The sequence below is a fragment of the Aurantimonas sp. A3-2-R12 genome, assembly GCF_036016755.1.
GTDB classification, from domain to species: Bacteria; Pseudomonadota; Alphaproteobacteria; order Rhizobiales; family Rhizobiaceae; genus Aurantimonas; species Aurantimonas coralicida_A.
Map to the genome: position 1 here is coordinate 1 of NZ_JAYXIH010000018.1, position 55,443 is coordinate 55,443.

General features: G+C 65.2%; 55 protein-coding genes (1 of these 55 only partly in view). 21 read left to right on the plus strand and 34 right to left on the minus strand.

Annotated features, from left to right (window positions below; all coding sequences use genetic code 11):
• The 3 genes from VSX60_RS11000 to VSX60_RS11010 form a co-directional block, all read left to right on the plus strand.
• The coding region (locus VSX60_RS11000; protein ID WP_327624221.1) for an integrase core domain-containing protein at positions 1 to 356 on the plus strand (356 nt) is incomplete at its 5' end.
• A gap of 93 nt (positions 357 to 449) precedes the next feature.
• On the plus strand, positions 450 to 1,559 hold the full coding sequence (locus VSX60_RS11005) for a class I SAM-dependent methyltransferase (protein WP_327624222.1): 1,110 nt from the start codon (positions 450 to 452) through the stop codon (positions 1,557 to 1,559).
• Entirely contained in the window at positions 1,556 to 2,377 is an 822-nt protein-coding gene (locus tag VSX60_RS11010) for a phytanoyl-CoA dioxygenase family protein (RefSeq protein ID WP_327624223.1), read from the plus strand. Before VSX60_RS11005 ends, VSX60_RS11010 begins: the two co-directional genes overlap by 4 nt.
• A gap of 35 nt (positions 2,378 to 2,412) precedes the next feature.
• Here the strand turns inward: VSX60_RS11010 and VSX60_RS11015 are convergent, their stop codons facing one another.
• The 3 genes from VSX60_RS11015 to uxuA form a co-directional block, all read right to left on the minus strand.
• On the minus strand, positions 2,413 to 3,084 hold the full coding sequence (locus VSX60_RS11015; protein ID WP_327624224.1) for an acetyltransferase: 672 nt from the start codon (positions 3,082 to 3,084) through the stop codon (positions 2,413 to 2,415).
• A gap of 326 nt (positions 3,085 to 3,410) precedes the next feature.
• Positions 3,411 to 4,316, minus strand: coding sequence for a sugar kinase (locus VSX60_RS11020; protein WP_327624225.1), 906 nt, complete (start codon positions 4,314 to 4,316; stop codon positions 3,411 to 3,413).
• A complete protein-coding gene (gene uxuA, locus VSX60_RS11025; protein WP_327624226.1) occupies positions 4,313 to 5,509 on the minus strand; it encodes a mannonate dehydratase in 1,197 nt (398 codons plus the stop codon). Before uxuA ends, VSX60_RS11020 begins: the two co-directional genes overlap by 4 nt.
• Before the next feature lie 132 nt (positions 5,510 to 5,641).
• On the opposite strand from uxuA, the gene VSX60_RS11030 reads away from it, so the two are divergent.
• Positions 5,642 to 6,391 carry a Crp/Fnr family transcriptional regulator gene (locus VSX60_RS11030; protein WP_327624310.1) on the plus strand — a complete coding sequence of 250 codons (750 nt, stop codon included), beginning with the start codon at positions 5,642 to 5,644 and terminating at the stop codon, positions 6,389 to 6,391.
• Between the two features lie 33 nt (positions 6,392 to 6,424).
• On the opposite strand, the gene hemN is transcribed toward VSX60_RS11030, so the two are convergent.
• Together hemN and VSX60_RS11040 are read right to left on the minus strand one after the other, a co-directional pair.
• Positions 6,425 to 7,780, minus strand: a complete 1,356-nt coding sequence (gene hemN, locus VSX60_RS11035) for an oxygen-independent coproporphyrinogen III oxidase (RefSeq protein ID WP_327624227.1) — start codon at positions 7,778 to 7,780, stop codon at positions 6,425 to 6,427.
• Complete coding sequence (locus VSX60_RS11040; RefSeq protein WP_327624228.1) at positions 7,773 to 8,258, minus strand: hemerythrin domain-containing protein; 486 nt, start codon at positions 8,256 to 8,258, stop codon at positions 7,773 to 7,775. The genes hemN and VSX60_RS11040 overlap by 8 nt, the downstream gene beginning before the upstream one ends.
• Positions 8,259 to 8,483: 225 nt before the next feature.
• On the opposite strand from VSX60_RS11040, the gene ccoN reads away from it, so the two are divergent.
• The 4 genes from ccoN to ccoP are packed head-to-tail and all read left to right on the plus strand — an operon-like array spanning position 8,484 to position 11,975.
• The gene (gene ccoN / locus VSX60_RS11045; RefSeq protein ID WP_327624229.1) at positions 8,484 to 10,124 is read left to right on the plus strand and encodes a cytochrome-c oxidase, cbb3-type subunit I; all 1,641 of its coding nucleotides are present in this window, start codon (positions 8,484 to 8,486) and stop codon (positions 10,122 to 10,124) included.
• A gap of 11 nt (positions 10,125 to 10,135) precedes the next feature.
• Complete coding sequence (gene ccoO / locus VSX60_RS11050; protein WP_327624230.1) at positions 10,136 to 10,933, plus strand: cytochrome-c oxidase, cbb3-type subunit II; 798 nt, start codon at positions 10,136 to 10,138, stop codon at positions 10,931 to 10,933.
• A 10-nt stretch (positions 10,934 to 10,943) separates the two neighbouring features.
• Positions 10,944 to 11,099, plus strand: a complete 156-nt coding sequence (locus VSX60_RS11055; protein WP_327624231.1) for a cbb3-type cytochrome c oxidase subunit 3 — start codon at positions 10,944 to 10,946, stop codon at positions 11,097 to 11,099.
• A gap of 3 nt (positions 11,100 to 11,102) precedes the next feature.
• The gene (gene ccoP, locus VSX60_RS11060) at positions 11,103 to 11,975 is read left to right on the plus strand and encodes a cytochrome-c oxidase, cbb3-type subunit III (protein WP_327624232.1); all 873 of its coding nucleotides are present in this window, start codon (positions 11,103 to 11,105) and stop codon (positions 11,973 to 11,975) included.
• Positions 11,976 to 12,000: 25 nt separating this feature from the next.
• Here ccoP and VSX60_RS11065 read toward each other — a convergent pair whose 3' ends face one another.
• Positions 12,001 to 12,684, minus strand: coding sequence for a DUF2270 domain-containing protein (locus VSX60_RS11065; RefSeq protein ID WP_327624233.1), 684 nt, complete (start codon positions 12,682 to 12,684; stop codon positions 12,001 to 12,003).
• A gap of 141 nt (positions 12,685 to 12,825) precedes the next feature.
• On the opposite strand from VSX60_RS11065, the gene ccoG reads away from it, so the two are divergent.
• The 6 genes from ccoG (at position 12,826) to VSX60_RS11095 (ending at position 18,070) form a co-directional block, all read left to right on the plus strand.
• Complete coding sequence (gene ccoG / locus VSX60_RS11070) at positions 12,826 to 14,400, plus strand: cytochrome c oxidase accessory protein CcoG (RefSeq protein WP_327624311.1); 1,575 nt, start codon at positions 12,826 to 12,828, stop codon at positions 14,398 to 14,400.
• A 2-nt stretch (positions 14,401 to 14,402) separates the two neighbouring features.
• Positions 14,403 to 14,885 (plus strand): FixH family protein, encoded by a 483-nt coding sequence (locus VSX60_RS11075; protein ID WP_327624234.1) that lies wholly within the window; start codon positions 14,403 to 14,405, stop codon positions 14,883 to 14,885.
• 7 nt (positions 14,886 to 14,892) lie between these two features.
• Positions 14,893 to 17,211 carry a heavy metal translocating P-type ATPase gene (locus tag VSX60_RS11080; protein ID WP_327624235.1) on the plus strand — a complete coding sequence of 773 codons (2,319 nt, stop codon included), beginning with the start codon at positions 14,893 to 14,895 and terminating at the stop codon, positions 17,209 to 17,211.
• Entirely contained in the window at positions 17,208 to 17,357 is a 150-nt protein-coding gene (gene ccoS, locus VSX60_RS11085; protein WP_327624236.1) for a cbb3-type cytochrome oxidase assembly protein CcoS, read from the plus strand. The genes VSX60_RS11080 and ccoS overlap by 4 nt, the downstream gene beginning before the upstream one ends.
• A 111-nt stretch (positions 17,358 to 17,468) precedes the next feature.
• The gene (locus VSX60_RS11090; RefSeq protein ID WP_327624237.1) at positions 17,469 to 17,696 is read left to right on the plus strand and encodes a type II toxin-antitoxin system Phd/YefM family antitoxin; all 228 of its coding nucleotides are present in this window, start codon (positions 17,469 to 17,471) and stop codon (positions 17,694 to 17,696) included.
• On the plus strand, positions 17,693 to 18,070 hold the full coding sequence (locus tag VSX60_RS11095) for a type II toxin-antitoxin system VapC family toxin (protein WP_327624238.1): 378 nt from the start codon (positions 17,693 to 17,695) through the stop codon (positions 18,068 to 18,070). Before VSX60_RS11090 ends, VSX60_RS11095 begins: the two co-directional genes overlap by 4 nt.
• A gap of 21 nt (positions 18,071 to 18,091) precedes the next feature.
• On the opposite strand, the gene VSX60_RS11100 is transcribed toward VSX60_RS11095, so the two are convergent.
• The 3 genes from VSX60_RS11100 to VSX60_RS11110 all read right to left on the minus strand — a co-directional run bounded on the left by VSX60_RS11100 (position 18,092) and on the right by VSX60_RS11110 (position 21,180).
• Entirely contained in the window at positions 18,092 to 19,609 is a 1,518-nt protein-coding gene (locus tag VSX60_RS11100; protein ID WP_327624239.1) for a tripartite tricarboxylate transporter permease, read from the minus strand.
• A 5-nt stretch (positions 19,610 to 19,614) separates the two neighbouring features.
• A complete protein-coding gene (locus VSX60_RS11105) occupies positions 19,615 to 20,088 on the minus strand; it encodes a tripartite tricarboxylate transporter TctB family protein (protein ID WP_327624240.1) in 474 nt (157 codons plus the stop codon).
• Positions 20,089 to 20,193: 105 nt separating this feature from the next.
• Positions 20,194 to 21,180 carry a Bug family tripartite tricarboxylate transporter substrate binding protein gene (locus tag VSX60_RS11110; RefSeq protein WP_327624241.1) on the minus strand — a complete coding sequence of 329 codons (987 nt, stop codon included), beginning with the start codon at positions 21,178 to 21,180 and terminating at the stop codon, positions 20,194 to 20,196.
• Between the two features lie 398 nt (positions 21,181 to 21,578).
• Between VSX60_RS11110 and VSX60_RS11115 the strand changes: the two genes are divergently transcribed.
• The gene (locus tag VSX60_RS11115) at positions 21,579 to 22,466 is read left to right on the plus strand and encodes a TIGR01459 family HAD-type hydrolase (RefSeq protein WP_327624242.1); all 888 of its coding nucleotides are present in this window, start codon (positions 21,579 to 21,581) and stop codon (positions 22,464 to 22,466) included.
• Entirely contained in the window at positions 22,453 to 23,787 is a 1,335-nt protein-coding gene (locus tag VSX60_RS11120) for an FGGY-family carbohydrate kinase (RefSeq protein WP_327624243.1), read from the plus strand. Before VSX60_RS11115 ends, VSX60_RS11120 begins: the two co-directional genes overlap by 14 nt.
• Before the next feature lie 58 nt (positions 23,788 to 23,845).
• Here the strand turns inward: VSX60_RS11120 and VSX60_RS11125 are convergent, their stop codons facing one another.
• On the minus strand, positions 23,846 to 24,862 hold the full coding sequence (locus VSX60_RS11125) for a fumarylacetoacetate hydrolase family protein (protein WP_327624244.1): 1,017 nt from the start codon (positions 24,860 to 24,862) through the stop codon (positions 23,846 to 23,848).
• Positions 24,863 to 25,184: 322 nt separating this feature from the next.
• Between VSX60_RS11125 and VSX60_RS11130 the strand changes: the two genes are divergently transcribed.
• Positions 25,185 to 25,397 (plus strand): hypothetical protein, encoded by a 213-nt coding sequence (locus VSX60_RS11130; protein ID WP_327624245.1) that lies wholly within the window; start codon positions 25,185 to 25,187, stop codon positions 25,395 to 25,397.
• 119 nt (positions 25,398 to 25,516) lie between these two features.
• Here VSX60_RS11130 and VSX60_RS11135 read toward each other — a convergent pair whose 3' ends face one another.
• From VSX60_RS11135 to leuB, 3 genes are all read right to left on the minus strand, one after another.
• Positions 25,517 to 26,179 (minus strand): OmpA family protein, encoded by a 663-nt coding sequence (locus VSX60_RS11135; protein WP_327624246.1) that lies wholly within the window; start codon positions 26,177 to 26,179, stop codon positions 25,517 to 25,519.
• A 228-nt stretch (positions 26,180 to 26,407) separates the two neighbouring features.
• Positions 26,408 to 27,439 carry an aspartate-semialdehyde dehydrogenase gene (locus VSX60_RS11140; RefSeq protein ID WP_327624247.1) on the minus strand — a complete coding sequence of 344 codons (1,032 nt, stop codon included), beginning with the start codon at positions 27,437 to 27,439 and terminating at the stop codon, positions 26,408 to 26,410.
• A 463-nt stretch (positions 27,440 to 27,902) separates the two neighbouring features.
• Positions 27,903 to 29,018, minus strand: coding sequence for a 3-isopropylmalate dehydrogenase (leuB, locus tag VSX60_RS11145; protein ID WP_327624312.1), 1,116 nt, complete (start codon positions 29,016 to 29,018; stop codon positions 27,903 to 27,905).
• Positions 29,019 to 29,238: 220 nt separating this feature from the next.
• On the opposite strand from leuB, the gene VSX60_RS11150 reads away from it, so the two are divergent.
• Entirely contained in the window at positions 29,239 to 29,679 is a 441-nt protein-coding gene (locus tag VSX60_RS11150; RefSeq protein WP_327624248.1) for a DUF6789 family protein, read from the plus strand.
• Between the two features lie 82 nt (positions 29,680 to 29,761).
• Here the strand turns inward: VSX60_RS11150 and VSX60_RS11155 are convergent, their stop codons facing one another.
• From VSX60_RS11155 to VSX60_RS11180, 6 genes are all read right to left on the minus strand, one after another.
• Positions 29,762 to 31,333, minus strand: a complete 1,572-nt coding sequence (locus tag VSX60_RS11155; protein WP_327624249.1) for a GMC family oxidoreductase — start codon at positions 31,331 to 31,333, stop codon at positions 29,762 to 29,764.
• A 95-nt stretch (positions 31,334 to 31,428) separates the two neighbouring features.
• Positions 31,429 to 31,962 (minus strand): gluconate 2-dehydrogenase subunit 3 family protein, encoded by a 534-nt coding sequence (locus tag VSX60_RS11160; protein WP_327624250.1) that lies wholly within the window; start codon positions 31,960 to 31,962, stop codon positions 31,429 to 31,431.
• An 80-nt stretch (positions 31,963 to 32,042) separates the two neighbouring features.
• Positions 32,043 to 32,438: a VOC family protein gene (locus VSX60_RS11165; protein ID WP_327624251.1), complete on the minus strand. Its 396-nt coding sequence runs from the start codon at positions 32,436 to 32,438 to the stop codon at positions 32,043 to 32,045.
• A 233-nt stretch (positions 32,439 to 32,671) separates the two neighbouring features.
• A complete protein-coding gene (locus VSX60_RS11170) occupies positions 32,672 to 33,010 on the minus strand; it encodes a ribbon-helix-helix domain-containing protein (protein WP_327624252.1) in 339 nt (112 codons plus the stop codon).
• Positions 33,011 to 33,245: 235 nt separating this feature from the next.
• A complete protein-coding gene (locus tag VSX60_RS11175) occupies positions 33,246 to 34,205 on the minus strand; it encodes a molybdate ABC transporter substrate-binding protein (RefSeq protein WP_327624253.1) in 960 nt (319 codons plus the stop codon).
• 119 nt (positions 34,206 to 34,324) lie between these two features.
• Entirely contained in the window at positions 34,325 to 34,951 is a 627-nt protein-coding gene (locus tag VSX60_RS11180) for a hypothetical protein (RefSeq protein ID WP_327624254.1), read from the minus strand.
• 206 nt (positions 34,952 to 35,157) lie between these two features.
• Between VSX60_RS11180 and VSX60_RS11185 the strand changes: the two genes are divergently transcribed.
• Positions 35,158 to 36,150: a DUF3179 domain-containing protein gene (locus VSX60_RS11185; protein WP_327624256.1), complete on the plus strand. Its 993-nt coding sequence runs from the start codon at positions 35,158 to 35,160 to the stop codon at positions 36,148 to 36,150.
• 14 nt (positions 36,151 to 36,164) lie between these two features.
• On the opposite strand, the gene VSX60_RS11190 is transcribed toward VSX60_RS11185, so the two are convergent.
• Both VSX60_RS11190 and leuD read right to left on the minus strand, forming a co-directional pair.
• A complete protein-coding gene (locus VSX60_RS11190) occupies positions 36,165 to 36,554 on the minus strand; it encodes a RidA family protein (protein WP_327624257.1) in 390 nt (129 codons plus the stop codon).
• 70 nt (positions 36,555 to 36,624) lie between these two features.
• On the minus strand, positions 36,625 to 37,230 hold the full coding sequence (gene leuD / locus VSX60_RS11195; protein WP_327624258.1) for a 3-isopropylmalate dehydratase small subunit: 606 nt from the start codon (positions 37,228 to 37,230) through the stop codon (positions 36,625 to 36,627).
• A gap of 131 nt (positions 37,231 to 37,361) precedes the next feature.
• On the opposite strand from leuD, the gene VSX60_RS11200 reads away from it, so the two are divergent.
• A complete protein-coding gene (locus tag VSX60_RS11200; protein WP_327624259.1) occupies positions 37,362 to 38,246 on the plus strand; it encodes an HpcH/HpaI aldolase/citrate lyase family protein in 885 nt (294 codons plus the stop codon).
• Positions 38,243 to 38,449 carry a DUF1737 domain-containing protein gene (locus VSX60_RS11205; RefSeq protein ID WP_327624260.1) on the plus strand — a complete coding sequence of 69 codons (207 nt, stop codon included), beginning with the start codon at positions 38,243 to 38,245 and terminating at the stop codon, positions 38,447 to 38,449. The genes VSX60_RS11200 and VSX60_RS11205 overlap by 4 nt, the downstream gene beginning before the upstream one ends.
• Positions 38,450 to 38,720: 271 nt before the next feature.
• Here the strand turns inward: VSX60_RS11205 and VSX60_RS11210 are convergent, their stop codons facing one another.
• The 13 genes from VSX60_RS11210 to VSX60_RS11270 form a co-directional block, all read right to left on the minus strand.
• Positions 38,721 to 39,143, minus strand: a complete 423-nt coding sequence (locus VSX60_RS11210; protein ID WP_327624261.1) for a metallopeptidase family protein — start codon at positions 39,141 to 39,143, stop codon at positions 38,721 to 38,723.
• 39 nt (positions 39,144 to 39,182) lie between these two features.
• A complete protein-coding gene (locus VSX60_RS11215) occupies positions 39,183 to 40,478 on the minus strand; it encodes a c-type cytochrome (RefSeq protein ID WP_327624262.1) in 1,296 nt (431 codons plus the stop codon).
• Complete coding sequence (locus tag VSX60_RS11220; protein WP_327624263.1) at positions 40,478 to 41,188, minus strand: cytochrome c oxidase assembly protein; 711 nt, start codon at positions 41,186 to 41,188, stop codon at positions 40,478 to 40,480. Before VSX60_RS11220 ends, VSX60_RS11215 begins: the two co-directional genes overlap by 1 nt.
• Positions 41,185 to 41,565: a hypothetical protein gene (locus VSX60_RS11225; RefSeq protein ID WP_327624264.1), complete on the minus strand. Its 381-nt coding sequence runs from the start codon at positions 41,563 to 41,565 to the stop codon at positions 41,185 to 41,187. Before VSX60_RS11225 ends, VSX60_RS11220 begins: the two co-directional genes overlap by 4 nt.
• Positions 41,566 to 41,575: 10 nt before the next feature.
• Positions 41,576 to 44,137 (minus strand): cytochrome c oxidase subunit I, encoded by a 2,562-nt coding sequence (gene ctaD / locus VSX60_RS11230; protein ID WP_327624265.1) that lies wholly within the window; start codon positions 44,135 to 44,137, stop codon positions 41,576 to 41,578.
• On the minus strand, positions 44,134 to 45,207 hold the full coding sequence (gene coxB, locus VSX60_RS11235) for a cytochrome c oxidase subunit II (protein WP_327624266.1): 1,074 nt from the start codon (positions 45,205 to 45,207) through the stop codon (positions 44,134 to 44,136). Before coxB ends, ctaD begins: the two co-directional genes overlap by 4 nt.
• Before the next feature lie 134 nt (positions 45,208 to 45,341).
• Positions 45,342 to 48,782 (minus strand): error-prone DNA polymerase, encoded by a 3,441-nt coding sequence (locus VSX60_RS11240; RefSeq protein WP_327624267.1) that lies wholly within the window; start codon positions 48,780 to 48,782, stop codon positions 45,342 to 45,344.
• Positions 48,779 to 50,254 (minus strand): DNA polymerase Y family protein, encoded by a 1,476-nt coding sequence (locus tag VSX60_RS11245; RefSeq protein ID WP_327624313.1) that lies wholly within the window; start codon positions 50,252 to 50,254, stop codon positions 48,779 to 48,781. Before VSX60_RS11245 ends, VSX60_RS11240 begins: the two co-directional genes overlap by 4 nt.
• A gap of 148 nt (positions 50,255 to 50,402) precedes the next feature.
• Positions 50,403 to 51,380 carry an ImuA family protein gene (locus tag VSX60_RS11250; RefSeq protein ID WP_327624268.1) on the minus strand — a complete coding sequence of 326 codons (978 nt, stop codon included), beginning with the start codon at positions 51,378 to 51,380 and terminating at the stop codon, positions 50,403 to 50,405.
• Positions 51,381 to 51,609: 229 nt separating this feature from the next.
• The gene (locus tag VSX60_RS11255) at positions 51,610 to 52,845 is read right to left on the minus strand and encodes a YeeE/YedE family protein (protein WP_327624269.1); all 1,236 of its coding nucleotides are present in this window, start codon (positions 52,843 to 52,845) and stop codon (positions 51,610 to 51,612) included.
• A 111-nt stretch (positions 52,846 to 52,956) separates the two neighbouring features.
• Entirely contained in the window at positions 52,957 to 53,784 is an 828-nt protein-coding gene (locus VSX60_RS11260; RefSeq protein ID WP_327624270.1) for a metallophosphoesterase family protein, read from the minus strand.
• Entirely contained in the window at positions 53,781 to 54,617 is an 837-nt protein-coding gene (locus tag VSX60_RS11265) for a 4'-phosphopantetheinyl transferase family protein (RefSeq protein ID WP_327624272.1), read from the minus strand. The genes VSX60_RS11260 and VSX60_RS11265 overlap by 4 nt, the downstream gene beginning before the upstream one ends.
• A gap of 218 nt (positions 54,618 to 54,835) precedes the next feature.
• Positions 54,836 to 55,443, minus strand: the 3' portion of a protein-coding gene (locus tag VSX60_RS11270) for an SH3 domain-containing protein (RefSeq protein ID WP_327624273.1). The gene runs 43 nt beyond the window's last position; 608 of the gene's 651 nt are visible here — the last part of the coding sequence; the start codon falls outside the window, past its right edge — the gene reads right to left on this strand; it ends in the stop codon at positions 54,836 to 54,838.

Genomic DNA, 55,443 nt, shown 5'->3' on the forward strand with positions numbered 1-55,443 from the left:
ATAACGGTCCCAGCTACGTCGCCGGTGAGCTTGCGGACTATATCGAAGCGCAGAAGATGAGCCACGTGCGAGGGGCGCCGTTCCACCCGCAAACCCAAGGCAAGATCGAGCGCTGGCACCAGACGCTGAAAAACCGGATCCTACTGGAAAACTACTTCCTGCCCGGCGACCTCGAGGGACAGATCGAGGCCTTCGTCGAGCACTACAACCACCAGCGCTACCATGAGAGCCTGGGCAACGTGACACCCGCCGACGCCTACTTCGGCAGGGCTGCCGCAATCATCAGTGAGCGCGAAAGGATCAAGCGAAAGACCATCGAACATCGGCGCTTGCAGCACCGCAGGATCGCCGCCTAAACATCAATCCCCAGACGAGGCCGTCTCTCCTTAATTCGACGACCAGTTTTGCGCCAAATGTTCTGACGACGGACACCGCATCCCGGTCGCTCCATGACGAGCGAAGGACGGGTGTTCCCGGCACCGTTGTGTAAGACAGCCTGCCTCGATTGCGGCTACGGTTTCCATTCGCAGTCAGTCACCGCCGCAGACCGGACCGGTTTTTATGGAGATGATTACGATATCGGTCTTGCTGCGCCGGACGCCGATAGAGCCCGTGCGGCGGACTACGCCGGGCACATAGAGCGGGTTCTGGCCACGTCCGAGCGCCCTGTCCGGGCAGGGAGCACGATTCTCGAACAGGGCTGCGGCACCGGAGCACTTCTCACTATGCTGACGGACCGCTGGCGCTCTCACTCCGCTCTGGGGGTGGAGCCCGCGCCGCGTCTGGCGGAAGTGGCGGCCTTGAGCGCGCACCCCCGCGCGCGCATCCAGACAGGATACGCGGAAGACGCAGCAACGGGCGAGAAATTCGACCTGGTTCTGTCGGTCAATGTGATCGAACATTCGCTTGATCCCCGGCAATTTCTTTCGGTTTGCCGCGAGGCATTACGGGATGGTGGAACGATCGTGGTGGTCTGTCCTGATGGTGATACGCCCGATACCGAACTCCTATTCCGCGATCATGTGTCAAGTTTTTCCAAGACCTCGATGAGCATCATCGCTGCTTCAGTCGGTCTGCGGGTACATGCACATGAAGCGCTGGACGGCCGGCAAATCGGTTTTCAGGTATTTCTCTTGGAGCCAGATCCGGCCCCTGGGCAGATGACGGAGCTTTTGGGGCAGCGGAGCAACGGCGAGGAACTTGCTCGCGCACGGGACACCTATCTTGACCGCTGGCAAGCCGTGGAAGCGCGCACGCTTGCGCGGTTGGACGGAAGACGCTTTGCGATTTTCGGTATCGGGGAATTCGCAGACCTGCTCAACGCTTATGCGCCGGAATTGGTCCGGCGGGCCGAGATGTTCGTGGCCGATGATGTGGGCAAGGGAACGAAGTTCAACCTGCCTGTCGTCACGACCGACGAATTCCTTCAGGAGGAGACACTACCCTTGATCGCAGCAGTTAATCCACGCAGTTGGCCCTTCGTGAAAGCGCGTCTTGGCGCGGACGTGCCATGCCTGATCCACCCCGACCAACTTCACCATGCCGAGGTTCATTCATGAGCGAGGTTGCACGCTACGGAGTCAAGGAAACAATGGGCGCGCGCGACGCGCTCGACCTTTGCTGTGAAGAGTTACGCCTTTTAGGCTTTACCACCCTCCGGGCCGGGCTGTCGCAGTCACAGTTGGACGTCCTTTCGCGGGACTTCGACCACGCGCTAGATAAATATGCTCAAAAGGCGGAACATGACGGCTTCGATCTGGATGAGATTGGAGAGCGTGATTCGATCCGGGTACTGCCGGCGATCGCACCTGAGTTTTGGAAAATTGCCTTCGACGAGGGTCTGCACGCGCTCTTGTCGCGAATGCTAGGCGATTACTACATCCTCAACCAGGTTAACGGGTTGGTGAACAGAGCCAATGCCGCGAAGTACGCGCAGTCCTCATACCACCGCGACCTGCCGTACCAGCATTTTACGAGTTCGCGCCCTCTTGCGATCAACGCTCTGTTTGCAATGGATGATTTCACCCTGGAAAATGGTGCCACGCGCGCGATTCCGGCCAGTCACAAGATGGAGGCCTTTCCCTCTGATGAGACCGTCCGCCGCCTGGAGAAGCAAATAGAGGTCCCGCGAGGCACTTTCATCGTGCTTGATTGCATGGTCTATCACGCAGGCTCCACGAATAGATCGAACAAGAACCGACGAGCGGTAAATCACGTCTTCACGATTCCGATGCTGCGGCAGCAGTTGCACCTTCCTTCGGTGCTGAAGGAGCAGGAATTCAGTGAGCAGCAAAGAAAAATACTCGGCTATGGTCTCGATGAGTATCGATCGGTTCCGGAATGGCTTTCCGCGCGCCAAGTGACAAGGAAGGATTGAACCTTCGACCATTTGCGAGATGCCGCCTAAACGCGTCAGATGGATCGGAGTCGACTGCTCGGAACGCGCGCCCGCTCCGTGCCGCGTGGAGCGTAGACACCTTCGTCGTCGGCGTTCTCCAGCATCAGGGCGCCGGCACCGATCACACATCTGCGGCCGATCGTAACATGGTCGCGGATGGTCACGTTGACACCCACGAAGCTCCCTGCACCGATCCGTACGCCGCCCGACACCACAATATGGGAGGCAAGAAAACAATTGTCCTCGATCACCGAGTGATGACCGATGTGGTTTCCGCTCCATAACGTGACGTTGTCCCCGATCCGCACGAAGGGCTGGATGGTGTTGTCCTCGAGGATGAAGGCGTTATGGCCCGGAGAGAAACCTGGAAAGACGGTCGCCTTGGAACTCACGTAAGAGGCAAGCCGATAGCCCTCGTCACTCATCTGCGTGACTTTCTGAGTCCGCAATTCATTGAGCTTTGCGTAACTCACGGCCACGAACGCGTTGGTGGCCGTGGGCGGAAAGTGGGCGGCGAGCTCTTCCATAGCGACGACGGGCTTACCGCAAAACGCGTCCTCCTTCAGGTAAGCGCCATCGACTGCAAATGCCGCCACATCGAGGTCGCTGTCATGATGAAAATAGAAATCGGCAAGTTCAGCGATCTCGCCGGTGCCGAATATGACCAGCTTTGAATTTCGTCTCATCGTGCGCTCCTGCTAGGCGCGGCACATCGGGCGTCGGGACCGATGTGTGCTCGCGACGAGTCTCTGCTCCGGTTGTGGGGAGACGAGTGATCTTGCGTCATGGGATTCGGCCCGCCGGATTCTAATGACATGCTGTTTGGGCACAACCAAGACTAGGAAGCGAGTATAAGCTGTCCTGCGTGTCACCGTCGAGTCGGTGGATACCGACGCGTGCCGAGTGCTGGGCGGTTAACGCCTCCCACGTTCGCATCGGCCGATCACGGTGGTTCGATCTCCAATAGCTGTCGCTTGGCAATCCATAAATCGGCTCTTTGGTAGCCGCTACTCTATCGCAGCAAGGCGCCGTAGTGCTGGACGACCTGCGCGGCCAACGCGTGGCCTTTGCGGGCGGCATCGACCGGCGGCAGGCCGTCGAGGCGCGCGGCGAAATAGGCCGCGCTGAAACTGTCGCCGGCACCCGTTGTGTCGAGCGCTTGCGCGACGGCCTCAGCTGCGACCTGTTCACGCGTATTGGCATAAGCGACGAGTGCCGGATCGGGGCCATCCTTGACCACCACCTCGTCCGCACCGAGGCCGAGATAGCGGTCGGCGGTTTCAGCCAGAGAGGCATCGCCAAACGCGGCTTTCTCGTCGGGAAAGCTCGGCAGGCAAATCGTCGAGACGCCAGCGGCGGCTTTGATCGAACGGCGCATTTCGGCGGGATCGGGCCAGAGGCGTGGGCGGATATTGGGGTCGAAGGCGACGGCTTTCCCGGCGGCCTTCGCCGCGCCGAGCTTTTCGAGCAGCGCGTTTCGATCCGTGGCCGGCAGGATCGCCAGGGTGATGCCGGAAAAATAGAAGGCGTCGCCGCCCGCGAATGCCGCTTCGAGGTGGCCGGGATCGGCGGCGAGTTGCTTCGCCGCGCTGGTGTCACGCCAATAGGAGAAGCTGCGCTCGGCGCCGTCGAGATGGATCATGTAGAGCCCCGGCATGGCCCCATCGATGCGCCGCACCGGGGTCGTCTCGATACCGGCCTCGGCGAAGAAGGCGAGCATCTCGTTGGAGGTGGGGTCGGTGCCGAGTGCGGTCAGATAGGCGACCCGCCACTCCGCGTCGAGCTCGCGGCGCAGGTACCAGGCGGTGTTGAAGGTGTCGCCGGCAAAGCCCTTGCGGTAGAGACCCTCTCCGGCCGAGGCGAGCTCGATCATGCATTCGCCGATCGCAACGATGCGGCGGGTCGAAGCGGGGGTCACGACGCGCTTCCTTCCAAGGCTTCGATGGCGGCCATGACGCCGCGCAGTTCCGCAAGGCCGCGCATCCGCCCGATCACCGGATAGCCGGGATGCGTGCCCCGGCCGATATCCGACAGAAGCTCGTGGCCGTGATCGGGCCGCATCGGGATCTGCCAGTCGGCGCGGCCCTCGGCCCGGCGGCGGCGCTCCTCGGCCATCAGCACGCGCACCAGCGCCACCATGTCGATGTCGCCGGCGAGATGATCGGCCTCCTCGAAGGAGCCGTCGGCATCCTTGGCGACGTTGCGCAGATGCGCGAAATGGATTTTGTCGGCGAATTGCTGGGCGATACCCGGCACGTCGTTCAAGGGATTGGCGCCCAGCGAGCCCGAGCAGAGCGTCAGGCCGTTGGAAGGGGAAGGAACGGCATCGAGCACGAAGGCGATGTCCTCGGCATTGGAGACGATGCGCGGCAGCCCGAAGAGCGGTCGCGGCGGATCGTCGGGATGGACGCAAAGGCGCATGCCGGCCGCCTCTGCTGTGGGAATGATCGCTTCGAGGAAGCGTTTGAAATTGGCGCGGACGTCGTCGCGGGTGACGCCGTCGTAGCGCTTCAGGATGTCGCGGAGGCCGGGCACATCGTAGCGCGCATAGGCGCCGGGCAGGCCGGCCATGATCGCCGCGAGAAGCCGCTCGCGATCGGCGGCATCCGAGGCATCGAACCACGCCTTGGCGCGATCGAGAACCTCGGGTGAGACGTCCTCCGCCGCCCCCGGCCGCTCCAGCATGAAGACGTCGAAGGCGGCGTATTCGTGCAGGTTGAAGCGCAGGCTCGTACCGCCACCGGCCAGTGGCGCGGCCAGTTCGGTCCGCGTCCAGTCGAGCAGCGGCATGAAATTGTAGCAGACCGTGTCGATGCCGCGGGCGGCGAGATTGCGCAGCGACTGCCGGTAGGTCTCGAACAGCGGCTCCAGATCGCTGTCGCCGAGCTTGATTCGCTCGTGCACCGGCAGGCTTTCGACGACGCGCCAAGTGAGACCCAGCGACGGGTCCGCTTCGATCAGCGCCTGGCGGGCCGCAATCGCCTCGATGGGCCAGACCTCGCCATAGGGGATCTCGTGCAGGGCATTGACGATGCCGCGGGCCCCGGTCTGGCGGATTTCGGCCAGAGCGATCTTGTCGGCCGGACCGAACCAGCGCCACGTCTCCTGCATATGTCCCCCTGTTGGCCGTTGGAATCAGGTGTCAGCCGGCTCGCCCGTCCGTTCGATAGCAAACAGGGTTTGAACCGCAAGCCTATCTTCTTTAACACTGCCGCTGGGAGGAATGGCGTGGATGATCAAATGATGGCCCAAACTTCCCCGGTCGAGCGGCTGGATATTCACAACTCGGAACTCCCAGTCCTATGCCGCGCCTGCGAAGCACGGCATCGGGGCGTCTGCGGCGCGCTGTCACCGGATCAGTTGATCACGCTCAGCAAGCACACGTCCCGGCATGCCTATGGCAGCGATGAAGAACTGGTGCCTGCCGGCGAAGGCGCGCGCCGCTATTCCAACATTCTGAGCGGCGTGGTGAAGCTGACGCGGTTGATGGCCGACGGGCGCCAGCAGATCGTCGGCCTGCAATTCGCGCCGGACTTTCTCGGCCGCCCCTTCAAGAGCCAGACGGTGGCCTCGGCCGAAGCGGCGACAGGAGTCACCGTCTGCTCCTTTCCCAAGAGTATCATCGAAGAAATGGTCGCCACGACGCCGGAGCTCCAGCATAAGCTGCACGAGCAGTCCTTGAAGGAACTCGACGAGGCGCGCGAGTGGATTCTCACGCTCGGCCGCAAATCGGCGGCGGAGAAGGTGGCGAGTTTTCTGTTCCTGATCGCCTCCCATATCGATCCCGAGCAGTTGGGGGCTGACGGTCCCATCTGCTTCGAATTGCCGCTCAAGCGTGCCGACATCGCCGATTTTCTCGGTCTCACCATCGAGACCGTCAGCCGCCAGATCACCAAACTGCGAAGGACCGGCACGATCGTCGTCGAGCACAACCGAACCGTCACCGTGCCCAACCTGCGCCTGCTGCAGGAGTGCTGCGAAGTCGACCGCTGAGACTGGGCGTCTCGGCCGGCGTGGTCGCCCGCTTCACACCGCCTTGGAATACCGGAATGCCGACGTCTTCAGATGCGCGTCGAACCGGGCCGCGACGATGCGCGTGAACGGCCGGGCGTCGTCCGGGATCACGAAGCGGTCGGCCTCGACGCGGCAAAGCCCGTCGGTGTCGCTTGTGGCGATCATGCGGGCTTCCGCGATATAGGGCGCGGCGGCCGCGCCGAATCGGGCTTCCAGGTCGGCAAAGCAGACGGCGAAGTCGCACATCAGCCGTTCGATCCAATAGGCGCGAACGCGGTCGTCATCGCTCAGCCGGTAGCCGCGCCCGACGGGGAGACGGTCGGCGTCGACGGCAGCGCGATAGGATGCGGTCGGAACGATGTTCTGTACGTAGCCGTCGCGAAGCCGTCCGATCGAAGAGGCGCCGAGCCCGATCATCGTTGCGCAGGCGTCCGTCGTATAGCCCTGAAAATTGCGGTGCAGCGTGCCTGTGCGCGCCGCTTCGGCGAGCGTGTCGTGCGGCAGCGCGAAGTGATCGATGCCGATCGCCGCGTAACCGGCCGCGACCAGCGCCGCCTCGGCGAGGCGCGCCTGTCGGAAGCGCTCCGTCTGATCCGGCAAATCCTCGTCCCGGATCATCGTCTGATGCTTCTTCAGCCACGGCATGTGGGCATAACCGAACAGCGCGATGCGGTCCGGCGCGAGATCGACGACCTTCTCCAGCGTTGCGGCAAGCCGCCTTTCCGTCTGCAACGGCAGGCCGTAAAGGGCGTCGATATTCAGGGAGCCGATGCCGATCGCGCGCAGGCTTGCGATGACCTCCCGGGTCAATTCGAAGCTCTGGGGCCGATTGATGGCGGCCTGCACGGCGGGATCGAAATCCTGAACGCCGATGCTCGCCCGCGTCATGCCCAGCGCCGTGAGGCCGTCGAGCGTGTCGTCGGTGACGTCGGACGGGTCGATCTCGACACTGATTTCGGTCGCCGCGTCGATCGTGAAGGCCTCACGAAGAGCGTCGGACAGGCGTTGAAAGTCGCCGGAGCGCATCAGGCTAGGGGAGCCGCCGCCGAAGTGGAGTTGCGCCACCGGTGCCGGAAAACCGATCGCCCGCGAGACCAGCGCGATCTCGCGCAACAAGGAGGCGACGTAGTCCGCGACCGGGCCATACTGCCTGGTATGTTTGGTGTGGCAGCCGCAGAACCAGCACAGCCGGTCGCAATAGGGAACGTGGATATACAGTGAGACGCGCTCGCTTTGGCCGATCGCGCCCAGCATCTCGGGCAGCAGCGTCGGGCCGAGATCGGCCTCGAAATGCGGCGCCGTCGGATAGCTCGTATAGCGGGGAACCGGCTCGCTGTAGCGGGCCAGGATCAATGCTGGATCACGCACCACGACTCACCTCGATCTGTTTCAGCAGCGGGACGATTTGGGCCTTCTCGAAAGCGATATGGCGTCTCATGCCGCCGAAGAAGCCGCGCAGCATGTAGCCGAGGGCCTCGGGATTGCGCGGTTCGAGACCGCTGACGAAGCCGATGAGCGCTTCCGCCAGCTCTTCGGCGAACATGTCGTCCTCCCAGTGCTCGAAATGGAGGCTCTCCAGCGCTTCCTTGATGTCCGCGTCCCGGGCGAAGCGTGATTTCAGGAGCGGAAACAGTACGGATTCCTCGAAATCGTGAGCACTCATGACGGTCGGGCAAAGGCTGCGCGCGACATGCAGCGCATCCTGGCGATCGACGTGATCGGGCAGGTGGTCGGCAATATCCTCCAGACGGTTGCACAGGTCCGACAATACCCGGAAATGACCGCTGAGCCGGCTGACGAGGCTCTCGCCGCCCTGCGAAAAAACGCCGGCACCGATCGACCGCAAGGGGGCGGCTCCACGCCCTATCGCGCGTCTTCGTTGTGCCCTGGATCGCATTTCTAGACTCCGGCGGCGGTCATCGGCTGGACCATTCATAGACGTCAGCAGGCACTAACCTCCTTGATCCAAGTCAAAGCAAAGGTTTTTGGACGCTGGCAAAGAGCAAGCGGACGTCGCGGCGTCATCAAGGCTGGCACGTCGCGCCGCGAGGGATTTTGGAGAACATTGATCATGAAGAATCAGGTTGAGGCGATTCTGGTCGGCCTGGGAGCGCTGCTGGCGTTGCTCGGCGCAGCCTTCGCCAGGGATGCGCTGTTCGAGGCTCACGCCTGGGTGCTGTTTTTCGTTTTGGCCGTCGCCACCATCATCTTGCTGCGGCGGATCGAATTTTCGGCGCTGCCAATCTCCGGCGTGGGAAAGCGGGACCCATCGCAGGCCAGCGAGGCGGGCTATGCCGACGACGTCGTGCGCTACGGCGTCATCGCCACGCTCTTCTGGGGGATCGCCGGCTTTCTCGTCGGCGTGATCGTGGCGTCCCAGCTCGCCTGGCCGGAACTCAATTTCGAGCCGTGGCTGAATTTCGGTCGGCTTCGCCCGCTCCATACCTCGGCGGTGGTCTTCGCCTTTGGTGGCAACGCGCTGATCGCGACATCGTTCTATGTTGTCCAACGCACTACACGCGCGCGTTTGTGGGGCGGCGATCTCGCCTGGTTCGTCTTCTGGGGCTATCAGCTGTTCATCGTGCTGGCCGCGACCGGGTACTTGCTCGGCATCACCCAGAGCAAGGAATACGCCGAGCCGGAATGGTATGTGGATCTCTGGCTGACGGTCGTCTGGCTGGCCTATCTCGCGGTGTTCCTCGGCACGCTGATCAAGCGTAAGGAACCGCATATCTACGTCGCCAACTGGTTCTATTTGTCCTTCATCGTGACCGTCGCCATGCTGCACGTGGTCAACGGGCTGTCGATGCCGGTCTCGCTGCTCGGTTCCAAGAGTTATTCGGCCTTCTCGGGCGTGCAGGATGCGCTGACCCAGTGGTGGTACGGGCACAACGCCGTCGGTTTCTTCCTCACCGCCGGCTTCCTGGGGATGATGTACTATTTCATCCCGAAGCAGGCGAACCGTCCGGTCTATTCCTACCGGCTGTCGATCATCCACTTCTGGTCGCTGATTTTCCTCTACATCTGGGCGGGGCCGCATCATCTCCATTACACGGCGTTGCCCGACTGGGCGCAGACGCTGGGCATGGTGTTCTCGGTGATGCTGTGGATGCCGTCCTGGGGCGGCATGATCAACGGTCTGATGACGCTTCAGGGCGCCTGGGACAAACTGCGCACCGATCCGATCCTGCGGATGCTGGTGATCTCGGTCGCCTTCTACGGCATGTCGACCTTCGAAGGCCCGATGATGTCGATCAAGGCGGTCAATTCGCTCAGCCATTACACCGATTGGACCATCGGGCATGTGCATTCCGGCGCGCTTGGCTGGAACGGCCTGATCAGTTTCGGCGCGATCTACTTCCTGGTGCCGAAGCTATGGGGACGCGAACGGCTTTACAGCCTGCGTCTCGTCAACTGGCACTTCTGGCTGGCCACGCTGGGCATCGTGATCTACGCGGCGGTCATGTGGGTTGCCGGCATCATGCAGGGGCTGATGTGGCGCGAATACGGGGCGGACGGCTACCTCGTCTACTCCTTCGCCGAAGTCATCGCGGCCATGTATCCCTACTACGTGCTGCGCATGCTGGGCGGGCTGCTCTACCTCAGCGGCGCGTTGGTCATGGCCTTCAACATCTACAAGACGATCCGCGGCGACGTGCGAGTTGAGGCCCCGATGGGCCGCGCGACAGCCGCCGCGCAGCCGGCCAGCTAAAGGGGATGAGTATGAGCAAGAAAGACGACGACTCCGCGCTGAAGGGTGCTCTCCCGGAGGTCAAGGCCGATCCCATAGCCCGCGGCCTCTTGTCCCGGCACGGCGTGATCGAGCGCAACGCCACGCTTCTGCTCGTCCTGTCGCTGCTGGTGGTCAGCGTCGGCGGGATCGTCGAGATAGCGCCGCTGTTCTATCTCGAGAACACGATCGAGAAGGTGGAGGGCGTGCGGCCCTACTCCCCGCTCGAACTGGCTGGCCGCAACATCTACATCCGCGAGGGCTGCTACACCTGCCACAGCCAGATGATCCGGCCATTCCGCGACGAGGTGGAACGCTATGGCCCTTACAGTCTGGCGGCGGAGTCGATGTACGATCATCCATTCCAGTGGGGCTCGAAACGTACGGGACCGGATCTGGCCCGCGTCGGCGGCCGCTATTCCAACGAATGGCAGGTCCAGCACCTGACCGATCCGCGTTCGGTCGTGCCGGAATCGGTCATGCCGACCTATGCCTTCCTGCGGAAGGAGCTGGTCGTGGAGGATCCGGCCGGGCATCTCGTTGCCAACCGCCGCGTCGGCGTGCCCTACACCGATGCGATGATCGAGAACGCCGCGACCGACCTGCGCGCCCAGGCGGACCCGGAGGCCGACACGTCGGCGCTTCTCGATCGCTACCCCAAGGCCGTCGTCAGCGATTTCGACGGCGATCGGCAAAAGCTCACCGAAATGGATGCGCTCGTCGCCTACCTGCAAATGCTCGGAACGCTGGTCGACTTTTCGGCCTACGAGCCTGAACTCAACGACCGGTAAGGGCCGAAAGATGGATTTCGAATACCAGAGCATGCGCACCTTCGCCGACAGCTGGGGTCTTTTGTACCTCGTACTGATTTTCGTCGCCGTCCTCGCCTGGGTCCTGCGACCCGGCGCACGCAAAGCGGCCGACGAGGCCGCACGCATCCCGTTCAAGGAGGACTGATCGATGGCGGACGAAAGAGAGATCGACCCGGTCACCGGTGTCGAAACGACGGGCCATTCCTGGGACGGTATCAAGGAACTGAACAATCCGATGCCGCGATGGTGGCTGTGGACGTTCTACGCGACGATCGCGTTTTCGCTGGTTTACGTTGTGCTCTATCCGGCTTTGCCGCTGATCAATTCGGCGACGAAGGGTGTGCTGGGATGGTCGAGTCGCTCCGATCTGCGCGCCGACATCGCAAGCGCGCAAGCGCGCAATGTCGATCGCATCGAGGCGATCAAGGCATCGTCCGTGACGGACATCGCCGCCGACGAAAATCTGCGCCAGTTCGCGATCTCCGCGGGCAACGCGGCCTTCAAGGTCAATTGCGTCCAGTGTCACGGCTCCGGCGCGGCCGGCAGCGCCGGCTATCCCAACCTCAACGACGACGCCTGGATCTGGGGTGGCGGCGTGGAGGATATCTACACGACTATCCTTCACGGCGTGCGCTACGGCGACGATGACGAGACCCGGATATCCGAGATGCCTGCGTTCGGCCGCGACGAAATCCTCGACCGCGAGCAGATCGCGGCGGTCGCAGCCTATGTGCGCAAGCTCTCCGGCCAGGAGGCGGACGCTGCGGCCGCCGCGAGCGGCGCGACCGTCTATGCCGACAACTGCGCCGCCTGCCATGGCGAGGCGGGCGAGGGTGTCCGCGAGCTTGGGGCGCCACGCCTCGCCGACGCGCTCTGGCTCTATGGCGGCAGCCAGAGCGAGATCATGGCACAGGTAGGCACACCGCAGCACGGTGTCATGCCGGGCTGGGGCGAACGTCTGGGTGAAGTGACCGCAAAGCAGCTGGCCGTTTATGTCCACAGCCTCGGCGGCGGCGAATAGGGAAGCATACCAACCTGCGGACGTATCAACCCATCGAACTGGATGACGATCCCCGAGATCTAAATTTCGCCGCGTCGCTGCGGGCGATCCAGATCGCGATCGTCATCCAGCTGGCGACGTAGAAAACGCCGATGGCGAGCACCGCTTCTCCCGGGAAGGGGCCGATATCGGCGCGTTCGACGAACTCGGTCAGGGAGCCGACGCCGGTGGGATGCACCAGCAGCTTGCCGATATAGGCGGCCGTCTGGATCAACAGGATCCAGAGGTAGTTTCTGCGAATCCGCCGGCCGATCGCTGTCGCCTGACTGATATGATAGACCGGGTGCAGGTAGTTTTCGGCGAGGACTGTCGTCCAGCCGTTCTCGGTGCGCAGATCGCCGTCCTGCAGCATCGGCGCGTAGAAATTGTTTTCCATCCAGCGCGCCCGTGCCCGCCAGACATTGAAATAGCGATATCGCCGCGCCTCGAGCAGCAGAAAAAACAGAATCAGGATGCCGACCAGGACCAGTGGCAGCGGTGAGGCGTTGGGCGATGAAAACGCGATCGACAGAGCGATGCCGAGCGTGACGACAGCCCAGTTCGTCGTGGTGTCGAGCCGGGTCCGCCAAATCGTCGAGCGATAGATCTCTCCGCGATAAAGATGGGCGAGCGCGCCCATCTCGGAATTGCTGAAATCGCGTGCGGCCGCGGGTTCCCGGACGGAATCCATTGCTTCCTCCCTGCCTCGCCGCACGCCTAAAGTGTCTCACGGGGCGGAGCGGGGGTCAAAGCGGCTGGTTGATCTGGGTCAAGGATCGACGGCGCCATTACGGTGAAAAGACTTGCGATCATGCCGGACAGCCCTCCGGCAATGCAGGAGTCGCAATTGGACCAACCCGCCGAAATAACGCAGATCGACGTCGAGGCCGTCAATGCCGGGGGACGCCAGCAGAGCCAGCCGCTCTATGCGCCGCGCCAGAAGATCTTTCCCAAGCGTGCCGAGGGCAATTTCCGCCGCTTGAAATGGATCGTCATGGCGATCACGCTCGGCATCTACTACGTCACGCCATGGCTGCGGTGGGACCGGGGGCCTTACGCGCCCGACCAGGCGGTCCTGATCGATCTGGCCAATCGCCGATTCTATTTCTTCTTCATCGAGATATGGCCGCAGGAATTCTTCTTCGTCGCCGGATTGCTGGTCATGGCTGGCGTCGGCCTTTTTCTGATCACGTCCGTCGTCGGACGGGCCTGGTGCGGCTACACCTGTCCACAGACGGTCTGGACCGATCTGTTTCTCGTCGTCGAGCGCTTCTTCGAGGGCGACCGCAACGCCCGCATCCGTCTGGACAAGGCGCGGTGGAGCGCGGACAAGATCCGCAAGCGCGTCTTCAAGCACACGACCTGGCTCGTGATCGCGGCGGCGACCGGCGGCGCCTGGATCTTCTATTTCGCCGACGCGCCGACACTGCTCACCAGCTTCATCCTCGGTGAAGCGCCCTTCGTCGCCTACGCCACCGTCGGCATTCTGACCGCCACCACTTATATCTTCGGCGGTTTCATGCGCGAACAGGTCTGCATTTATATGTGCCCCTGGCCGCGCATCCAGGCCGCGATGCTGGACGAGGATTCGCTGACCGTCACCTACAATGACTGGCGCGGCGAGCCGCGCACGCACGGTGCCAAGAAGGCGGCGGCGGCCGGCCTTGCGGCTGGGGACTGCGTCGACTGCAATGCCTGCGTCGCGGTTTGCCCCACCGGCATCGACATTCGCGACGGGCAACAACTGGGCTGCATCACCTGCGCGCTCTGCATCGACGCATGCGATACCGTGATGGACCGGCTCGGCCGGGAGCGCGGGCTGATTTCCTACGCGACGCTGCGCGACTACGACGCCAATCTCGCGATCGCCACCGATCCGGCGAGCGGAGCGATCGACCCATCCCGAGTACGGGACGAGAACGGCCGTTTTCGCGACAATCTTCGCCACTTCGACTGGCGGATCATCTTCCGGCTGCGGACGCTGATCTACACCGCTATATGGGCGGCGATCGGGGCCGCCTTGGTCATCGCGCTGATGGCGCGCGACAGGCTCGAGATCAACGTCCAGCACGACCGCAACCCGGTGGCCGTGACGCTCAGCGACGGCTCGATTCGCAACGGCTATACCGTCAAGCTGCTCAACATGATCCCGGAGCCCCGCGTGATCACCCTCGGTATCGAGGGCCTGCCCGGTGCGACGATGGAAATCAACGAGATCGCGCAACCGGCCGGCACCCACTTCGCGGTGCCGGTGGAACCTGATAAACTGCGCACATTGCGCGTCTTCGTTGCGCAGCCGCCCGAGACCATCGCGCCGGGCGCGACCAACTTCCGTTTTGTCGTCAAGGATCAGGCGTCGGAAGCGACGAGCGCCTACAAGGCAATCTTCGAAGTTCTGGAGGAATGACCATGCTGGCTCGCTTGTTTCGACCGCGCGAATTCACCGGCTGGCATATGTGGGCGGTGATGGTCCTGTTCTTCGGGACGATTATTTCGGTAAACCTCGTGCTTGCCTATTTCGCCAATTCCAGCTGGAGTGGGCTTGTCGTCCAGAACTCCTACGTGGAGAGCCAGCGTTTCGACACCGAGACCGCGGCGAAGCGTCGCCAGGCGGCGCTTGGCTGGACCGTGCGCACGTCTTACCAGGACGGGGTCTTCACGGTCAGTCTCATCGACGGAACGGAGCGCGCCATCCGCGACGCTTCGGTGGAGGCGACGATCGGGCATCCGGCTTCCGAGCGGGAGGATCGCACCATCCTGCTGCAGGCTGATCCGGGCGGAACCTACACCGCTCCAACCGAGCTCGGCACGGGGCTTTGGGAGGCCGCCATCGTCGTCACGGGGACGGACGAGCAGCCTTGGGAAAAAGCGGTGCGCTTCGTGGTGGAGTGAGACGGTCATGAGCTGTTGTGGTGGGGCGCTGGCCACGAGCTTCGCGCTCGAAACCGTTGATCCGGCGAGCGCGCTGCGGGCCGAGGAACTGATGCGGTCGGGACGCGTCAACGAAGACGGCACGGTCCAATACGTCTTCTCGGTTCCGGATATCTCGTGCGGCCGCTGCATGACCACGATCGAAACGGCGCTGACGCCGCTCGACGGCGTCGTCTCGGCGCGCGTCAATTTGACGATGCGCCGGGTGACCGTGGTTCTCGATGCCGCGGATCGATCGCCACTGGTCGTCAGTGATGCCCTGGAGCGTCTTGGCTATGGCGCGACGCCGGTCGACATCGGCGATCTGGACGACTTGTCCCGCCAGCGGGAATCGGCTGGTCTGCTCAAGGCGTTGGCCGTCGCCGGCTTCGCGGCCGGCAACATCATGCTCCTGTCGGTATCGGTCTGGTCCGGCGCCGACGCCGCGACGCGCGACCTGTTCCATCTGGTCTCGGCGCTGATCGCCCTGCCGACGGTCGCCTATTCCGGCCAGGTCTTCTTCCGGTCCGCCTTCGGCGCGCTCAGGGCCGGGCGCCTCAACATGGACGTTCCGATCTCGCTCGCCGTGGTGCTGGCGCTCGCCATGAGCGTCTTCGAGAGTCTCACCGGCGGCGCGGCGGCCTATTTCGACGCGGCGGTGACGCTGCTCTTCTTCCTCCTGATCGGGCGCTATCTCGACCAGCGCATGCGCGAGCGCGCGCGAACCGCCGTCACCGGTCTCAGCCGTCTGGCGGTGAAGGGGGCAAGCCGGGTTGAAGACGGCGAGCTCTCCTACGTGCCGCTCGACGAGGTCCGGCCTGGCATGATCCTGCGTGTCGCCGCCGGCGAGCGGGTTCCCGTCGATGGCGTGGTGGTGTGGGGGACGAGCGATCTCGACCGCTCCCTCGTCACCGGCGAGAGCGCGCCGTTTGCCGCGTCCGGCGGTGACAGGGTCGAGGCGGGGACGCTGAACCTCTCCGGTTCGATCGACATAGAGGCGCTGGCGACGGCGGAAAACTCCTTCCTCGCCGAAATCATCCGGATGATGGAAGCCGCGGAGAAGGGGCGCGGACGTTATGTGCGCGTCGCCGATCGCATGGCGCGGATCTATGCGCCGGCGGTCCACATCCTGGCCGCGGCCACCTTCGTCGGCTGGCTGGTGGCGACGGGTGGCGACTGGTACGCGGCCACTTACGCTGCCATCGCCGTCCTGATCATCACCTGTCCCTGCGCGCTTGGACTGGCGGTTCCCGTCGTTCACGTCATCGGCGCGGCGCGGCTGTTCGAGAACGGCATCCTGATGAAGGACGGCTCGGCACTGGAACGCCTTGCCGAGGCCGACCACGTCGTCTTCGACAAGACCGGCACGCTGACGACGGGTGTCCCCCGCGTCACGTCTTCGGATGTCGAGGGCGATGATGCGGGGGCCGCGCGCGCGCTCGCCGCCCATTCGACGCACCCGGCCTCAAGGGCGATCCTGGCTTTTCTCCCCGCCGCATCCGCCGGAGCGCTCTCGGCGGTTCACGAGGTGCCGGGCTGCGGTGTGGAGGGCGAAGTCGACGGTCGGCGCGCCCGTCTCGGGCGCGCCGATTGGGTCGGTGCCATCGCATCCGGCGACGGATGGTCCGGAGGGCGGGCCGGCGGCGTCGGCTTTGCGCTGGAGGGCGGTCGGCTGTTCGGCTTCGAGCTGGCGGAGACGTTGCGCGGTGACGCCGCGGCGGCGATCAACGACCTGAAGCAGGACGGCCTGGCTGTCGAGGTCCTGTCGGGCGACGCGGCTGAGCCCGTCGCGCGGATCGCCGGCGAACTCGGCCTCGCCGCAATGGCGTCGGGCCAGACGCCCGGCATGAAGATCGAGCGTCTGCATGGTTTGCAGGCACGCGGAGCAAAGGTTCTGATGGTCGGCGACGGCCTCAACGACGCGCCGAGCCTCGCGGCCGGCGACGTGTCGATGGCGCCGGCGTCCGCCTGCGACGCCGGGCGGCTGGCCGCCGATTTCGTGTTCACGCGGGACAGCCTGTTCGCGGTGCCTTTCGCCCACCGGGTCGCCGTCAAGGCCCGGCGGTTGGTACAACAGAACTTCGCGCTGGCGATTCTTTACAATTGCATTGCCGTTCCGCTGGCGATCGCGGGCTACATCACGCCGCTGGGCGCCGCCATCGCCATGTCCTCGTCCTCCATCGTCGTCGTCGCCAACTCCCTGCGCCTGGCCCGCGGCGGCAAGATGGGGCGGTGGACCGAGGGGGCGTTCGCGCCGCGCACACCGCGGCTTCCACCCCCGCGGCTCGTCGGGGAGGGGGTGGCATGAACGTCCTGATCTACCTCTTGCCGGTCGCGCTCGGGCTCGGGATGCTCGGCCTCGCCGCGTTTCTGTGGAGCCTGAAGAGCGGGCAATACGAGGATCTCGACGGCGCCGCCGAACGAATTCTTCTGGAGGATGACGAGGCCGACTGAGGCATGATCCAGGCGCGCGTCGGGTCCTCCCGGCCGGCAACAGCCATTTCCGCCCACTTGTTTCCAGGGAGATTAAGGCCATAATTATAGCCATAATAACGAGGTGCTCCCATGGACGTCACGGTCGCTGAGATGAAGGCCAACCTGTCAAACGTTCTGCGCAAGGCCGCCGCCGGCGCGGAAGTCCAGGTGACCCGGCACGGCAAGCCGTATGTCCGTCTCGGACCTGCCCGGCCGGAACGGCCGACATTGCCACGGGTCGGTGCTTTTGACGGCCAGTTTCAAGTTCCGGATAACTGGGACGATATCGCGACCGGATTCGAGCCGTACATGGAATGACGGTTGACGCATACCTGCTCGATTCGCACGTGCTCCTATGGGCGCTCTACGAAAGCGACAAGCTGCCCGAGCGCTATCGGACGGTTCTTGCCGGGAGCGCCCAGACATTCGTCAGCGCGGCGACGGTCTGGGAAGTGGAGATCAAGAAGAAGAACGGCGCGCTTCCCGTGCCGGACAAGATCTGGGAACAGTGCGCTCGAACGGGCCACCAATTCCTGCCGATCGAGACGGCGCACGCGCGCGCGGCCGCCATGCTTCCGCTCCACCATCGCGATCCCTTCGACCGTATGCTGATCGCCCAGGCCAAGCTTGAAAGGCTGACGATCCTGACGGTCGACCGCGACTTCGCCAAATACGACGTGTCGATCGCCTGACATGGGCCCCGGCGCGCCGGATCAGCCGACAGCGGAATCCGCGCCGGGAGTCGCCTGACCGCGCCGCCGGTTCGCCGCCCAGACGATCAGCGGAATGCACCAGATCGCGATGGTGAAGAGGCCGAGGCCGGCGGCGATCGGCCGTTCGAAGAAGGCGAGGAAACTGCCGTCCGCCTTGATCATCGAGGTGATGAAGTTCTGCTCCAGCATTGGGCCGAGAACCAGCCCGAGGATCGCCGGGGCGATCGGAATGTCGTTTTCCTCCATGAGAAAGCCGATGACGCCGAAGATCAGCATCAGAATGACGCCGAAGATCGAGTTGTTGATGGCGAACGAGCCGACGATGCAGAACATCAGAATGATCGGCATCAGGACCCGGGTCGGGATCGACAGGATCGTCCCGGCCGCCTTGATCGCCACCCAGCCGAGCGGCAGCATGATGAGGTTGGCCAGGAAAAACACGATGAACACCGCATAGATCATCTGCGGGTTGGTGATGAAGACCGTCGGTCCCGGATTGATCCCCTTCACGTAGAGGACTCCGATGACGATCGCGGTGATCGAATCGCCAGGAATACCGAAGACCAGTGCCGGAATCCAGGCGCCGCTGACCGCGCCGTTGTTGGAGGCGCCGGCCTCGACGAGCCCTTCCACATGGCCGGTGCCGAACTTGTCCTTCTGCTTCGAAAACCGCTTGCTGATCGCATAGGAGATCCAGGCGGCGATGTCGGCGCCGGCCCCCGGCAGCGCCCCGATGGCGGTACCGACGACGCTGCCGCGCACGACCTGCGCCGGATAGCGGCGAAGGTTGATCCACTGGCCGCGAAAGATGCCGGGCTGCCCAGTCCGTTCGATCCGCGGGCGTTCCTGGCGCGTGACGACCGAGCGCAGCACCTCAGACACAGCGAACAGGCCGATCATCGCAGGAATGAACTGGACCCCTGCCAGAAGATCGACGATGCCGAAGGTGTAGCGTGGTTCGCCAGCCGGATTGTCGATGCCGACCGTCGCGGCGAACAGGCCGATCAGCAGCGAGATCAGGCCGCGCGGAACGGAACCCGGCGAAACGAAGATCGCGCAGGACAGGCCGAGCACGACCAGCCAGAAATACTCGAAGGACGAGAATTTCAGAGCGATCTCAGCCAGTGCCGGCGAGGCGGTGACGAGAACGATCGTGCCGAAAATGCCACCGATCGACGAGAACACCAGCGCCGCGCCCAAGGCTTCTTCCGACCGGCCTTGACGGGTCATCCGGTAGGCGTCTTCGACATAAGCCGCGCTGGCCGGCGTTCCCGGCATCCGCAACAGCGCGCCCGGAATGTCGCCGGCGAAAATTGCCATCGCCGTCGCGGTGACGATCGCGGCGATCGCCGGGACCGGGTCCATGAAGAAGGTGACCGGCACGAGCAGCGCCGTCGCCATCGTCGCGGTCAGTCCCGGAATGGCCCCGACGAACATGCCGAAGCAGGCCGAGCCGAGGATGACCAGAAGCACATAGGGCTGGAAGACGAGGGCGAAGGCCTCGGCGACGACGGACATGGACCCTACCAGAGAAAGCCGAGAAAGGCGTTGCGCGGAAGCGGCACCAGCAACAGCCGCCCGAATGCCTGCTGAATAATGACGGCCGCAACGATCGAGACGAGGATCGCCGTCAGCGGCTTGACCCTGAGCGTCAGCATCAGCGCGGCTATCATCATGAACGCCATCGGCACGAAGCCGATGAGGTCGGAGAAGAGGATGTAGATGACGATCAGCGCGAGCGAGACGGCGAGGCCGATGACGGACGCGGGCGAGCGCGCCCAGTCGGCGATGACGATGGCGGGCCGCCGCGCACCGGCCGCCACGCTGCGCCCGGTCATGTATACACCAAGCCCGAAAGTCAGGAGAGCGATCGTCTTGGGCATCGTCGCGGCGCCATAGGCCTGGCCGGGAATTGCCGAGAATTGCGTCGCTGAGAGGAAAATAGCGATTGCGCCGGCCAGAAGCAGGACGCCGAGGGTGAGATCATTGAGCTTCATCGACGCGCTCTTTTGGACCGGGAATGGTCGCGTGGCGGATCGCGTCCCGCGCGCCGGCGACAGGGGAAGGCGTCCGGCCGCGCGGCCGGACGCATCTTGGCTGTCTCAGTTCTTCGCCAAGCCGGCCTCTTTCATCACCTCACCGAGGCTGGCGTCGTCGTCGGCGACGATCTTCGTCGCCTCCTCGCCCCCCGCCCAGCGCACGCCGAACCCGCGGTCCTTCATGAAGCTCTGGTATTGGTCGCTGTTATAGGCTTTTTCGATGGCGCTGGTCAGCTTGGTCTTGACGTCGTCCGGCAGGCCCTTCGGCGCGGCAACGGAACGCCAGACCGCCAGTGTCCAGTCGGAATCGACGCCTTCCTTGAGCGTCGGCACGTCGGGGAACATGGCCTGGCGTTCGGCGGACATGGATGCCAGCGGCCGCACCCGGCCCGCCTCGATCATCGCCCGGCCCTCGGCAAGCGACGACGGTACGATGTCGACACCGCCAGCCACCATGTCGGTAATTCCCGGCGACGCGCCCTGACTCGGAACCCAGGTCACCTGATCCGGTGGCAGATCCTCCGACAACAGCCAGCCGGCAAGGCCGAGATGCCAGATGCCGCCCTGACCGGTGCCGGACGCCTTGAAGGTGCCCTTCGGTTGCGACTTGATGGCGTCGCGGAGCTGCTCGAGCGACTCGTATTCGGAATCAGCCGAGACCATGATGCCGCCCGGATCGGCATTGACCAGGGCGAGGATGTCGAAATCCGCGTAGGTAAGGTCGGTGAGGCCCTGCCAATGCATCATGTCGATCTCGATCGTCATGATGCCCAGCGTGTAGCCGTCCGGCTCGGCATTGGCGATGGCGCTGTGGCCGACCACGCCGGAGCCGCCGGTGCGGTTCACCACATTCACCGGCACGCCCAGTTCTTCCTGTAGCAGCGAGGCGAGGATGCGGCCGACCGCGTCGGTGCCGCCGCCCGCGCCCCACGGCACGATCATCTGGATGGGCCGTTCGGGATAGGCCGATTGCGCCGAAGCGACGCCGGTGCCGAGAACGCTGGACGCCATAAGCGCTGCGGCAATTGTGATAATGGAACGTCTGCGCATGTTTCCTCCCAGATGGCTTGCTCGCAAAAGCGCGACGCGAAGACCCTCGACCACGGGACCGCGCCTCGGTGCCGCGCAGCGATCATGCGATCTCGTCTCCCAGGCTGACTATCAGGCGCGCTACGTGGCGTGTCAATGTATACTTTGTCAGGCACGTGCCCACGACGCCGGAGCACGCGTGTCTTACGAACCGCGACTGGAAAACGAAAAATCGACAACCCGGAGCGCGGTATTCTAGGCTGGCGGCAGGGGTGCATGTTGAATTCAGTGAATGTCGTTGGTGTGGCCGTTTGCACGATCGCCGAAAGCGCGGCAGAGACGGCTTGCGTCATGATGATACCGGCGCGACCGCGTCGGGTATCGACGCGCGGGCAGCGAAATCGAACGGAGACGATCAGTTGGGTAAACACATCACCGGCCTGGAGGAGATCGAAGATCATTTCGATGTCGTCGTGCTCGACCAATGGGGGGTGCTGCACGACGGCGACGCGCTTTATCCTGGCGTTCTGGAGGCGCTTGCCCGGCTGACCAACGCCGGCAAGACGATCGCGCTTCTGTCCAATTCGGGCAAGCGGGCGGCGCCGAACCGCGAACGCCTTGCCGGCTTCGGCATTCCGGTCGAGGCGATGGAATGCATCATGACGTCCGGTGAAGCGCTTTGGCACGATCTGGCGAACGGTGTGGTGAAGGGCTTCGATCACCTGTTCCCCGTCGCCGCGACCCCGGAGGATGCCATTGCCTGGGCGGACGGTCTCGACGGGATTTCGCTCGTCGACACACTAGCGACGGCGGACGCGATCCTGATCATGGGCTTGCCGGACGACGCCGAGTTGTCGTCCTATCAGGGGCTTGTCGACGAGGCGCTGGCCCGCCGCGTGCCTGTCCTTTGCGCCAACCCCGATCGTGCCTCACCGCGACCGGGTGGCAGACTGGTGGTGGCGCCGGGCGCCCTGGCGGCGCGTTACGAGGCGGCCGGCGGGCGCGTTATCTGGTACGGCAAGCCGCATGCACGGGTCTTCGAGGCGACGGCTCAGGCATTGGGCAATCCGAAGCAAGATCGCATTCTCATGGTCGGAGATTCGCTGCAACATGACGTGGCGGGCGCCAGTGCCGCCGGCTGGCGAACGCTTTTCGTTCGCGATGGCCTCCACGCGCAATCCCTTGCCGATAAGCGCGGCGGCGACCTGGATGCGCAAATCGAAAAGCTCGCGAGCAACGACGGCGCGCCGCTGCCCGATTATACGATCCGGATACTGCAATGGGGTGTCGAGGATGCACGATCCTGATTTTCTGGCGCTGTCGGGGCGTCTGGGGCGTGACCCGCTTTATCTTGGCCTCGACATCGGCACCTCCGGCGTGCGCAGCGCCGTCGTCGATTCCGATGGTAGCCTGGTCTCGAGCGCTCGCGAACCGATGCACCCGTCGAAGGGTGACGGCGTGTCCGCCGAAACATGGTGGGACACGGTCTCCGCCTGCCTCGATGCCCAGGCAAAGGCGCTTACGGACAAGGGCGGTTCGATGGCCTCGGTCCGCGCCGCCGCGATCGACGGTACCTCAGGCACGATGGTCCTGGTCGACGGCGACGCCCGGCCGGTGACGCCAGCGCTGATGTATGATTCATCCGGCTTCGACGACGAGGCGATGCGTATCGCGGCCTGTGCGCCGCAGGATTCGATCGTGCGCGGAAGCGGCTCGGCCCTTGCCCGCATGCTGCGGTTGCAGAATCATGACCCTGATCGGCGGGCGCGCCATCTTTGCCATCAGGCCGATTTCATCCTGGCGCGGCTGACGGGGCGACCCGGATTGTCCGACGAGAACAATGTTCTGAAATTGGGCTACAACCTCGAGAGCGAATCCTGGCCGGACTGGTTCGCGGCCTGCGGCGCGCGGATGGACCTGCTCCCGGACGTCTTGCGCGTTGGCGCGATTGCCGGAACCGTCACGGAGGCAATGGCCGATCGGTTCGGCTTCGCGCGCGATCTCAGGCTTGTCGCCGGCACCACCGACAGCGTCGCCGCTTTTCTCGCGTCGGGCGCGACGGCAATCGGCGAAGCGGTGACGTCGCTCGGCACAACGCTGGCAATCAAGCTCTTGTCGGATGTGCGGGTGGACGACGCGGCGCGGGGTATCTACAGCCACCGACTCGGCGACCGGTGGCTGGCCGGCGGCGCGTCGAACACCGGCGGCGGCGCCCTGCTGCGTCACTTTTCCGCCGAGACGATCGCGGCGCTGTCCGAGCGGATCGATCCGGATCGGCCGACCGGGCTCGACTATTATCCCCTCGCCAGGGCCGGCGAACGGTTTCCCGTCAACGATCCCTCGCTCGCTCCACGACTGACGCCGCGTCCAGACGACGATGCGGTGTTTCTGCAAGGCATGCTGGAGGCGATCGCTCGGATCGAGGGCGAGGGCTACGCCGCCCTTGTCGCGCTCGGGGCGCCGGCGCCGGCCCGCGTTCTGACCGCCGGCGGCGGCGCGCAAAACGATGCCTGGACGGCGATCCGGCGCCGGACCCTCGGCTGTCCCGTCGAGAAGGCGCCCGAAGCCGAAGCTTCGGTCGGCATGGCGTTGCTGGCGCGACGCGGCATGGAGCAGGTCGAAGCCTGACCGGCTGCGTCCGCAGCCGTCGTTGCGGATGCCTCAGGCGTTCCGTCCGGTACGGTGATCACCCGCGCTCATAACGTGCGACCGTCTGCTCGATGGCGCCGAAGATCGACCGGTGCTTGTCGTCGAGCATCTCGATCCGCACCGTATCGCCGACCCGCAGGAACGGCGTTTTCGGCGCACCGCCCGCGATCGTCTCGACGGCGCGCGATTCCGCCAGGCACGCATAGCCGACGCCGCCATCCGCAATCGATTTGCCGCGTTCGCCGTCGCGCTTGTTGGATACCGTTCCCGAGCCGATGATCGTGCCGGCCGAGAGCGGCCGCGTCCTGGCTGCATGGGCGATCAGCGTCGGCAAGTCGAAACTTACGTCGATTCCGGCATTCGCCCGGCCAAACGGTTTGCCATTGTAGTCCACCGCAAGCGGCAGATGCAGCCTGCCGCCATCCCACGCTTCGCCGAGTTCGGCGGGCGTCACCGCGACGGGCGAGAAGGCCGCGGGCGGCTTCGACTGGAAGACGCCGAAGCCCTCGCCGCGTTCCGCCGGGATCAGGTCGCGCAACCAGGCGTCGTTGACCAGCATGACGAGGCGGATCGCGGCGCGCGCCTCATCGACGCTCGCGCCCATCGCCACGTCGCCAAGGATCACCGCGATCCCACCCCCCATGTCGAGGCCAAAGGCCTCGTCGGCGAGCGGGATCGGGTCGCGCGGACCGAGGAAGGCATCCGAGCCGCCTTGCTGGATCGGCGGGTCGCTCCGGGTGGCCTCCGACATCTCGGCGCCGCCGGCCTTGCGGATCAATTCAAGATGGCTGCCGTAGGCCGAACCGGTCGCCCATTGAAACGCGCGGGGCAGCGGGCTCATGGCGTCGTGCTCGTGAAACCGTTCGACCGGCACCGAACCGCGCTCGAGGCTGTCGGCGAGCGCTTGCAGATGCGGGGCGACGCGCGCCCAGTCGTCGAGCGCCCGCTGCAGGCTGGGCGCGAGGAACGAGGCGTCGGTCATTTGGGTCAGGTCGCGGGACACGACGACGAGTCGCCCGTCGCGGCGGCCATCCTTGAGCGTTGCGAGTTTCATCAGTCCCACTTTCCTCGGATGCGCCGTGGAGGCGCTGTTTCGGTCCTGCTCCGCGATTTTTGTCGTTGCACTGCCGGGTATTCGTGGCAGTGCGGGTCAGATGCCGGGAAGCGGGATTTAAGCATGAAGGCCATTGTCCACCCAGCTTGACAGGCTTCGCTGCGACGGTCGAGGCCTTCTTGAAGCCGGGCGCCAACCCTATCGCGACGGCGTCTGGCGGGCGGCGAAAGCCGGGTCTTGCCTTCCTTCGCAAGAGTTCCAATTTTCCGGCAGAAGGACATCCACTCCGCCGCGAGCGGCGGCGCAGCGAAAGGCTATTTCCATGACCATCAGACTTGCCACCATAACCGGACTCATCGTCGCGACCATGAGTGTTTCGGCCTGTACCACGACGCAGAAGACGGTCGGCGGCGCCGTCGTTGGTGGCGTCGGCGGGGCGGTCCTGGGTGACGCGATCGCCGGAACCGGCGGTGCCGTGGTGGGCGGCGTCGCGGGCGCGGTCGCGGGCGGCGCCGTCGGGCGCAATCTGCACTGAGGCGCAGCCGGCGGTTGGACGAACCTCCGGCCGGTGCTTGACCGGTCGAGAATAGGATGAGGGCCGCGCTCCCGTCGGAGCGCGGCCCTCATCGCGTGAGTTGGTCGTTTTTGGCGGTATTAGCCGGCCCGCAGCGGCGAGATCGCGATCTCGACGCGGCGGTTCTTGGCTCGGCCCTGCTCGGAGTCGTTGGTAGCGACCGGCTGGCTTTCGCCGAAGCCCTGGGTGTTCAGGCGGCGCGGGTTGACACCCTGGCTTGCCAGGAACTGGCTGACCGAGGTGGCACGCTGCTGCGACAGCTGCAGATTGTAGGCGTCAGAGCCCTGACTGTCGGTGTGGCCGTAGACGTCGACGATCGACTTGTCGAACTCCTGCAGGACCAGCGCCACCGAACTGAGCGTCGGATAGAAGGCCGGCAGGATCGACGCCTGGTCGCTCGGGAAGGTGATGTTCGACGGCATGTTGAGAATGATGCGATCGCCGGCCCGGGTGACGGAGACGCCGGTACCCTGGAGCTGCCGGCGCAGCTTGTCTTCCTGCGAATCCATGTAGGCACCGATACCGCCGCCCGCCAGCACGCCGACGCCGGCGCCGATCAGCGCGGCGCGGCCCGAATCGGCGCCCGTCGCCTCGCCGACGAGATAGCCGCCGAGCGCGCCGACACCGGCGCCGATGCCGGCCCCGCCGACGGTGTTGGAGAGCTTGGCTTCACCCGTATACGGGTCGGTCGTGCAACCGGCGACGGCGGTGGTCAGCGCAAGGACGAGGGCGAGCTTTTTCATGAGCGATATCCAGTGTTGGCTTCGGGGCCTTCACGGCCCGCTTCGTGTCCATTCGCGGTCGGCGTTAGTTGCTACAAGTGACTGAAATACGACTGATCAGATAGCCGCCGCAATTCCATTCCAGCGTTACCCACAGGCAACGGACAGAGCGTCCGCGTCCTTGTGGTATTCACAAAAAGAAAGGCCGGCCTCGCAAAGCGACACCGGCCGTCCTCGAGTTCGGCTGGCTCAGGCCGCCCGCTGCTTTTCCAGAAGGCCGCGATTGATCAGCAGTTCGGCGATCTGGACAGTGTTGAGCGCCGCGCCCTTGCGCAGATTGTCGGAGACGATCCAGATGTTCAGCCCGTTCTCCAGCGTCTGGTCCTCGCGGATGCGGGAAATGTAGGTGGCGTCTTCACCTGCCGATTCATACGGCGTGATGTAGCCGCCGTCCTCGTGCTTGTCGACGACGAGGCAACCCGGCGCCTCGCGCAGGATCGCGCGTGCCTCGTCGGCGGTGATCGGGTTCTCGAACTCGATGTTCACCGCCTCGGAATGGCCGATGAAGACCGGCACGCGCACGGCCGTGCAGGTAACCTTGATCTTCGGGTCGAGCATCTTCTTGGTCTCGACCATCACCTTCCACTCTTCCTTGGTGGAACCGTCCTCCATGAAGACGTCGATATGGGGAATGACGTTGAAGGCGATGCGCTTGGTGAACGTCTTGCGCTCGATTTCATCGGCGACGAACACCGCGCGGCTCTGGGTGAACAGCTCGTCCATGCCGTTCTTGCCGGCGCCCGATACCGATTGGTAGGTCGAAACGACGATACGCTTGATCTTGGCGTGATCGTGTAGCGGCTTCAGCGCCACGACCAGCTGCGCGGTCGAGCAGTTGGGGTTGGCGATGATGTTCTTCTTGGTGAAACCCGTGATGGCATCGGCGTTCACTTCCGGAACGATGAGCGGCACGTCTGGATCGTAGCGGAAGGCCGAGGAATTATCGATGACGACGCAGCCCTTGGCCGCGATCTTCGGCGACCATTCCTTGGACACGTTGCCGCCGGCCGACATCAGGCAGATGTCGGTTCCGGTGAAGTCGTACTGGTCGAGCGGCTTCGTCTTCAGCGTCTTGTCGCCGAAGGAGACCTCGGTCCCGAGGCTACGGCGCGAAGCCAGCGCCACGACCTCGTCCGCGGGAAATCCGCGCTCGGCGAGGATGCTCAGCATTTCGCGCCCGACATTGCCGGTGGCGCCGACGATGGCAACCTTGTAACCCATGGGATACAATCCTTCGCTCTCCCCGTCTGATCATTGCACGCTCGTCTACCGCCCCGGGGGAGACAAGCGGGGCAGACGGCGTCAGATAATCGACGTTTTGATCGTGGAGCGCGCGAACATGGCCTGCGATATGCGCGGAGACACCCCGCTTGTCAATCGGGCCGCCAGAACGAAAAAAGGCCAGCCCCTTTCGGAGGGCCGGCCATTCATTTCGGGGACGCACCGGGCAGACTCGCCCGACGGCCCGCGATCCGTGTGACGGGAACGAAAGCTAGACCCGACGCGGATCGCGCTTGGGCTCGCTGTCGCGGCCCAGGAACTTCTTGGCGACCCAGCCGACAAAAACGGCTTTCAGGATACCTCTAATCATCGTGCTCTCCTTCGACTGATTGAGGATACAATGACTGATGCAGCCAAGTGGTTGCATGGCGTGAGTCGCAAGGATCACTGGGCGCGAGAGCGCTCAGGCGGCGAGCTTCTTTCGGAAACTGTCGCGCACCGCATCACCCATCTCGGCCGTGCCGATCTTCCGGCAACCGTCGGACATGATGTCGCCGGTGCGGATGCCGCTGCCGAGCACCTCGGCAACCGCGGCCTCCAGCGCGTCGGCCTCTGCAATCATCGCGAAGGAATAGCGCAGGCACATCGCCAGAGAGGCGATCATCGCCAGCGGGTTGGCGATGCCCTGGCCGGCGATATCGGGTGCCGAGCCGTGCACGGGCTCGTAGAGCGCGTGCCGCTTGCCGGTCTTGGCGTCGACGGCGCCGAGCGAGGCCGAGGGCAGCATGCCGAGCGAACCGGTCAGCATCGCCGCGATGTCCGACAGCATGTCGCCGAAGAGATTGTCGGTGACGATGACGTCGAACTGCTTCGGCGCGCGCACCAGCTGCATACCGCCGGAGTCGGCCAGCATGTGTTCCAGCTCAAGGTCGGCATGTTCGTCCCGGTGAATCCGCGTGACCACCTCGTTCCAGTAGAGCCCCGACTTCATCACATTGCGCTTTTCCATCGACGTCACCTTGCCGCGGCGGGTCCGGGCGAGGTCGAAGGCGGCGCGGGCGATGCGCTCGATTTCATAGGTTTCGTAAACCTGGGTGTCGATGGCGCGTTTCTGGCCATTGCCGAGATCGATGATTTCCTTCGGCTCGCCGAAATAGACGCCGCCGGTCAACTCGCGCACGATCAAAATGTCGAGCCCCTCGATCACCTCGCGCTTCAGCGAGGAGGAGCCGGCCAGCGCCGGATAGCAGATCGCCGGGCGCAGATTGGCGAACAGTTCCATGTCCTTGCGCAGGCGCAACAGCCCCGCCTCCGGCCGCAGATCGTAGGCGACGCCGTCCCATTTCGACCCGCCGACCGCGCCGAACAGGATCGCGTCGGCTTGCATCGCCAGATCCATGGTCGCATCCGACACCGGCTTGCCGCAATCGTCATAGGCCGAGCCGCCGACGAGTGCGGTTTCGGTCTCGAAACCCGCGTTGGTCGCTTCGTTCATCACGGCGACGAGCTTTACGACTTCCGCCATCGTTTCGAGGCCGATGCCGTCGCCGGGAAGCAGCAGGAGCTTGGTGGTCATGATGCGGTGTCCTCCGTCGTATAAATACAGTCGGCGAGGGATTTACACGAAAGTCGTGCCAGGGACAGCCGGCCGATGACCGGGACGGAACCTTCCCTGGAGTGTGGGCAAATGCCGGGAATTGGCGTCACGTCGATTTGAGATGTTTTGATTGTTCTATCCTCGGCCAACCCCGCATGTCTCGATCCCAGCGATTTGGACCGAACACAGGCGGGACAGCATTATGATTCGTATCGGCAAGGGAATGGCGGCCGGCCTCGTGGCAACGGTTCTGCTCTCGATCCTGATGGTGATGAAGGGCACGATGGGGCTGATGTCGCAACTCGACGTCATCCGGATGATCGCCGGTATGACGGGCATGTCGGCCGCTATCGCCTGGGGCGTTCACTTCCTGTTGGGCACGGTGATCTGGGGCGGTCTGTTCGCCTGGATCAATCTCGCCATTCCGGGCGACACCCAATGGCTGCGCGGCATCGTCTTCGGCATCGGCGCCTGGCTGGCCATGATGGTGCTGGTCATGCCCGCGGCGGGACAGGGGCTGTTCGGCCTGCAGCTCGGAATCATGGCTCCCGTCATGACGCTCATTCTGCATGTCATTTATGGCGCGGTCTTGGGTGCCACCTATGGGGGGATGGTCGGGCCGCGGGTATTGACTGACGGATAGTGGATGTCGCGTTCGCCGCAACCGTCGCGGTTGGGAGGCGAGAGAGCCGGCCGTGGTCGGCTCCCTCGCGCGTCCGGTCCGCTCAAAGCTCCCCGGAAGCCATCCGCCCGGCGATGTGGTCGGCCTGACGCAAGGCCAGCGCGACGATCGTCAGGGTCGGGTTCTCGGCCGCGCCCGTGGTGAATTGCGAGCCGTCGGATACGAACAGGTTGGGGATGTCGTGGGTCTGGCCGAAGCGATTGACGACGCCGTCCTCAGGCTTCTCGCTCATCCGGTTGGTCCCCAGATTGTGGGTCGAGGGATAGGGCGGGGTGTGGATGGTGCGCACGGCTCCCACCGCATCGTAGATCGCCGAGCCCTGCCGGTAGGCGTGGTTGCGCATCGCGGTGTCGTTGGGATGATCGTCGAAATTGACGTTGGCGACCGGCATGCCGAAAGCGTCCTTGTCGCTGTCCGACAGGGTGATCCGGTTATCCTCGCGCGGCATGTCCTCGCCGACGATCCACAGGCCCGCCATGTTGCGGTATTCGTCCATGGCGCTGGAGAAATCGCGCCCCCATTTGCCGGGGTCGAGAAAGGCCGCCATGAAGGGCAGGCCGAGCGACAGCGTTTCGAACTCATAGCCGCCGGCAAAGCCGCGCGAGGTGTCGTGCCTGGCCTCGTCCTGGACGATGCCGGCCATCGTCGTTCCCCGGTACATGTGCACGGGCTTGTCGAAGGTGGCGTAGACCGACCCGGTCGTGTGGCGCATGTAGTTGCGTCCGACCTGGCCGGAGGAGTTCGCCAGTCCATCAGGGAACATCGATGACTGCGAGTTGAGAAGCAGCCGTGGGCTTTCGATCGAATTGCCGGCGACGGCGACGATCCGGGCCTTCTGCACGTGCTCCTTGCCGTCCTTGTCGGCATAGACGACGCCGGTGACCTGGCCGGAGGCGTCGTGCTCGATCCTAAGGACCTGGCTGTCCGGACGGACTTCGAGCCGGCCGGTCTCCTCGCCCTTGGGTATCTCGGAGACGAGGGTCGACCATTTGGCGCCGGATTTGCAGCCCTGGAAGCAGAAACCGATCTGCAGGCATGAGGCACGATCGTCGCGCGGCTCGGAGTTGATGGCCATGCGGCCGGTGTGGACTTCCTTGTAGCCGATCTTCTTGGCGCCGGCTTCCAGCACCTTGAAGTTGTTGTTGCCGGGCAGGCCGGGGATGCCGTTGGTCCGGGTGACGCCCATCCGGTCCTCGGCCATGGCGTACCAGGGCTCCATCTCCTTCAGGTCGATCGGCCAGTCGAGAAGGTTGGCGCCCTCGATCGCGCCGTAGTTGGTCAGCGTCTTGAACTCGTGCTCCTGAATGCGCAGCGAGGCTCCGGCCCAGTGGGTGGTGGAACCGCCGACCGCCTTGACGATCCAGGCCGGAAGGTTCGGAAAATCCTTGGCGACCTGCCAGTCGCCGGACGTCGTGCGCTTGTCCTTCCACGCGAGCTGGCCGAAGGAATCCCACTCGTCGTTGATGAAGTCCTCGGTCTCGTAGCGAGAGCCGGCTTCGAGGATGACGGTATCGATCCCCTTGAGCGCCAGCTGGGTACCGAGGGTGCCGCCGCCGGCTCCCGAGCCGACGATAACGGCCACGCTGTCGTCATTGAGATCATAAGGTGCGGGCATGGTGCGTTTCCTCCCGGAGTTCTCGATGCCATCGCCTCCTCGCGGCGCATCGAACTCCCATTGTCGAATGCTGGATCTGTTTCCCGGCGCCGCTCTCAGAGCCAGTCGATGTCGTCGAAGCCGCGCTCGATGTAGCCGCCCTTGTCGGCCGAGGCGCCCTCATAGCCGAACATCGGCCAAAGCTCCTTCTGGTTGTAGAGCCCGACGACGAGGTTCGAGCGCACCTTCTGGAAGAACGGATCGCTCTCCATCTCCTTCAGGATCGCGGCTCGGTCGTCCTCGCTCGCCACTGCGGCGTAGTCTTTGTCGTGCTTGGCTCGCGCGGCATCGTTCAGCTTGGCGACGCCGTCCTCGAGCATGGCGAGATCGCTTTCCGAGGCGCGGGCCGCCTGATCGAGAATGTCGACGGCAATCGCGTAATACTTGTCCTCGACGATGGCATGCGGATAGGTGTCCCGCGACATCTGCACGAGGGTCGCGAAAGTCTCCGGCTTCGTCGCCTGCGGCATCTGGCTCCACGCCTGCCCGACGATCATGCCGGATGGCATGATCGTCATGGCCAGAAGTCCGGCTCCGCCTTTCAGAAAGCTGCGCCGGTTCGGCGCGGCGCGCCCCATTACCTCTGCCATTTTGGTTCCTCCCGATGGCGTGGTTCGTCTGTCTCGACCCGTCCCATTCTCCCGCTGGGCCGCGCCAGGAGCGTGCGGCGCTATTGGAAGCGCCCGCCCCGTTCCAGTACCTCGATCTTGTAGCCGTCCGGATCATCGATGAAGAAGAAGCGGCCGAGCATCGTGCCTTGATGCGAGATTTGCTTGATGTCCTTGGGCGCCAGTCCGGCCGCGCGCATGCGCTCGTGCTCGGCGCCCAGATCGCCGACCGAGACGGCAACATGGCCGTAACCGTTGCCGAGATCGTAGGGCTTCGTCTCGCCCTTGTTGATCGTCAGCTCCACCTCGTGCTCGCTCTCCGGATTGGAGAGGTAGACAAGCGTGAAGGAGTCGAAGTCGTAGCGATCGGCGACTTTCAGGCCGAAGGCCTTGTCGTAGAACGCGACCGAACGCGCCTCATCAAGCACCCGCAGCATCGTGTGAATTGTCTTGGCCAAGCCACCCTCGTCATGGTTGCGACGCGCCGGATGGCGGCGTCGGAATTCATGCGGCGGATGCAGTCGGCTGAGGGCATGGAATCGAGCGTCAGTCGCCGCGCGGCGACTACGATATTCCTCCCAGAGCCGGCTCGACCCGCCAGTTCATGACGAGCTTAGACGCAGATTCCATGTGGCGGGTAGTATGATGATAGCACACCGAAAATCCCGGCCTGCTGGGCGGCAATCGGCGGTCAGACCGCGATGCTGAAATCCTGATGACGCTCTATGGGACGCCGAATTTCGCCCGTCTCGGCATCGGCCCGCCGAGTCGCCATGCGCTCGAGATGCAAAAGGCAGGCGCAGCGCAGGAGCGACGTGAAGTTGCGTGCCTCGCCGTGCAGCTCCGACACCTCATCGTGCAGCGACGTCAGAAATTTCGACAGCGGCATCGCCTGGTCGGCGGCCAGTTCCTCCAGCACGTGCCAGAAGGCGGCTTCCAGCCGGATCGATGTCGCATGGCCGGAAAGGCGGACGGATCGCGTCTCGCTGTCATAATTCTTGGTCGGGATTCCGGCGAAGAGCTGGCACATGCGATGTCCGTCCATTGTTGCGCGTCGGGCCCTGTCCCGCAGTAAAGGCGCAAGCGCGGACGATGACAAGCTTCGGACTTTCGGCGCGGCGCTTTGACCGAGCGTCAAACCCGACTTTTGCAGAAGGCGAGGGGTGAACGGCGAGGAGTCGGGACCAGGCAAATGGGCGGCGGCACCGGGCCGCTTCGCTATCGGCGAAGCAGCCCGGGACAACTGCGTATGGGACCGGAGCGGCTCAGCCCGCCGGGATCGGTTTCGACTCCAACTCGTCCTTGCTGGCGCGCACGAAGCCGTAGCTCTCATAGATCGCCTGCGCCCCGTCGGAGCGCAGATAATCGAGGAACGTCTCGGCGTTGTCGGGATTGCGGGCGTTGGTCAGCGTGCCGATGGCATAGGCGACCTTGTCCTGCTGGTTCTGCGAGGCGGGAATCTCGACGCCGTCGATCTTGCGGCCCTCCGCCTTGGCGTAGCGCACTTCGGTTTCCCAGACGATGCCGACATCCGCCTCACCGGCTTCGATGCGGTCGGGCGTCTCGCGATGGTGGCGCTCGGTGAACCAGGTCTTGCCCTCCACGGCCCAGCAGCCCTTGCAGTCGGCGTTTCCGGTGACCTTTTCGTGGATGCCCATATCCTTGAGCATCTGCGATCCGTAGAAGCGGAAAATACCCTCGGTCTGCGGATTGGGATGCGACTGCACCAGGTCGTCGCGTGCCAGATCCTCCGCCCCCTTGATGTCCTTTGGGTTGCCCTCGGCGACCATCAGGGACAGCCGATTGTGCGTATAGACCATATACGCATCCATCAGATCGGCGGCCTTCAGCTTCTTCAGATGGCCGAGGTTGACGCTGGCGTAAAGGTCAGGATTCTGCGCCGTATCCTTGCCCTGGATCTGACCCTGCTTCAGAATTTGCTGGTTGATAATCTGCCCCGGCGGGATGGTCTCGACATAGACTTTTGCGATTTGGGGATTCTTGGACTGAAAGTCCTTGATCAGGTCTTCCATGACCATGAATTGGTTGCCGGCGAGATACATGACCAGGTCGGCCGTGTAGGAATCCTCGATCGCGCCGTATTCGACCTCTCCGCCGGCGGAAAAGGTGCGGTAATCCTTGTCGCCGCTTTCCTCTTCCTGCGCGAATGCCGCGCCGGTCAAGAAAATCGCGGCAACGGCCGTGCTAAGTAACCTGTTTATCATTCGTTCTTCCTCCCTTGAAGACGGACGAATTCATACATGCGAATGAACGAATGTAAAGCAGAGGGCGGCCTTCTGACATATCGCGCAGCTTGCCCCCCAACGACCGTGAAGGTGCCGCCTCACAAATGCTCGGCCAGTTTCCGCATCAGCCGCCTGCCCTGGCGACGGGAACGAAGCTGACGCGTCGTCAAGCTGTTGGGACGAATCCGCAGGCTCTTCTCGCCGTTCTCGACGAAGGAGAAGCGACGTGATGCGCCGACCGGGAGGAGATCAGGGCCGTAGAGCGCGACCACGATCAGATTCAGCCCAGTCACGGAGTCGGTCCAGGAACTGAGGTTGGACAATTCGGGATCTGTCTCGACCAACTGGCTCACCAGGTCGTCGAAATGGCCGATGTCGAGATAGTCCCCCGTCGAGAGGCTTCCCTGACGCATGGACGAGCGCGGGTCTGAGCCAAGGTCCTCGGGAAGATCGCGCAAGTCGGTGAGGGCATATTCGTAGGACTTGGCATCGGTTTCCAAGGTCGCGATGATACTGGTGATGTAGAGCGGTTCGGCGCTCATGCTGGTGATGAGGCAGCGGGATCGGATGCCGTGGCCGGCGCCGCGGCTGATCAGGATCGAGGAACTGCGCTGGCGCCGGTAGCCGTTCAGCAGAAGCTGCAGATAGACGATCCATACGACCAGCATCGCCGTACTGACCGCGAGGCTGATGAGGTCGATGTTTTGCGACAGCCAGTTCCACATGATGTCCGCTCCTGCGTTTGTTCCGGCCGCCGCCTCCCCCGACTGCGTCAATCGCCCGCAGAACGCGGGAGCGCGCCGATCGATCCGTAGGCGGGAATCGCGCCGCGATCACGCCGAATCGTAAAAGCGTGACTCGCTTGGGCCCCTGCCGACGCGCACAATCGCGCAAAAGAATTGCCGCGTGTGGGCGAGAGCGGGAGGATGTAATGTATTTTCGGTGGGCAACGGGTGCATTTGTCGTCGCGCTGACTGTGCTGATCTGGACCGGGCTGGCGGGCGCCAATCCCGCGCGGTGGACAGCCGAAGGCTGGCGGACCGATTTCTCCAAACAATCGGTCGATCTGACCGAAATCATCTCGGGCGGTCCGCCGAAGGACGGCATCCCGGCGATCGACGATCCGCGCTTCGTGACGGCTGACGAGACGGATAATCTCCAGCCCCGCGAACCGGTAATCCAACTGACCGTAGGCGGCGAGACCCGAGCCTACCCCTTGAGTATCCTGATGTTCCACGAGATCGTCAACGATACGGTCGCCGGCATTCCCGTGGCCGTCACCTATTGTCCGCTCTGCAACGCGGCGATCGTCTTCGAGCGCGAGCTCGGTGGCACGGTTCTCGACTTCGGCACGACCGGGAAGCTGCGCAATTCCGACCTCGTCATGTACGACCGGCAGACGGAAAGCTGGTGGCAGCAATTCACCGGCACGGGGATTGTGGGAGCCATGACCGGCAAGACGCTCGACGTCATCCCCTCGGGCCTCGTCTCCTGGCAGGCGTTTTCCAAACGCCATCCGGACGCCAAGGTGCTGGCGCCGCCGACGAGCATGAGCCGGCCCTATGGCCAGAACCCCTATGTTTCCTACGACAGCTCGGCGATGCCGTTCCTCTATCGCGGCGAGATGCCGGATGGGATCGAGCCGATGGCGCGCGTGGTGGTGGTGCGCGCGGCCGGGAGCAACAAGCCGGTCTCCATCGTCTCGCTGGCGAAGCTGCGCGAAGACAAGAGCCTTGAGCGCGGCGGCTATCGCCTGAGCTGGGAAGAAGGCCAGGCCTCGGCACTGGATACGCGCGAGATCGGCAAGGGCCGGGAGGTCGGCACCGTCAGCGTCAGCGGACCGGACGGCAAGCCGGCGGTCCACGACATCACCTTCGCCTTCGTCGCCCACGCCTTCCATCCGGAGATGACGATCGAGGGCTAGTGGATCGGGCCGGGCTAGCCGCGAAAGGCCGTCGCCTCGATCTCGACCTTCATCTCCGGCCGCAGCAGGCCCGCGACGATCATCGTCGCGGCAGGGCGGATGTCCGCGAGCCAGCGGCCGGTCACCGCGAAGACCTCGGAGGCCAGCGCGGCGTCGGTGACGGTATAGTTGATACGCACGATGTCGGCGAAGGTAAAACCCGCCTCGCGCAAGGCCGCGTCGATGGTGCGCAGCGCATTTTCCGCCTGCTCGGCGGCGCTGTCGGGCATTTCCATCGATGTATAGTCGTAGCCGGTCGTGCCGGCGACGAAGCACCAGTCGCCGACCGCGACGGCGCGGGAATAGCCGGCCTGCTTTTCGAACGGAGAGCCGGTGGAGATGAGGCGGCGGTTCGTTGCATTCATGGCGTTTTGACCTTGCGATCGTTTCGACAAAGACGCCCGGTTCAATCCAGCCAACCGGTCACCGTCCACCTCAGGCCCAGGGGCGGCGCTCGGCCAGCACGGTCTCGTAGCTGGCGATCGAACCCGCCTTCTCCATGGTCAGGCCGATATCGTCGAGACCGTTGAGAAGGCAATGCTTGCGGAACGGGTCGATCTCGAAGGAGATTTCGCCGCCGTCAGGCCCGGCGATCGTCTGCGCCTCCAGATCGATGGTGAGGCGCGCATTGGCGCCGCGCTCGGCGTCGTCCATCAAAAGATCGAGCTGTTCCGGCGTGACGCGGATCGGCAGGATGCCGTTCTTGAAGCAGTTGTTGTAGAAGATGTCGGCGAAGGACGTGGAAATCACGCAGCGGATGCCGAAGTCCAAGAGCGCCCAGGGCGCGTGCTCGCGCGACGAGCCGCAGCCGAAATTGTCGCCTGCCACCAGGATCTCGGCGTTGCGATAGGCGGGCTTGTTGAGCACGAAATCGGGATTCTCCGATCCATCCTCGTTGTAGCGCGGCTCGGCGAACAGACCCGTGCCGAGGCCGGTGCGCAGGATCGTCTTCAGATAATCCTTCGGGATGATCATGTCCGTATCGACATTGACGATCGGCAAGGGGGCGGCGATCCCGGTCAATTTGTCGAACTTCTGCATAACGGTCTTCCTTCGTCACGGCGGCTCATCGTCGCGCGGTGGATAGCATTTCGGCTCGGGCGCGCAAACTCACAAGAGTTTTGCGGCGGCGGCGATTGCCTGTTTCGTCTGAATCGGCGATGAGTTTCGCCATGATGACATCATTGCGCCCCCGCCGCTCGCTTCTGTTCGTTCCCGCCGCCAACGCGCGCGCGCTGGAAAAATCCGGCGGCCTTTCCGCCGACGCGCTGATCTACGATCTGGAGGATTCCGCCGGCCCGCGGGAGAAGCAGGCGGCCCGCGACAGACTGGCGACCCATCTTGGCGCGGACGGTTTCGCCGGTGAGCGTATCATCCGGGTCAACGCGCTCGACACGCAATGGGGCACCGACGACCTGCAGATGGCGGCGAAAGCCGGCGTCGACGCCGTCCTGCTTCCCAAGGTCGAGACGGTCGGGACGCTGCGGCAGGTCGCCGATACACTGACGGAGGCGGGCGCGCCGGATAGCGTGAAGCTATGGGCGATGATCGAGACACCCCTCGGCATTCTCGACGTGGGAAAGCTCGCTGCCACGGGATCTGCCACGCGAGTGACGGCCCTGATGGTCGGACCCTATGACATCGCCCTGTCGACCGGCATCCAGCCTGGCCCCGACCGGGCCGAATTGATGCCCTGGATCATGCAGATCATGGTGGCGGCGAAAGCCTATGGAATGGCGGTGCTCGATGGCCCCTATGCCAATTTCCGCGATGAGGCGGGCTTCGCCGCCGAATGCGCGGCGGGGCGACGGCTGGGCTTCGACGGCAAGACGCTGATCCATCCGACACAGATCGCGGCCGCCAACGCCGCTTACTCGCCCGATCCCGCCGCCGTCACTTGGGCGGAGCGGATCGTCGAGACCTTCGCCGCGCCGGAAAACGCCGACAAGGGCGTGCTGCAGATCGAGGGACGCATGGTCGAGCGGCTGCATCTCAAGCAGGCGCAAAACCTTTTGGCGATGCGCGATGCGATCGCCGACCGGGAGGCGGCGCGATGAAGCTCTACCGCTTCCTGTCGGGGCCGGACGATTCCGCCTTCTGCCACAAGTTGTCTTTGGCGCTGTCCAAGGGTTGGGAGCTGCATGGCTCGCCGACCTACGCCTATGACGCGGCGATGGGCACAATGCGCTGCGGCCAGGCCGTGGTCAAAACCGTCGCGGGCAAGGATTACGACCCGGCGATGAAGCTCGGCGAGCAGTAGGCGCGCCGGTGAGGCCAATGCGTCACGGCTATGCCATGTGCGAAGACTGCGCCGCCGCAGCATGAGGCCATCGCTGGAATCCGCCATTGGTTACGGGATCGGCTGTGCGCTTGTCGGCCTTGCCGCCTTTGCCGTGATCGCCGTCCTTGCCGTCGTGGCGATGGCCTTTCCGCTCACCCTGACGATCGTCCTCGTCAGCCTGGCTGTGCTGGCCCTCCTGCGGTGGCGGCAAAACCGGGCGACGGTTCAAGACGAAGCGATAACGGGCGGTTCAGGTCACGCTTGCCTCGAGCGCTTCCATGTCGTCGTCCGACAGGCCGAAATGGTGGCCGATCTCGTGGATCAGCACATGCGAGACAAGGGTACCCAGGGTTTCCTCGTGCTCGGCCCAATAATCCAGGATGGGCCGGCGATATAAAAGAATGCGGTTCGGCATCTCTCCGGTGACCGGGCTGTCGATGTCCCCGATCCCGCGGCCCTCGAACAGGCCGAGAATGTCGAAGGGGCTTTGCAACTCCATCTCGCGGACCACGTCGTCGTCGGGAAAGTCCGCGACGTAGAAACGAATCTCGCCGGAGAGCGCCCGGAACTCATCGGGAAGTTCGGCATAGGCCTTGATCGCGATCGCCTCGACGACGTCGAGGCCCGGCGCCATCGATGTTTCCCAGGACTGTGCGTCGGCGCTGCTATCCATCAAGGCTCTCTCGGTTGTCGTTCATGCGTCGTCGCCCGCTCAACGGCCGACCGGCTGGGCGGCATACCACGCGGCGACCGCAGCGATCTGTTCATCGGTCATGTTGACCGCGATCGGCGTCATCAGGTGCGAGAATTGCGTACCACCGCGGACGCCGTCCTTCCATAGTTCCAGATGTGTCCGCGCGTACCATTCCGGCTGGCCGCCGAGATAGGGGTAAAGCGGGTTCTTCGCCCGTCCCTCGGCGCCGTGGCAGCTCTCGCAGGAGGGAATCTTGCGGGCCGGAAGGCCCTCCAGGGCAATCTTTCGTCCGAGATCGCGCATGGCCGCCGCGTCTTCCGGGAGGCCTCCGGCCGTCGCGGTGGAGACGACGGCGTTTCCGCTGCGCGTGTCGGGCGGAAATATCTGCGCCGGAACGCCATCGGCGGGCGTGCTTGCCGGTTCCGTTTCGGCCTCGGCGACCTGACCGGCCCGGGCGGGGCTCTCCCTCGGCTCATCGGAACCGCGCTTCACTGGCTTGCCAGCATACCATTCGGCCAGCGCGGCCAGTGTCGCCTTGTCATAGCGCTTGGCCGGCGGCTGCATCAGGCCGGAATGGCGGAAGCCTTCCGAATAGGCCCTGAGCGTTGCCAGAAGATAGGCTTCAGGCTGCCCGGCGATGATCGGAAAGGCGCCGGCGGCGTCTTTCTCGCCTTGGCCGAGGCCATCACGGCCGTGGCACCGCGCGCAATCCGCCAGTGCGTTCGCGAAGATGCCGTCGAGCCCGGCCGTCGCCTCGCCGCCGGCTTGCAGCTTTTCATCGCCGCGTTTGCCGCCGAGGGCGAGCTCGGCGTAGCGCTCGGCCGTCATCTCGGGAAGCGCGCGCAGGAAGGCGACCTGCGCCCAGACCTCGTCGTCCCGCTCCTGGGTCACCCAGGCGGGCATACCCGAATATTTGATGCCGTATTTGGCGATCCAGAACAGCTCGCGGTCTTTCCAGTCGCCGATTCTTTCGGCGAGCCGCGGCGGATGCGGCGTCATCGACAGGGAGACCGGCGATTGCGGCATGCCGGGGGCGCCGTGGCAGGGGGCGCAGCCGGTGGCGAAATGCCCCGCCGCGCGTTGCACGAGCGCCGGATCGTCGAGGTCGATGTTCTCGGGAACGGAAATGGTCAATGACTGGCGCGCGACGGTGTTGCGCATGGTCCAGTTCAAGAACCAGCCGACCGGCGCGAAATGTCCCGTGGACGCCGCGATGGAGACCATGCCGGAAAGGCTGACGGCGAAGGCCAGCGCGACGGCGCCGACAGCGGCAAGGAGAAGCTTCTTCCCGGTGAGGATGAAATCGATCCGCATCAGCCGGTCCTACCGCTGGGCATTTGCTCGCGCAGGATCGAGGCGAGAAGCGCCAGTCCGCCTGTCAGATAGGCCGCGCCGCCGACGAGCAACATCAAAACGCCGCCGAGTTGCTGGTCGCCCAGCGGCGTCAGCGCGGCGGCGGGCGAACAGAGTTCGGCGCAGGCATAGAGCGGGCGCGGCGCCAGCAAGAGCAACGCACCGAGCAGTGTCATATGCATCGAGGTGACGAGAAGAGCGACGACGCCCGTGGCGCGAGCGGCCGGCCGGCCGGCGCCCGCCGCCCCGATGGCGCTGGCCCACAGAAGGATGCCGGCGGCAAGGAACGAGGCTTGCTCAAGAACGAAAACGGCCGCATCCACGCGCGCCGCGTCGTGTAGCACCGGCGCATGCCAGGCCCAGACCGCGACGAACTCGACCAGCGAGGCGGCGATGGCGACAGCCGGAGAAAGCCCGGCGATCAAACCGGGAAAGGCGCGCGCCAGGCCGAGCGCGAGCAGCGGCGCGGCGAGGACGACGAGGCCCATATGCAACGCCATATGGGCAGCGAAGGAGCCTCGGGCGCTCTCCGGCAGCGGCCCGAACCACAAAAGCGTCAGCAGGAGGACGCCGGCGACCAGTGGCCAGAACCGCGTGATACCCGGCCACTTGGATGCCGCCGGGGTCATGGCCGGACCATAGTCGGCAAGAATGGGCGCGCCGGTTCTCATCGGCAGTCCGCGTTGATCAGCACCGGCAGGGCAACGAAGAGCACCGCGACGAAGGACAGCGCGGCGAGTAGTACGGTGGAGAACTCCAGAAACCGCTCGCGCCCCGCCCCGCTATCCTCGTCGTTGTGAAAACCGCTGCCGCCTTCCGTGCGCCATTCGTGCAGCGCCCGTCGGAAGACGAGGCCGATCAGCACCAGCGCAAGGAGCGTCACGATCGCGATGGCGATGCGGGCGCCGCCGATGGTCTCGAAAACCTGGACATTCGGCGCGCATGCATAGGCCGCGAGTACGTAGGAGACGAGGAAGTGCAGCGCCCAGACCGTCGGCGGGGTGATCAGCGTCCAGAGATTGTCGCGGGTCTGTCGGTTGGTGTTCATCGCCCTCTCCTCAGACCGCCAGCGGGAAGAGCGCGATGGTCGCAACGGTGATCAACGCAGTGGCCGCCATGAAGTGCCAGTAGAGCGCGACATTGGCGATATCGATGTCGTAGACCGGCGTCAGCCGGCCGGCGAGCGATCGCGCCAGGCAATAGCCGAGCATCAGTGCGCCGACGGCGCCGTGGACCGCTGTCCAGATGACCAGCACCCAGACCGTCGCCGGATAGACGTGGGTGACCGGATCGAGACCGGTGACGTACGGTGCCCAGACGAGAGCCGCTCCGCCGCCAAGGGCCAGCAAGGCGCCGCCGCCCATGAGCGCCCGCGCCATGCCGACCGAACCGGCGCGGTTGATTCTGAGCGCCAGGCGGGCGGCGATCCACCCGCCTGCAAACAGCGCCAGCGCGATCAACGGCCAGACCAACCCCGGCCCCTCGATACGGGCCGGCGGAAAGTTTTCGTGGATGGTAAAAAAGAAAAAATAACCGAACACCAGCGACAGGAAGGCGGTGCCGTCGCCGACCATGGTGATGAACATCGCCCACCAGCCGACCGATTTCGGGCCGGAAAGATAAAGCGGCAGCGTCAGCCCGCGGCCCACATCCTTGTCCGGTTTCTCCGGGATGATGGCGGTGCCGCGCCACAGCCAGACGAGAATCGCGGCGGTCGCCAGCACCATCGCCGCGATGGTCGCCAGCCACCAGTGGAAGGTCGCGAAGATGAACACCGCGCCGAGGAAGATCGCCGCCCACATGGTCATGAAGGTCGGGCCGGGAACCCGCAGGCACTGTTCCGGCGTCGCGTCGAGGACGCCGGTCACCATCGTCTCGCGCTGCATCTCCTCGGCGTCCGGCATGTAGAAGCGTCCCATGTCGACGTCTTCCATGAAGTTCGGCTGCTCCCACAGCGGATAGCGGGTCGTGACGAGCGGGATCGAGCGCACCCCCCAGCCCTTGTCCTCGGTCTCGGCCAGCCATTCCAGCGTGCCGGCGTTCCAGACATTGCGCTCGGCACGCGGCAGATGGCGGCTTGGCCGCAGCACGTCGAAGACGACGACGAGGAAGCCGGCGGCAAAGACGAAGGCGCCGACCGAGGAGATCAGATTGGGAATGTCGAGCCCGAGGTCGGCGGGATAGGTCCAGATGCGGCGGGGCATGCCCATCAGCCCCGACCAGTGCATCGGCAGGAAGGCGACGTTGAAGCCGACGAACATCAGCCAGAAGGCGATCTTGCCAAGGCCGTCGGACAGCTTTCGTCCCGACAGCATCGGCCAGAAATAGTAGATGCCGGCAACGACCGGAAACAGCATGCCGCCGATCAAGACGTAATGGAGGTGTCCGACGATGAAATAGGTGTCGTGGGCCTGCCAGTCGAAGGGCGCGAGCGCGACCATGACGCCCGTGAGGCCGCCAAGGACGAAGATCGCCAGCGCCCCGGAGACGAACAGCATCGGCACCCGATAGATCACCCGGCCGGTCAGGAGCGTCGCCAGGAACACGAAGATCTGGACGCCGGTCGGGATCGCCACCGCCTCGGACGCGGCCGAGAAGAAGCCGAGCGAGATCGCGGGGAGGCCGGTGGTGAACATGTGGTGGACCCACAGGCCGAACGACAGAAAGCCGGTGCCGACAGCGGCGAGCACGATCCAGGAATAGCCGAGGATCGGGCGCCGCGCGAAGGTCGGAACGATCATCGCCAGAAGCGCGATCGCCGGCAGAAAGACGATGTAGACCTCAGGGTGTCCGAAGATCCAGAACAGGTGTTGCCACAGCATCGGGTCGCCGCCGCGCTCGGGGTCGAAGAACGGCCAGCCGAACAGGCGCTCCAGCTCGAACAGGATGTCGCCGGCGATCAGCGGCGGGAATGCGAACAGGATCATGCCGGCGACGACGAGCACATACCAGGCATAGAGCGGCATCAGATTGAGCCGCATGCCGGGCGGCCGGCATTTCAGCGTGCCGACGATCAGCTCCACCGCCGCGGCGATCGAGGCGACCTCGATGAAGGAGAGGCCGAGCAGCCAGATGTCGGGACCATATCCCGGCGTGAAGCGCTCCTGCGTCGTCAGCGGCGGATACATGAACCAGCCGCTGGCGGGCGCCGCGTCGAAGAAGATCGAGCCGGTGACGAACACTCCGCCGATGAGGAAGCACCAATAGCCGAAGGCCGAAAGGCGCGGAAACGGCAGGTCGCGCGCGCCCAGCATCTGCGGCAGGATGACGATCGCCACCGCCTCGAAGATCGGCACGGCGAACAGGAACATCATCACCGTGCCGTGCAGCGTGTAGACCTGATTGTAGAAACTGGCCGACAGGAAGTCGTTGTCCGGAACGGCGAGCTGCACGCGGATCATCAGGCCGAGAACGCCCGCGAACAGTAAGAAGGCGAAGGCGGTGGCGGTGTACCAGATCCCCACCTCGGTGTTGTTCACCGCCGACCAGTAGCGCCAGCCTTTCGGCGCCTTCCAGACCTCGATCAGTCGCTCCTCCTGGGCGCGGCGGACGGCCGCGTCCTCCTGGTCCTGATGGGTGGCGCCGGTCACGCCAGGCTTGCCGAACGCGGTCTCGCTCATCGCAGCGCCCCCAGCCAGTTGGCGATGGCGGTGATCTCGGCTTCGGGCAGCATGGCGAAGGCGGGCATTTCGGCTCCCGGCTTGAGATGGGCGGGGGAGCGGATGAAGGCGGCGATATTCGCCGGCGTTGTCTCAAGCAGACCCGCGCCGATGGTTTTCCGCGAGGCGATATGGGTCAGGTCCGGCCCGACGGCGCCGTCGGCCGGCGTGCCGCGCACCGTATGGCAGGCGCCGCAGCCGCGTTCGACGAACCGCTCGGCGCCCTCGCCCTCGGTGACGGCGGCCGGCTGGCTCTGGGCCTCGACATAGTGGGTGTAATTGGCCCCCGAGACGACGACGACGCGAAATCCCATCTGGGCGTGGGCGTCACCGCAGAATTCGGCGCAGACGCCGTTGTAGACGCCCTCGCGGGTCGGCTCGAGCACCAGCCGGTTGACCCTGCCGGGAATGGCGTCGGTCTTGCCGGCGATGGCCGGCACCCAGAAGGAATGGATCACGTCCGGGCTGCCGAGGAGAATTTCGGAGCGGCGGCCGACCGGCAGCCAGAGTTCGTTGGCACTCTCGACGCCGCCGGCAGGCAGGCTCTTGGCGACGCCCGGTTCGCCTTCGACGCCGTAGGCGATACGCCACCAGAAGCGCTCGCCGGAGACCGCGATCTTTGGCCCGTCCGCTTCGCGCCGAAGTTCCGGCATCATGGTGAGGCCCCAACTCAAGAGGGCGGCCAAGACGATGGTGGGGACGACGGCACCACCCCAGATGATCAGCCGGATTCCGGTCGCTTCGCTGTGAGCCGCGGGATTGACCCTGGTCGCGTAGACCGAGAGGCCGATGACGAGCAGCCAGATGACGACAGCCCCGGCGAGCATGACCCAGAACAGGGTCGCGACGTTGGCGGCTTCGGTTCCGGCGGCTTCGAATGTCGATTGCGGACCGGCACAGCCGGCGGTGAGGACCGGAATGAACCCTGGGGCGAGCGAACGCGCCCATCGGCGCGCCGGCAAGGTGCGGTTCGCGGCGGCAAGCGTTGCGATCCGTTGCGGTCGGCCTGTGGTCGGCCGCGATTCCGGCATGGGTCCCCCTGTCGTTCGGCGTCGCGGAACATTTCGACGGCGTCAGCGCGAAGATAGCAAGGTCGTCGGATTCGGCCAGAGCCTGATTGGTGAACCGGCGATCGATCGCGCGCCTAAGGGGCATCGCAGTTCGCTCATTGAAAATTCCGCCCCTTCGGCAGCACCTGTCGCACGGACCGATCGGCAAGGCCTGGACGATGCGCCGGGTCGGGTGTCGCGAGCATGGAGCGGTGGCGGGCAAGCAGTCTTGCCTGACCGCGCTGTTCGTCGACCGGTCGGCGGATTTCGTCGGCCCGGGCCAGCGCGGCCCCGAGCGAGGCGACGACCTCGGAGTTTTCGTCCATTTCGGCCTCGCCGACCGCGGGGACGTCGCCGCTGGCGATCGGCATCAGCAGCGGCGTCAGATCTTCGATGTCGTCGGCGACGACATGGATCACCCCCCGGTCGGACTGCATTCGTCCCGTCACCTTGACGAAGCGCGCGCCGAGGACGACCGGACGTAAGCGCTCGAAGATTTTCGGCCAGACGATGATGTTGGCGATGCCGGTTTCATCCTCGATGGTCATGAAGATCACGCCCTTCGCCGAGCCCGGCCGCTGGCGGATGAGGACGAGGCCCGCGACGGCGACGCGGCTGCCCGAGCGCAGCGTCGCCAGCGTCTCGTTGGCCAGCACGCGTCTCCGTTCCAGCGCGGCGCGCACGAAGGAGACCGGATGCGCTTTCAGGGAGAGCGACAGGAAACGGTAGTCGTTGAACACCTCCTCGCCGATCGGCATCGGCGGCAGATGCGCGTCGGGCTCGTCCTGCAGGTCCTTGGCCGAAGCGCGCTCGAACAGCGGCAGGCGCTCGGCTGCGCCGTTGGGATCGAGCGCCCGGCAGGCCCACAGCGCGTCGCGGCGGGTGAGGCCCAGCGAGTCGAAGGCGTCGGCGTCGGCCAGCCGTTCGATCGTCGCGCGTTTGAGCCCCGAACGCAGCCACAGATCGCGGATCGAATCGTAGCCCGGCCCCCGTGCCGCCACCAGCGTGGCCATTTCCTCGGCGCCGAGCCCCTTGACCTGGCGAAAGCCGAGGCGGACGGCGTGGCGGGTTCGGATGGCCTCCCGCATGTCCGAATGCCGGGCTTTCATGCCGCCGGGATCGAAGGGTGCCGCCTCCAGCGTCTGGTCGAAGGCGGAGTGATTGACGTCGACCGGCCTGATCTCGACGCCGTGCTCCCTGGCGTCGCGGACGATCTGCGCCGGCGCGTAGAAGCCCATCGGCTGGGCGTTCAGAAGCGCGGCGGCGAAGACGTCGGGATAATGGCATTTCAGCCAGCAGGAGGCATAGACGAGCAGCGCGAAGGAAGCGGCGTGGCTTTCGGGAAAGCCGTATTCGCCAAAACCCTCGATCTGCTTGAAACAGCGTTCGGCGAAGTCGCGCTCATAGCCGCGCGCGACCATTCCCTCGACCAGCTTCTTCTGGAAGGTGTGGATGGTGCCGACCCGGCGAAACGTCGCCATGGCGCGGCGCAGCTTGTCCGCCTCGTTCGGCGTGAAGCCGGCGGCGACGATGGCGATTCGCATCGCCTGTTCCTGGAACAGCGGCACGCCGAGGGTGCGGCCGAGCACCTCGCGCAACTCCTCCTTCGGATAGCTGACCGGCTCCAGCCCCATCTTGCGCCTGAGATAGGGGTGGACCATGTCGCCCTGGATCGGGCCGGGCCGCACGATCGCCACCTCGATGACGAGATCGTAGAAGCATTCGGGCCTGAGCTTCGGCAGCATCGACATCTGCGCCCGGCTTTCGATCTGGAAGACGCCGAGCGTGTCGGCCCGCTGGGCCATCCGGTAGGTCGGCGCGTCGTCCGCCGCCAACGACAGATCGGCGAGGCTGAGCGTCACGCCGTAATGGCTTTCAAGCAGATCGAAGCCGCGGCGCAGGCACGACAGCATGCCGAGGGCGAGAATGTCGATTTTCAGGATGCCGAGTGCGTCGAGATCGTCCTTGTCCCATTCGACGATGGTGCGCCCGTCCATGCCGGTGTTGAGGATCGGCACGACCGCGTCGATGCGGTCCCTGGTGATGACGAAGCCGCCGACATGCTGGGACAGATGCCGGGGAAAGCCGGCGAGCTCGGTGGCGAAGTGGAGGACATTCGCCGTGGTCGGATCCTCGGCCGTCAAACCGGCCGCCGCGGCTTCGCACTCCCCGAGATCGGAGGAATGATAGCCCCAGACCGATCCGGACAGCGCCGAGACCGCGTCGTCCGACAGGCCGAAGGCCTTGCCAACCTCGCGGGCGGCCGAGCGGGCGCGATAGGTGATGACGGTGGCGGCGATGGCGGCGTTGTCCCGGCCGTAATGGTCGTAGATGTACTGGATTACCTCCTCGCGGCGCTCGTGCTCGAAGTCGATGTCGATGTCCGGCGGCTCGCGCCGGTCCGACGAGATGAACCGTTCGAACAACAGTCCGGCGCGCTCGGGCGAGACCTCGGTGATGCCGATGCAGAAGCAAACCACCGAATTGGCCGCCGAGCCGCGCCCCTGGCACAAAATGCCCTTTGACCGGGCGAATTCGACGATGTGGTGGACGGTGAGGAAATACGGCTCGTATTTCAGCTCGCCGATGATCTGGAGCTCGTAGTCGATCTGCCGGGTGACGCTCGCCGGAACGCCTTCCGGATAGCGCCATTTGGCGCCGTCATGGGCGAGAAAGCGCAGTTCCTCCGCCGGGGTGCGGGTCAGCTTCAGCGCCTCGTCGGGATATTCGTAGCGAAGGCTCTTCAGGTCGAAATCGAGTTCGGCGAAGAAGCCATTGGCGGTCTCGACGGCTCCCTGATAGGCGCGAAACAGCCGGGCGATCTCGTCCGGGGCCTTCAAATGCCGCTCGGCGTTGCGCGACAAAAGGCGCCCCGCTTCGGCGAGCGGCACATGCTCCCGGATCGCGGTCATCACGTCCTGCAGCCGCCTTCGGCCCGGCGCGTGGTGGAAGACGTCATTGGTTGCCATCAGCGGCGTGCCGCGTTGCTCCGCAAGGCGGGCGGCGCGGGCGAAGCGGCGCTGGTCGAGCCCGTCATGGGCCGGCGCGGCGGCAAGCCGCACGGCGCCTGGAAAGGCCGAGGCGAGCGCCTGGAGGGCGCGGGCGAGGCGGGCTTCGGCGAGGTCCGCTCCGGCTTTCTCGTCATGGCCGAGTTCCGCCGGAGCCAGGGCAGCGAGATTGAGGCCGTCACCCCATTCGAGCAAGTCGGACAGATGCAGGACGCAATCGCCCTTGCGGGTTCGCAGGTTGCCGAGGCTGAGCAAGCGGCAGAGCCGGCCCCAGCCGGCGCGATCGCGCGGATAGGCCAGAATGTCGGGAGTGTCGTCGGAAAAGACCAGCCGGGCGCCGGGTGCGTAGGCAAGGCCGGCTTCTCGCGCCGCCTGATGGGCGCGCACCACGCCTGCGACGGTGTTGCGGTCGGCAAGGCCGATGCCGCCGAGGCCGAGCCGGTGGGCGGTGACGACCAGTTCCTCCGGCTGCGAGGCGCCGCGCAGGAAAGAGAAGCAGCTGGCGACGCCGAGTTCGGCGAAGGCGGGCGGGGCCGGCGCGGGTGTCATGCGAAGATTCCGTGCAGATACCAGGCCAGCCGCGGAGCCGGCAGCTGCCATTCGGGATCGACCGCCGGGTCGGCCCAGCCCTCTCGAAACAGCCAGAAGCGGCGGCCGTCGGCATCCTCGATCCGGTAATAGTCGCGCGCGGCTTCGCCCGCGTCCCGCCACCATTCGGCGCCGATCCGCTCCGGTCCCTCGGCCCGGCGCACGAGGTGCAGCGCCCGGCGCCAGCGAAATTGCAGCGGCGCGCCGTCCGGCACCTCGAAGCTTGCCTCGATCGGCTCCGGCAAGGCGAGCAGTCGGACCGGCCGGGGCGCGCTGACCGGCGCAAGGCTCTGCCGGGCCGCGAGGGGGCCGACATTGCCGGCGTCCACCGGTCGCCAGCGTTCGGCCCGTTCCGGCCAATGGCTGTCGGCGACTTCGATCCGCAGGACGCTGGCCTCGCCGAGCCGGGCGCCGAGCCGGTCGATGAGGCCGCCGAAAACGTCGACGGCCGCATCGGCGCCGGACAAATCCGTCTGCACATCCGGCATCGGCGCGGCTTCGAACACCGCCAGCTTGACGAGATCATAGCCGTAGCCGGCGTCGAACTCTTCCCCGAGGCCCTTCATGCGCTCGCGGAACAGGCGCTGCACATGGCCCGGCTCGCGCACCGGCCGCGAGGCGCCGACGGCGAGCCGGTTGACCTGTCCGTCGACGCGAAACAGCGACAGTTCGAGCCGCCGGGCGCCGACGCCGCGGCGCGCCAGATCGTCCTGCAGCCGTTCGGCGAGGAGGAAAAGGACGCGCTCGACATCCTCGATCCGGCTGATCGGCTCGAACAGCCGGCGCTCGGCGGCAAGCTCGGGGATCGGCCGACGGGGGCTGATCGGCCGAAAGACCCGGCCAGCCGCTTCATCGAGGCGGGTCAAAAGATCCTCGCCGAAGCGCCGGGCCAATCCAGCGCGCGGCAGCGACAACAGCGACCCGACCGTTTTGAGGCCGAGCCGTCGGAGCATGGCGGCGAGGCTCGAATCGAGCCGTAGAGCGGCGACGGGCAGCGGAGTGATCGCAGCCTGTTCCCCGCCCGCCGCAACGATGCTGGCGTCGCCGTGGCCGACCAGGGCGAGCGCCGTGCCGGCATGGCTGGCGATCGTAGCGGACGCGGCGAACCCTTGCTGGAACAGGCGGGCGAGGAGGTTGTCCATCAGCGCTTTTTCGCCGCCGAACAGATGGGCGCAGCCGGAAATGTCGAGGAAAAGGCCATGCGGCGGGTCGAGGGCGACGAGGGGCGTGTAGCGGTCGCACCAGTCGGCAAGGGCTGTCAGCAACCGCGCGTCGGCCGGCGGATCGGCGAGGATGATCGCTAGGCCGGGAAACCGCGCCCGCGCTTCGGCCAACCCGACCCCCGGGGATAGCCCGCCGGCCTCCGCCCGCTCGCAGACAGCAGCGATCCGGTTGGCGTTGGCGACCGTCTCGTACAGCGCCAGCGGCGCCATCGGCGTGTCGCCGGCCGCCCCTTCCGAGGCGACTTCGGCGAGGCCGCGTGTCTCGTAGCGCGCGCGGTTCGGCGGCCGCAGGACGGTATCGAGTCGGCCCCGATCGATCCCGGCTTTGCCCGGAACCGAGGGTAAATGCGCGCTATCCTCACGACGCGCGCTGGAGCGCCACGAGCGACCCAGCGTCTCGCGCCGGATCCGGTCGGTCGACAGGCGCGGCAGCGAGAGGGCGAGGAAGCGCGGTTGCACGCTCTGGGCGAAGCGGGTCGAAACGTCGCTCATGGGGGTTCCACTCCAGACTGAAATGCCGCGGCCGGCCATCGCGGGATTTTTCGACCGTGACGGCGAACACCGGATGGCCGATGAGCTTTTGATGATTGGCGAGGTCGGGAACGAAAGCCGCCGGCGATGGCCGCACGCGCAGCCTGAGCGGCGCCGCCGTCGCCTCGGCGCGGGCGCTCTGGCGCAAGAGCAGGAACGGCAGGCCGGCCTCACGCGCGCGAAAATGCAGTCGCCGCGTGCCGTCGAGGCCGAGCCGCGCCGGATTGCCGCGCACTTCCAGGATTGCCATCGTCAGCGCCGACGAGGCGGCGGCCTCCTCGCCGGCCCAGGCCGCGTCTTCCAGCCGGCGGGTTCGCACGATGCAAAGTGCGCTCGGATCGAGGCCGAAGCCGGCAAGGCCGGGCCAATAGGGCAGGCCGGCTTCCGAAAAGGCCAGGCTGTCGCCGATCCACAAAAGCGGCTTGTCCGGCCGGGCGCCGAAGCGGATGGCCAGGGCAAGCGCAAAGCCGGCCAGCGTTCCGCCGTCGCGGGTTTCGTCGAGATGGATTTCGGTCAGGCCGGCGGCCGGAAAGCCGCCGCCGAGCGCCGCGTCGGCCGTCGCGCAGCCGAGGGAATGCAGTTTGAGCGCGCTGCGGCGTGCCGGCTTGGTGGCCTTCGCCGTCGCCGTTTCGTCCGCTGGCTCCAGGCGGGCGACCGGCTGGCCCTCGATTCGGGCGATCTGTTCGCGTAACCGGGCAAGGGCCGAATTCCTAGAACCGGCCGCCGTCGCGTCATTCGCCGCGGACCGCGTCCGCGCCGAGGGGATGTCCGCCAGCCGGGCCGGCCAAGCATCGCTGACAGCCATAGGATCTCCTTCGGCCGCAAGGGTTTGCGGCCGTCCAGCCTCTGGATAAGAGGTTTTGTTCGTGATGTGTTCCTATAGATTCCAGAGGGTGATGGGAGAGTCAAGCGGAGTCGTCTGCGTGATTATTTTCCTTGTCGCCGACTACGAAAACGCCGCAGCATGATGCCGCGGCGCTTCAGGAAGCCGGTGGAGGGGATGGGCTCAATCGTGGGACCTGTCGTCGCGAGCTTTAAGATTCGTCAGGCCGTCTTGGCCACGCCGGGGCGCTCGTCGACGAAGAAGAACGCCGCAAGCGCACGCCGAGCATCGACCCGAGATAGGCGGCGGCAAGCCAGAGCCAACCGTGCAGGCTGCCCGAGGCGATGCCGCCGAAATAGGCCCCGATGTTGCAGCCGAAGGCGATCCGGGCGCCGTAGCCCAGTAGCAGCCCGCCGATCACCGCGGCCAGGACCGAACGGCGCGGAATGGCGAAGTTCGGCGCCAAGCGCCCGGCGAGCGCGGAGGCTAGCAGGGCGCCGAGAATGATGCCGAAATTCATCACCGAAGTGACGTCGGAGAAGACGCTGGAAGACAGCGCGGTGGCATTGCCGGGCTGCTGCCAATAGGCCCAGGCCGTCGGATCGATACCGAAGAGCTGCGCGCCCTTCGCTCCCCAAAGGGCGAATGCCGAGGTGATGCCCCAGGGCCGGCCGGCCAGCGCCAAGGTGACGAAATTGAGAAGGGCGAGCAGAACCGCGCCGGCTATCAGGGGCCAGGGGCCACGGGCGAAGCGCGACAAGCCGGTATGCGGACTGTGTTCGGCGCGCTCCAGGGTGCCGTGACGGCGCCTTTCCACCAGAACCGTGACGAGGGCGATCGCGGCGAACAAGGCGAAGGACAGGACGATCGCGACCGGTGCGCCGAAGACCGTCACGATCGAGACGGGTGCAAAGGCCGGCAATGCCGTCCACCAGTCGAAATGGACTGTCGCCAGCACCGAGCCGACGATGAAAAAGAACAGGGTGATCAGCATTCGGGCATTGCCGCCGCCGGCAGTGTAAAGCGTACCGGAGGCGCAGCCGCCGCCCAGCTGCATGCCGATGCCGAAGTTGAAAGCGCCGACGAGCACAGACACGCCGATCGGCGACACGAAGCCGGCGACCGGTTGACCGAACAGGCTGCCAGCTGCCAGGGCCGGAAAGAACAGCGCGACGGCAACGGCAAGCATCACCATCTGGGCGCGAAGGCCACGGCCACGGCCATCGCGAATGAGATTGCGCCAGGCCGAGGTGAAGCCGAAGGCAGCATGGTAGAGGACGAGGCCGAAAGCACCGCCGACCACGAACAGGGCTGCGATGCCCGGACCATAGCCGAAGGCGAGCACGAGGGCCCCCAGCAGCACGAGGCCGGAGGCGGTCAAAACGGCGGGGCCGGCTACACGCCGTTCACTCGTGCCGAGTGGTTCCGAAAGGGTGGTGGTTGTCATGAGGGTTTCTTTCGCCCGGTTTACATCATTGCGCTCAAAGATGGTCTGCCGAACGATGCATGGCGACGCATGGAATGGCGCCGGTTGGTCAAACCGGCGAACGTCTTTCTGCTAAATGGTCCGCCCTGGAAAACTGATCCTTCGCACCGCCTCGTCCGGTTCGATGCGGCCGTGCCATTGCTTCGGATAGCCGAGCGAGACCTCTTCGAAGGCGACGCCGTCGATCATCCGGCTGGAGCGGATGTGGATGTGGCCGGAGATCACCGCGCGGGCGGCAAAGCGTGTGTGCCAGTTTTCGGTTCGCCGCGTGCCGCACCAGAGCGAAAAGCGCGGAATGCGCGGCAGGCGGGCCAGCTCCTCGCGCAATGGCCAGTGATTGATCAGCACGGTCGGCAGCCCGTCGTCGAGCGCTTCCAGCCGCTGTTCGGTGAGGTCGCAGCGCGCCGCGCACCACGCGCTCCGGCTGTCGAAGGGTGCCGGCGACAGAAGCTGCTCGTCGGCGCAGCGGATACCGGCTTCCCGCGCCCAGGCGACGGCGGCGTCCAGAGGCACATAGTCCGGCCGGAACGAATAATCGTAGAGCAGGAACATCGGCACGATCCGTACAAGCGTGCCGTCGATTTCGGCGACCGGATAGGGGTCTTCGGGCGTCAGCACACCGCGCTCGCGGCAGAGAGCGACGAAGCGCTGGTAGCGGGCTTCGCCGCGGAGCGCGGTTCCTCGCGAGGCGATCGACCAGAGTTCGTGATTGCCCGGCACCCAGACGAGCTGTTTGAATTTCGGCTGCAGGGCGTCGAACGCCAGATCCAGATGGCGTTCGGTCTCGCCAACGTCGCCGGCCAGAATCAACCAGTCGTCCGGTCGTGCCTTGATCGTGTGGATCGCCTCGCGGTTGGTCGGATGGCCGAGATGCAGATCGCCAACGGCGAAGAGTTTCACGAGGCTGGCCCGCCCGCATCCGCGTTACTCATCGCCATCGCATCCAGCGGCATAACGACGGGTTCGAGCTCTTCGATCAGGTCGGTCAGCGGCACCGTTCTGAGAAAGCGGATCGGCGGCAGGCGATCCCGTGGCGAGACCGCGAGCGCCAGCCTGTGCTCGGCGGAAACCCGCCGCCTGAGAAAGGTCCAGCGGGCGGGATCGTCCGGGCAGCTCGGCGCGAATCCGATCGTCGGCGTTTCGCCTTCCAGATCGAAGGAGAAGCCGTCGAGCGGCAGTGCCAGCCCCATGCCGCGCGCCTTGATATAGGCTTCCTTGAGCGTCCAGAAGGCGAAGAAGCGCTCGCGCAGGTCCGGGCCGTCGGCGGCGCGCACGTAGGTCGCCTCTGCGGGCGAAAAGTAGCGGCCGGCAAGATCCCGGACGGCACTGTCGCGGCCGACCGTCTCGACATCGACGCCGAGATCGCAATGCCGGGCGACGGCGAGCGCCGCGAGGCCGCGGGTGTGCGAGAGGTTGAAGGTAAGTCCGTCATCGTCGCCACCGGAAATTTCCGGCCGGCCGTGGCGGTTCGCTGTAAAGCGCCAGGCGTCAGGCGCCACGGGTCGGTAGCGCGACAAGGTGGCGCGGACGAGTGCCTTGCCGACCAGGAACTCTTCGCGCGCCCCATCGACGCGGTAGCGCTCGAAGCGCTGGCGCTCGCCCGCGTCGAGAAGCGCGCGATAGGGCGCGTGCAGCGCCGGAGTCACCTCGGGCAGGAAGGTCAGCCAGACGTCGATGCCTTCGAGCTGTATGGTCGACGCAGGCTGCGGGCCGTGACGGTCGGCGGTCGGCAAAGGCGCTCCTCGTGGATTGCGGCAGGTCGGGCGAAAGGGCCGGAGCGGCGGGGCCCCGGCGGGAATGGCGCGGCTGTTATGGCCGCAGCTTATCGTCCGGTTGAACAGAGGTGAAGCATCAACGGCCCCGGGGGACAATTTGTCTGCCGGCCGGGATGCTCAAAACGAAACGAGGCGCGGTGGTGGCCGCGCCTCGATCATGTCGTGGGATGGACGGATCAGTTCACACGATAGAGCGGAACGATCGGCTCCGGACGCTCCTCGACACGCTCACGGCGGTCGTCGCGGAACTCGATCCGGACGTCGTCGCGGCGCTCATCGCGCCATTCGCGGCGATCGTCCCGACGCTCTTCCCGACGGAGTTCGTGGCGACGCTCCGCCCGGCGTTCGCGGCGGACATCGTCCCGATCGTCGAAGCGGTCGCGATCCTCAATCCGGTCCCGGTCACGGCGAGAACGCGGGCCGTAGATGCCGTCATAGCGGTCGCGCTCGCGATAGAAGCGGCGGGCGCGATAGTGGTCATCCCAATAGCCGCCGATGGAGAAGCTGATCACTGGCGCCTCGATCGCCCGGATCGCGCGTTCGCCGATGTAGCGGCGGGTGCCGCCGGCATAGGCGAGATAGTTCGACGACATCCAGCCGCGCTGGCCGTCATAGCCAACGTCGCACCAGGAGCGGTTCTCCAGGCACCCGTAGACGCGGACCCTGTCGCCGCCGCCGACGACGTCGACCGCCGGGTAACGGGTGGAGGGGCCGGCGCGCAGATTGACGTCGGTGGTGGCGATGGCGCGCGCCGCGGCGTCGGCCGTGGCCGGAAGGGCGAAGC

Excerpts from the sequence above, each read along its gene's own strand:
- VSX60_RS11015 (WP_327624224.1), bottom strand. The coding sequence starts at position 3,084 with ATGAGACGAAATTCAAAGCTGGTCATATTCGGCACCGGCGAGATCGCT.
- VSX60_RS11100 (WP_327624239.1), bottom strand. The coding sequence starts at position 19,609 with ATGTCCGTCGTCGCCGAGGCCTTCGCCCTCGTCTTCCAGCCCTATGTG.
- VSX60_RS11185 (WP_327624256.1), top strand. The coding sequence starts at position 35,158 with ATGTATTTTCGGTGGGCAACGGGTGCATTTGTCGTCGCGCTGACTGTG.
- VSX60_RS11160 (WP_327624250.1), bottom strand. The coding sequence starts at position 31,962 with ATGGCAGAGGTAATGGGGCGCGCCGCGCCGAACCGGCGCAGCTTTCTG.
- VSX60_RS11055 (WP_327624231.1), top strand. The coding sequence starts at position 10,944 with ATGGATTTCGAATACCAGAGCATGCGCACCTTCGCCGACAGCTGGGGT.
- VSX60_RS11210 (WP_327624261.1), bottom strand. The coding sequence starts at position 39,143 with ATGGATAGCAGCGCCGACGCACAGTCCTGGGAAACATCGATGGCGCCG.
- VSX60_RS11215 (WP_327624262.1), bottom strand. The coding sequence starts at position 40,478 with ATGCGGATCGATTTCATCCTCACCGGGAAGAAGCTTCTCCTTGCCGCT.
- VSX60_RS11245 (WP_327624313.1), bottom strand. The coding sequence starts at position 50,254 with ATGGCGCCGCTGGCGCTGTACGAGACGGTCGCCAACGCCAACCGGATC.
- VSX60_RS11075 (WP_327624234.1), top strand. The coding sequence starts at position 14,403 with ATGCTGGCTCGCTTGTTTCGACCGCGCGAATTCACCGGCTGGCATATG.
- ctaD (WP_327624265.1), bottom strand. The coding sequence starts at position 44,137 with ATGAGCGAGACCGCGTTCGGCAAGCCTGGCGTGACCGGCGCCACCCAT.
- VSX60_RS11190 (WP_327624257.1), bottom strand. The coding sequence starts at position 36,554 with ATGAATGCAACGAACCGCCGCCTCATCTCCACCGGCTCTCCGTTCGAA.
- VSX60_RS11105 (WP_327624240.1), bottom strand. The coding sequence starts at position 20,088 with ATGAAGCTCAATGATCTCACCCTCGGCGTCCTGCTTCTGGCCGGCGCA.
- uxuA (WP_327624226.1), bottom strand. The coding sequence starts at position 5,509 with ATGCAGGAGACGTGGCGCTGGTTCGGTCCGGCCGACAAGATCGCTCTG.
- VSX60_RS11150 (WP_327624248.1), top strand. The coding sequence starts at position 29,239 with ATGATTCGTATCGGCAAGGGAATGGCGGCCGGCCTCGTGGCAACGGTT.
- VSX60_RS11205 (WP_327624260.1), top strand. The coding sequence starts at position 38,243 with ATGAAGCTCTACCGCTTCCTGTCGGGGCCGGACGATTCCGCCTTCTGC.
- VSX60_RS11255 (WP_327624269.1), bottom strand. The coding sequence starts at position 52,845 with ATGACAACCACCACCCTTTCGGAACCACTCGGCACGAGTGAACGGCGT.
- VSX60_RS11030 (WP_327624310.1), top strand. The coding sequence starts at position 5,642 with ATGGCCCAAACTTCCCCGGTCGAGCGGCTGGATATTCACAACTCGGAA.
- VSX60_RS11110 (WP_327624241.1), bottom strand. The coding sequence starts at position 21,180 with ATGCGCAGACGTTCCATTATCACAATTGCCGCAGCGCTTATGGCGTCC.
- VSX60_RS11220 (WP_327624263.1), bottom strand. The coding sequence starts at position 41,188 with ATGAGAACCGGCGCGCCCATTCTTGCCGACTATGGTCCGGCCATGACC.
- VSX60_RS11175 (WP_327624253.1), bottom strand. The coding sequence starts at position 34,205 with ATGATAAACAGGTTACTTAGCACGGCCGTTGCCGCGATTTTCTTGACC.
- VSX60_RS11155 (WP_327624249.1), bottom strand. The coding sequence starts at position 31,333 with ATGCCCGCACCTTATGATCTCAATGACGACAGCGTGGCCGTTATCGTC.
- VSX60_RS11010 (WP_327624223.1), top strand. The coding sequence starts at position 1,556 with ATGAGCGAGGTTGCACGCTACGGAGTCAAGGAAACAATGGGCGCGCGC.
- VSX60_RS11225 (WP_327624264.1), bottom strand. The coding sequence starts at position 41,565 with ATGAACACCAACCGACAGACCCGCGACAATCTCTGGACGCTGATCACC.
- VSX60_RS11080 (WP_327624235.1), top strand. The coding sequence starts at position 14,893 with ATGAGCTGTTGTGGTGGGGCGCTGGCCACGAGCTTCGCGCTCGAAACC.
- ccoN (WP_327624229.1), top strand. The coding sequence starts at position 8,484 with ATGAAGAATCAGGTTGAGGCGATTCTGGTCGGCCTGGGAGCGCTGCTG.
- ccoO (WP_327624230.1), top strand. The coding sequence starts at position 10,136 with ATGAGCAAGAAAGACGACGACTCCGCGCTGAAGGGTGCTCTCCCGGAG.
- VSX60_RS11130 (WP_327624245.1), top strand. The coding sequence starts at position 25,185 with ATGACCATCAGACTTGCCACCATAACCGGACTCATCGTCGCGACCATG.
- VSX60_RS11120 (WP_327624243.1), top strand. The coding sequence starts at position 22,453 with ATGCACGATCCTGATTTTCTGGCGCTGTCGGGGCGTCTGGGGCGTGAC.
- VSX60_RS11135 (WP_327624246.1), bottom strand. The coding sequence starts at position 26,179 with ATGAAAAAGCTCGCCCTCGTCCTTGCGCTGACCACCGCCGTCGCCGGT.
- VSX60_RS11090 (WP_327624237.1), top strand. The coding sequence starts at position 17,469 with ATGGACGTCACGGTCGCTGAGATGAAGGCCAACCTGTCAAACGTTCTG.
- VSX60_RS11250 (WP_327624268.1), bottom strand. The coding sequence starts at position 51,380 with ATGGCTGTCAGCGATGCTTGGCCGGCCCGGCTGGCGGACATCCCCTCG.
- VSX60_RS11200 (WP_327624259.1), top strand. The coding sequence starts at position 37,362 with ATGATGACATCATTGCGCCCCCGCCGCTCGCTTCTGTTCGTTCCCGCC.
- ccoP (WP_327624232.1), top strand. The coding sequence starts at position 11,103 with ATGGCGGACGAAAGAGAGATCGACCCGGTCACCGGTGTCGAAACGACG.
- leuD (WP_327624258.1), bottom strand. The coding sequence starts at position 37,230 with ATGCAGAAGTTCGACAAATTGACCGGGATCGCCGCCCCCTTGCCGATC.
- VSX60_RS11170 (WP_327624252.1), bottom strand. The coding sequence starts at position 33,010 with ATGTGCCAGCTCTTCGCCGGAATCCCGACCAAGAATTATGACAGCGAG.
- ccoG (WP_327624311.1), top strand. The coding sequence starts at position 12,826 with ATGCAGGAGTCGCAATTGGACCAACCCGCCGAAATAACGCAGATCGAC.
- VSX60_RS11125 (WP_327624244.1), bottom strand. The coding sequence starts at position 24,862 with ATGAAACTCGCAACGCTCAAGGATGGCCGCCGCGACGGGCGACTCGTC.
- coxB (WP_327624266.1), bottom strand. The coding sequence starts at position 45,207 with ATGCCGGAATCGCGGCCGACCACAGGCCGACCGCAACGGATCGCAACG.
- VSX60_RS11180 (WP_327624254.1), bottom strand. The coding sequence starts at position 34,951 with ATGTGGAACTGGCTGTCGCAAAACATCGACCTCATCAGCCTCGCGGTC.
- VSX60_RS11240 (WP_327624267.1), bottom strand. The coding sequence starts at position 48,782 with ATGACACCCGCGCCGGCCCCGCCCGCCTTCGCCGAACTCGGCGTCGCC.
- VSX60_RS11095 (WP_327624238.1), top strand. The coding sequence starts at position 17,693 with ATGACGGTTGACGCATACCTGCTCGATTCGCACGTGCTCCTATGGGCG.
- VSX60_RS11140 (WP_327624247.1), bottom strand. The coding sequence starts at position 27,439 with ATGGGTTACAAGGTTGCCATCGTCGGCGCCACCGGCAATGTCGGGCGC.
- VSX60_RS11065 (WP_327624233.1), bottom strand. The coding sequence starts at position 12,684 with ATGGATTCCGTCCGGGAACCCGCGGCCGCACGCGATTTCAGCAATTCC.
- VSX60_RS11005 (WP_327624222.1), top strand. The coding sequence starts at position 450 with ATGACGAGCGAAGGACGGGTGTTCCCGGCACCGTTGTGTAAGACAGCC.
- ccoS (WP_327624236.1), top strand. The coding sequence starts at position 17,208 with ATGAACGTCCTGATCTACCTCTTGCCGGTCGCGCTCGGGCTCGGGATG.